This is a genomic window from Marinomonas colpomeniae, assembly GCF_014803385.1.
GTDB lineage: Bacteria > Pseudomonadota > Gammaproteobacteria > Pseudomonadales > Marinomonadaceae > Marinomonas > Marinomonas colpomeniae.
The window spans coordinates 847,070-889,825 of record NZ_JACYFC010000002.1 but is presented as its reverse complement, the minus strand read 5'-3'; the positions used below and the strand labels follow the sequence as shown (position 1 = coordinate 889,825).

Here is a 42,756-nt window from a genome sequence, read left to right as displayed (position 1 = left end):
TGGTGGGCCGTACTGGATTCGAACCAGTGACCAATTGATTAAAAGTCAACTGCTCTACCAACTGAGCTAACGGCCCGCTCAAAACTTACAACACAAAACTAATGGTCGGAGTAGAGAGATTCGAACTCCCGACATCCTGCTCCCAAAGCAGGCGCGCTACCAGACTGCGCTATACTCCGAAATGGCTCCTCGAACTGGACTCGAACCAGTGACCCAATGATTAACAGTCATTTGCTCTACCAACTGAGCTATCGAGGAATTAATCAGATAATGTAGAATATTATAACATTGGGATAGTGGTGGGCCGTACTGGATTCGAACCAGTGACCAATTGATTAAAAGTCAACTGCTCTACCAACTGAGCTAACGGCCCGACTATCTGTGTAATGGGGTGGACGATGGGGCTTGAACCCACGACCGCCGGAATCACAATCCGGAGCTCTACCAACTGAGCTACGCCCACCATTACAAGGTGACGATAAAAATGGTCGGAGTAGAGAGATTCGAACTCCCGACATCCTGCTCCCAAAGCAGGCGCGCTACCAGACTGCGCTATACTCCGATTGGCTCCTCGAACTGGACTCGAACCAGTGACCCAATGATTAACAGTCATTTGCTCTACCAACTGAGCTATCGAGGAACTAATTTTTATCTTGTTCGCAATACACTTCCTGGTAAGGAAGATGGCGGAGGAGGAGAGATTCGAACTCTCGGTAGGCTATTAACCTACGCCAGTTTTCAAGACTGGTGCATTAAACCGCTCTGCCACCCCTCCGTTGCGAGCGAGGTGTATAATACTGATTTGAGATTTCAGTGCAACATTTTTTTAAACAATTTTTAACTTTTTTCGCTTATGTAACCTTCATTAGCTTCAGATCGTATCCAAACATTAGAATACCAATAATATTGTCGACCAGAATTATCAGGCATAGTGCAATTAATTCGACCTCGCCCAATATCAAAAGGCCGGCTTGCCGTCGCAACAACTTCTGAGTCAGATAGCCAGTCTAGCTCAGCTTTACCCTGACCTGACACATAACAGACTAGGTCCTTTAAACGGTACTTACCTTGTTTAAACGTTAGATTGAGACTCACAGGCTTATCCGTCGCAAAATCGCCACCTGTTTTTATAGAAGCGATGGGCATAGGCTTAGAATTAAGCTTAGTTTTTAATGTCGACAATTTTGCATAAGCGCCTGAAGCAGGAAAGCGCGGTAAGTTTTCAAAATCTGAATCAGCACTTACTACTCCAGATTGCTGACCAAATGCCATGAGGCCTTTTTCTTTCATCATGTTACGAATGGTTATATTTGATTCACCATACGGATACGCCATCATTTTTGGTGAACTACCAAGCTTTTCAACCAATAGCCCTTCCACTGTATCGACTTCATTTGTCATTCGACCTAACCAAGCACTATCGGATTCACCTTCGTTCTTACGCAACATATAAGGGTGACTAATAGTGTGGTTTGCAAACGCACCACCAGAAGCCTTCATCTCTTTCATCTGATCCCAAGTTAGAAAGCTACGGCTTTGTCGCTCAACGGGCTCAGTATTAATAAAAATGGTAAAGGGAAAGCTTCTCTCTTTAAGAATAGGAAAACCTGCCTTATAAATATTGCGGTAAGCATCATCGAATGTGATCGCAACCGCTTTCTCAGGTAACGCTATATTATCTTTTAGATCATCCAATGCTGAACGTAAATCTACAACTTGAAAACCTGCCGTTTTCAGGTAATCCATGTGTTCCGTAAATTGTTCAGGAGTAACAGAGGTTGACTTAGGTGAAGTTGCACTCACGTGATGATATTGGAGGACAGGTAAATAGTCCTGAGCTTGAGACATCATACTTGCACTTAGTACGCCAATAACAATACCGCAACGAACCTTTAACAACATGTAGAACCCTCTTTGATTAGTATTTAAACTTTATTCTACGCAACAAATAGACAGCATGACAATTCAGGCCATCGACACTCAAAGGTCGCCAACCTCATAACATTCAGCAAAGCTGAAGAAGTTCTGCTAAATTGCATCTTATTTACCTTTCTCGGTTGCGTCATCACCATGTTCGCGTTAGCGTAATCTTTTAAGAACACACATAGAGCTTTGTCATGTTAGAAATTGGAACCTTAGCGCACCCTGCACCACATCAGGATGCACTTTATATATTATTACATCGTAATCGAGTGCTAATAGAGAAAGATCAACGCTTTTTGATTCCTTTTACACACTTTCAACCCCACGCAAAAATGAATGCTGTTTACTGTGGTGAATGGAAAGGCCAAGACGTATTCGTGTGTCGATTTGAATCCTTACCAAAAGGGTTTGAAGAAATAGATTTAAGGGAACTCTTGTTTTTGCAAGACGCAGACCACTATTTAATCCTGAGCCGAGCACATCAGCTTTCTACTTGGGACAGAGATCATCAGTTCTGTGGGCGTTGTGGCACACCAATGACAGATAAGTTCCCGACTGAACACACCAAAATATGCCCCAAATGCACTTTACGACATTACCCTCGTATTTCTCCTTGCGTCATTATCTCTATCAGGAAAGGCGATCAAATATTACTTGCTCGTGGCATACACGCACCAAAAGGAAAATTCAGTAATATTGCAGGCTTTGTTGAAGCTGGGGAAAGTTTAGAACACGCAGTTGCACGTGAAATACGTGAGGAAGTAGGTATAGAAGTCACCAACATTCGCTATACCGAGAGCCAACCTTGGTCTTTTCCACATCAATTAATGGTTGGATTTTTCGCTGATTACCTGAGTGGCGAGATTACACCTGCGCCGGGTGAAATTGACGAAGCAGATTGGTATCACATTAATGATCTGCCACATACTCCGAACCCCATTACCATTTCAGGACAGCTCATTTTAAAACACATAGAAAATATGAAAAATGGTGGTTAATCAATTTCAACCATTATCATAATAATCATAGCGACAAAAAAAGGCCTCTATTAAAGAGGCTTTTTTTTACATTCTGTTTATTACTTTGCCTCACAACAGATTTTACAATCTTTTATTCAGTAACCACTCGATAGCAAGGTACATAGGCACTGCCTGGCAGCTTCATGCGTTGCTGATGAACAAAAGCCTGTAATAAGGAATCGAGTTTTGCCAATAAATCTTTATCACCATGAATTTCAAATGGTCCAAACTCTTTAATATACGCCACGCCCTGAGCTTTCACATTCCCTGCCACGATAGATGAGAAAGCGCGACGCAAATCAGCCGCCAACAAATGCGTCTCTTGACCAAAGTGAAGATTCAACTCACGAACTTTTTCGTGTGTTGGTTCAAATGGGTGCTGGAATTCCTCTGGGATATGCAACTTCCAATTGTAGTAAAAAGCATCTTGATGTGCTTTACGATACTGAAGAACATCTTCCATACCCTGCTTCATTACACGAGCTACTTCCACTTCATCTTCTATGATAATGCGATATTTACTTTGTGCTTCGGCGCCTAATACATCACCAATAAAGGCATGAATCTGTTCAAAATAATCCGCACTTTCTGTTGGACCAGTGAATACTAATGGGAAAGGTACATCTGCGTTTTTAGGGTGTAATAAAATCCCCAATATATAAAGAATTTCTTCAGCTGTGCCAGCACCACCAGGAAAAACGACAATGCCATGACCAGCACGGACAAAAGCCTCAAGGCGCTTTTCAATGTCTGGCATAATTACCAATTGATTCACTATTGGGTTCGGCGATTCGGCTGCAATAATTCCAGGCTCAGTCAACCCTAGATAAACACCATCTTTAATACGCTGTTTAGCATGAGCAATTGCAGCACCTTTCATTGGCCCTTTCATTGCACCAGGACCGCAACCTGTACAAATATTTAATTCGCGTAAACCAAGCTCGTGACCCACTTTTTTCGTATAATCGTACTCATGACGAGCAATAGAATGCCCACCCCAACAAACGATCATGTCAGGACTTTGAATACGACGAAACACCTCTGCGTTACGCAACAGTTCAAAAACAACATTAGTCAATTTTTCTGAACTGGCGTTTTCTAATCCGCTCGCAAGATTGTACTCATGCTCAGTAAAAATAATGTCTCGCAATACACTAAACAACATTTCACGAACACTGCTAATCATTTTGCCATCAACAAAAGCGCTGCTCGGCGCATTTTTCAGCTGAAGTTTAACACCACGTTCTTGTTGTATGACCTGAATATCGAAGTCTTTAAATTCCTCCATGACGGCTTCTGGGTCATCAGAGTCACTCCCGCAATTTAAAATAGCCAGCGCACAACGATGGAATAAGTCATAAAGAGAACCAGACTCTTCTGACAATCGTGCTATTTCATTTTGCGACAACATTTCTAACGCACCTTTGGGTGCGACTAACGCATCAACGCGATCTTCATATTGCATGATCGCCCTCCTCTCAATGTATTGAATATCTATTTAACATACTGGTCACGTATCATCGCTTTATCAAGCCTTATTCCAAAACTTAACAAAAAGTTTCACTACAAAGACTAAGAATAAAATCAATTATTTAGGATGATTTTTAATATGTAAATTTTGATAATAAAGCGATTTCATTTCAATTAAGCGACTGTAGGTTCGACGAAACTCAAACAATAAAGTACCGTTCAAATAGAGTTGATCTAAAGATACATCGGCACCTAATAACAACACCACTTGATGGTCGTAACATTCATCAACCAAACTAATAAAACGACGCACGGCGTCGTCGTTGATCCCTAATGAAACAGCGCGCTCTCCTGTTTGACCAGAGCCTATCGCACCATCCTCAGTACCTCGCGCTTTAATGTGCTCGAACGGCTCACTGCTTAGCTCTGGAATACCTGTCACCATGATACTGGCATACGTTTGGGCCAATTCGATGTAATCCAACGAAGATCGAGGTCCATCACACAGCGCATAAAAATCAAACCATACGATATTTTTGGCTACCGCTTTCGTTTTAATGGCTCGACGACAAACCTGCAACGGCAATGAAGTAATTTCACCCATGGCAATTTTGTCAAATAAGCTTTTCATCTTTGTCTCATCTGAAACAAAGTAAATATCAGTCGAACCATTATGACGTAATCGATGATCTTCCTGACCATTAAGATGAATACTTTCTAAATGCATATGTAACAAGGAAATTGGAGCTTCGAAACGTTGCTTTTGTAATTGATTCTGAAATAGATTTTCAATCGCAATATTAGATGTCGCCACCAGCAAAACACCTTCTTCAAACAAGGCTTCAGTCAAACCACCGAGTAACATGGCGTCACCAATGTCAGACACAAAAAACTCATCGAAACACAACACACGACATTCAGAAGCCAATCTTTTCGCGATGCCTTTTAGCGGGTTAACTTGCCCAAAGGATAGATTCAACTCTCGATGCAAGCGGGCCATGAAATGGTGAAAATGCAGCCTCAACCCAACAGAATCTGGCAGACAGGAAAAAAAAAGATCCATTAGAAACGTCTTACCACGGCCAACATCGCCCCACATATAAACGCCTTTAATATCACCAGACACTGTTGTTGCTGTTGCTGTTGCTGTTGCTGTTGCTGTTGCTGTTTGCAATTGTTGATAAACACGCTCTAATGCCAACAAGGCAAGCTGCTGACTTTCGTCAAAAATCACTTCTTGTTGGTCGAGCTTTCTTTGATATTTTCCTAAGGGAGATGACATAACACTCAACTTACAGATGCAGTGAGTGCGCATTGTCCCTTGGGATAGCACTATTCTCAAGGGACAAATAAACAGCATTGTTCAAATGGCTAATACATTGTTAATTGCCGATAGGTCGATAAAAGCCCTTTACGTTATTTTCAAACGTCAGAGTTTCTGCCAATGTTTTGAGTTCATCTTCAATTAACCCTGTTGTTAAAGTGTCCATTTCTTTTAGATAGCGAGCATCGCCATAATAACTCTCACTCAGCTCCAGACGATGCATTAAGGTAGAGTCAAACGCATTCTTTAGACGATTCTCCTCTATATCAATAAAAGCAGCATTAACACTATTTACCCAATCCGATGTAACAATATCAGGCAACGCAGTCAAAACGTCATCTGTCATGGCTGCCAAACTATCCAGCCGTGTAGGATCACTAGAATACTGAATTGATAACTCCGCACGATTCGTATACATGTCTAGCTCTAATACAGCTCGCACACTATAGATACCCTGTACCTCACTGCGCAAACGCATTTTTAACTCTTCTTCCAAAAGCTCCCCCAAATAAATTAACTGCACAGCCGTAACAGGCGACCAAGGTAATGACTGATAAGCATACAATCGATATTCCGCTTTCGGCTCTGGGTTTAATGCAATATCTATTGTTTTTTCACCAGACAATTGCAAGACGGGAACGGTGCCGCTCTTTGTTATAAAGTTATCATTCTCGCCGTTATTCACTTTACTAGACACTCTCGGAATCGTAGCAAGATAACGAGACGCCAAACGAATAATGTCAGCCTCAGGTAAACGAGACACCATAAAATATTGTGTTGATAGCGCTACTTGTTGCTGACGAACTTCTTCTAAATGGTCATGTGACAAGGACTGAAGAATTGAAACGGTTGGCATCATGATTTCATCTCCGCCGAATCGCGCTTTTGCCAGCTGCCGAGAGAAAATCTCAATAGGACGTACAACTGAAACCCCAGCATTTCTTTTCAAATCAGCCATAACTGATTCATACACCTCGAAATCGATACCGGAAATCGCATGCCTTTGATGGTATAAGTTAAGCAATTTTTCTAGGTTTGTATCAATAATATTCCCTCGATACGTTAGATATTGAGCTTTTTGTTTCGACGACAAAGAAACTTTTTTTTCACGGCGCCATTGTTGAAACTCTTCATCTGTCCAACCATAAACGCCTGTTGCATCCGCCATTTGTTGAGCAATCTGTTGTGCCCAACTGGAGCCTGTTTTTACTTGATAACCAGCAGAAGACAGTGCGGAAAAATAACTAACACTTTCCTCTTCATCAGACTGAGCTGGCTGATAAATCGCACCTAATACAGAAGGGTCTAGTAGTATTAACTGATCTCCGTTCGATAAGTTCCACTTTGATAATCCAAGCATTTCATCTCTTGAAATAAGAGCAGCAGAACCTTTTTCTTTAACCTTAGGTAACACCTTTTTAGCAACTATTTTTTCTCGCTCCAATATTGCTAGCTTTTGCTTACTAACTGTTTCGAAAACACTGGACACTTTCTCAGGAGAACCAATATCAATATTTTCACCACCAATCGCTTGGGTGTAAAGCACTCTATCAGGAGAAGATAACCACTTCCGCAAACGTGTATTCACATCATCCAAAGTCACAGTATCAATTAAACCAAGTACCTGATCATTGCTTTCTTCTGAGTCTGCTAATGGCTTACCTAAAACAACGGCCTCAACCATCTTAAGAGACCAAATACTTCCTCTATTTTTTGATGCTGTTTTATTTCTTTCCGTTGCATCTATAATCTTTTGAGACAAAGCATCAAAATCTTCTTGAAAAAAACCATGATGCTTTATGCGTACTATCTCTGTAACTAATGCAGCTAGACCTTGCTGATGAAAACCATTGTCTACATTCACAGAAAAGCCGAGTATATCGACATTAGGTGTCAGCTCTCCCTTCGTGCTAGACAATGTACGAACATGCTGTGGAAGCACTTCTCTTTGACGACGAATTTGCTGGCTCAAAAGATTACGAGCCATGTAATTGATTAGACCATTACGCCGACCATCATCTGTATTCGAAAATTCAGATTTAAAACGATACAAAAAAGCCACACGATTAATCTTGCTCCCAGTATCTGTAAGCTGACCAATTTTAATGTCACCATCTAAATCAGGGTCTTTAGGATGGCGAGAAGGAAGTGCCCTATTTGGCTCTTGATTAAACACCTGTTGAATTTTAGCTTCTAATGCTTTCATATCCGTTGGGGCAAAGATAATCAGCGCCATGTTGTTCGGAGCATACCAATCCCGATAAAACGCCAGCAATCGTTCCGCTGGGGTATGTTGGATAGATTCTTGCGTACCAATAACAGGACGCTCAGGATAAAGAGAACCGACTCGTAACAAGGCTTTTTTGTCTTCATTTATACGCGATCGATGACTCAACTTACCACGCCATTCCTCTTTAATGATTAAGCGTTCTTTTTTCAAGGAGTCTGCTTTAATTTGAGCATGGAATGCAATCTGCTGGTAAATCGCCAACATAGAATCTAAACGCGCAGGCGTGGTTTCATTTAGATTTACCATGTAACGTGTATTTTCACTGTTCGTCATTGCATTAAAACCACGACCTTGCTTTAACCCTAAATCTGTCAGGGCCTTTCGAACACCGTCAGGGAAGTCATTGCTTTCATGAAACACCATGTGCTCTACCATATGAGCGACACCAAGTTGATTTTCTTCTTCGTCAATCGCTCCGGCGAGAACCAATAAATTGGCAATTGTTAATCCCTTTGGAGAACTCTCGTCTTGTCTAGAATCAAAAAGATAATAACGAAAACCATTGTCTAAAGTGCCATGTACAACACGCTTATCCCAGTCCAGCGCGCCATCATTTGGGGATGCCAATAAGAATAAAGGCACAAAAAAAACACAAGAAAAATAAACTCGAAATAATTTAAACAGCATTATAAAAAACCAACATATACAGACATAAAAAGAAGTTTAATTAGAAATAGGCGCCAAGCTCTAAGCTAAAGGTGCGACCTGTTGTATAAGAGTTACTACTTGAGCTAGTCGACATGTCCACATACTTATCGAACACATTATTAACCGATAATTTAATACTGCCTTCCATTTTTTCGAATACCTGTGGTCGCCAAGTAACAGTCGTGTCTAATGTGATAAGTGAATTAAAATCGACGTCTTCATAAATGTCGTACTCCTCTCCGTCTACATCCGTGTAATCTTCTTTAGAGTCTACTGCAACTGTTCCGCCTGCTTTGACGTTAATACGGTTTGCCAACGTTAAACGCCAGTTTGGTATCTCGGTTGTTGTCGAAAAATTCACTGCAAAAGGAATGTTGTAATCAAAAGAGGGTAACTCACTTTCATAAATGATCTGCCCATCATAATAAACTGAATCTGTAGAAATCTCGTCTTCGTATGTCACGTCACTAGTGGAGTTCGAGTCGCTTTTTTGATAACTGATCGCGAAGGTAGCATGAGTTTCAGTGATTCCAAGTTTCAAAGGATCGCGAGTAGTAAACTCTAAAGAAGTATTAAATGACGTGCTTTCACCTTCATTATCGTAGTAATCATATCCATCATCGGTTTCAGCGCTGGTCACTATGTCTTTACTTTCTCGGCCAACCAACTTAAGCGTAGCGTTCACATTACCAAAATGCTGTATCGCACCGATCATGAGTTCATCAGAGTAAGGTGTTTTTAAATCATAATCTGATAAAGATGTATCATCATATTCTGTAACACTCGACACACTTCCATCGCTATTATATCTAGTTTGGTTATACCAGGTTCTCAGTTGATTATTCACTTCATAACGGAAGAAACTACGCCCATAATAACGACTTGCGCCAGAAATAAGCTGAGTACTTTTGTCGCCAAATACATCCCATGTCGCATTGGCTCTCGGCGAGAAATCAATATTTTCTAATGTGGAGTTGTAGTCCGCACGTACACCAAGATAATACGCCCAATCACCTACAGTAAAACGATCAGATAAATACGTCCCTACAGAATGACCAGAGATTTCCAATTTATTTTTATCTATTGTTCTTTCAATCCATAAATATTCGTCAGAGTAATCGGTACACCCTGTTGTTGAGCATCTATAATATTGGTAGGCAATATCGCTCTCTGTTTCATAAAACATGGTTTGATGGTTTAGCGTAACGCCAGCCTTAATGTCATGCTCCATACCAATAAAAGAAAACGTATCGTGTTCCCAGTCTAATGAAAGTTCCGTGGTATCTTGTTGCTGATTTATATCACCATACCCTCCAGAGTAAGGAAAGTTCCCTGCATAATAATCTGCTTGATGATAAATAAACGTTGATTCGTCTGAATCCAAATTATCGCTTTTTTCACTGTAAGAAAGCTTAGCCTTTAATGTTCCTTTATTTACATGATAGTCAGAATTAAACCCCACTCCAACCGACTGATGCGACTTAACAAAGTTAGAATCATAAGTATCACTTGTCACACCATCATGATATCGATTGGCATATAAAACGGACATGCCCACATCCAAGCTATTATTAACTCGGTGATCTAAACGTATCATGGCATTGTCGATCGTATCCTCGTAATCAAGAGCTGTATCGCCAAAATCAGTACCAGCAAAACTTTGATTGTAGATTTGAGCAAACTGAGAAGTTGCTCTAGAAGCAGTAAAGGTCAATCCAGTATCTTCAGCTAGCCCTTTCTTACCAGTGAGAGTAAGACGCTGTTTTAAATATTCAGGTGTATAAGAACCATCGATAACATCAGCATCTTCATAATCCTCTTCTGTTTCTTCATCGACATGAATTTCATCCCATTCATCTCTCGAAACAGCATACTTGATAGAAAAAGAATCTTCGTCGTAACGCTTTAGCCTTGAAGATACTACGCCACCCAAAAAACCACCGTATTCTGCAGGGACATTGGAGTCATAAACCGTTACGGAATCCAGTGCATCAGGATCGACATAATAAGCTTGAGAAGAGCTTCCCGTTAACATACCAAAAGCATTTGCAGTAATAGTAACCGGGTTGGTATAGGTATCTTCTGAATCTCCTGGATTCAAATCATTGTTCGCGGCGACACCATCAATAATATAAGAATTTTGATAATGGGATTGACCATGAATCGATATTTCATCTGGCCTCATAGTGGCATTATTTGCAGAAGCGCTTGACGTTAGGCTATAACGAACTGCTCCATTGCCTTGCAACAAATCAGTTAAATGACCATCGCCACCAGCCATGAAATCTATCTCTTCAGCATCTATCGTACTTTTTCCTGCCGTTATGCTCTTGCTTCCCTCAATTAACAATACTGGCAGATTGACACCTTCTTCATCTTTAATCACTTCGCCTTCACGAATAACGGTCACCGAGCCACCAACACCAACGCTAAAGGTTAATCCTGTCCCTAAAAGCAGCGCATTTAATGCACTAAGGCCTGTCGAACTACCTGATACTCCAGTTGTATTTTTATTACGAAGCAACTTGGAGTCAGCAGATAAAAACAAACCGGTTTGAGCGGCAAACTGATTAAGGGCCGCGGACAACTGCCCTGAGCCAATGTTGTAGTTTTGAATTTCATTAAGATTAGCTGCAAAAATAGATGAGCCATAGAGGGCGGAAGTTACCATTGTTACTCGCACCATTTTTGCAATGCTGGTTTTAGTAAAGATAGAAGTCGGCATAGATATATCCAAACGATAATAAGAATGAGTCTTACTTCTATACCGAGTGAAAGAAGAAAAAGGGGACACAAAAAAATATTTTAAAAAAATACTAAAGAGCTACACTGAAGCTACAGTCGCCCACCATGGCAAAGAATGTTTCACGCGAATAGGAAACGAATTCTCTAACATGGTAAAAACCAAATCGATATCATTAACAGGGTAAGTTCCTGTAACACGCAACCCTTCAACACTTGGATCAAGATTAATATAACCATAATGATATCGACTTATCTCAGCTAAGAAATCAGCCAAAGATATTCCATCGACAATTAACAAACCATTTACCCAAGATTCATACATTGCTTCAACTGGTTGCAAAGCTTTGATCCTATGAGATGTAAATATAGCCTCTTGGCCTGCTTGAATAACTTGTATCGAATCAGAGTTTAAAGGCGCTAAAGAAACCGCACCATCATAAACAGCCAATACCGCTTGTTGATTAGACAAATGTCGCACACAAAACCGCGCCGCGTCTTTACCCGCGCTTATTACTGCATGACCACAAGAAACAGTAAACGGTCGATAATCCTGAGTTGATAGAGTCTGAACAAGTATTTCGCCTATCACCAAAGACACATTCCGAAATTGAGTATCATAATGATGATTAATTGCACTGCTAGTATTCAACCAAGCCTTGCTACCATCTTCCAAGTCATAAGACGAAATTTGCCCAACTTGTGTATGGAAATCTGCAGTCCAAGAAGAGGCAAGTATTGGTAGTTTTATGTGTTCCCAGCTAAGCCAACCTAGTGCAGCAATACCTGTGAATCCCATAACACCTTTCATTAATTGGCGTCTATTGAGGTTTCGCGAATACTGATTTTCCAATACATAACGAGCAGATTGATTACTCTCTACATTTTGGAAAGAAGAAAACATATCGCCTACCGCTTCCACTTGCTGCCAAGCCTTGCGGTGCTCATCATCTTTTACTAACCAATTTTGCCAAGCAAGATAATCCGTTTCAGAAACAGGCTTATCAGATAGCACTACAAACCAATCAGATGCGGCTTCTAAAGATTCAAAACTAGGAGATTTGAGCGGGTTCATTGAGAAAATATCTACACTATAGGTTAGATTTGAATAAGGCACATCGCAGCATAGCTTGAGCCATATATCGCTTTATCATACGCTCTGATACAGACAGCCTTTCCGCAATTTCACGATACGTTAAACCATGTAATTGTGACAAAATTAGTGTATTAGCGACTTTTTTAGGTAAGGAAGCAATCATCGCATCAAGCTCACAAAGTAGCTCTATCATGATGCTCGAATGCTCTGCAGAAGGTGCGTATTGCTCTTCGCTGTGCATTAAAGACTCTAACCAAGCTTGCTCTATTTGCTTACGGCGCCAATGATCAACACACAACCCTTTAGCAACCGTGCTTAAAAAAGCTCTAGCTTCTCCCATATTTGTAAAATACTTTGGCTTTTTAAGTAAACGTACAAATGTGTCTTGAGCGACATCGGAAGCTAGCTCATGACAACCTAAGCGACTACGGATCCATCCTGTTAACCATTGGCTGTGTTCCACATACAGCTTTCCAACATTTTGGGGCGTTTGACGCTCAAGACTCATTGCTCAGCTAAACCTCATTCAAATAGATATTTTTATATGTGCAAAAAATACATTAAATGAGAATCAATATCAACTAGTGGTCATAAAAAAAACAGCCACTAAACAATTTAATGCTTAAATACATAAGCTTCTTTAACCGGAAAATAGAGCCCATTATGAGATAGAAGGCTACAAAGTTGTAAACACACCGCCTTTGCTCAACGCCTTTTGATACGATGGCACGGCCTCAACCTGTTTCAAAAAGCGACTAATGTTAGGGAAATCTGCTAGGTCCATTCGAGTGCTCGAAGCTTGTAAGGGGAAGCTCATTTGAATGTCTGCTGCGCTTAATTCATCACCAACAAACCAAGTATGCTTTCCTAAGGTTTCTTCAATAAAGCTCATCTGAGGCCCGATTCGCGGCATGATAAATTTCTCTTGGACTTTATCCGTTATCATTTTAGCAATCGGCTTAATAAAGAACGGCATCGGATTGGTTGGGACTTTCATCATAACCAGCTTCATAACAAGAAGCGGCATTAAAGACCCTTCGGCGAAATGCAACCAATAGCGGAAATCTAATAAGGCCTGACCTTCTGTTGGTCTTAAACGCTTTTCCGTATCGTATCGATCTAATAGGTATTCGATAATCGCACCGGATTCTGCCACAGTCAGTTCACCATCGGTAATGACCGGGGCTTTGCCTAAAGGATGTATCGCTTTTAGTGATTCCGGTCCAGATGCTGTTTCTGGATCGCGTTTGTATTCTACTATTTTGTAGTCTAGACCAAGCTCTTCTAACAACCACAAAATACGCTGAGAACGTGAGTTTTCTAAATGATGAAGCGTAATCATATCGTTTCCTTAATACTCTATGTTTTACGAAAGTTTAATCTCTTTCTAGTTGTCTTCATAGTTACCCTTCATTCGTCGATAAGCAAATAAATATCAGCTTTCATCCAATCAATATCACAAAAAAATAAGTTCATATTCCTTGCACTTTTACTGACAAGCTTTTCCACAAACCACCATTTCCCTTAAAAATAAGTGCTGATATAGTTCGCCGCTATTTGATTCTGGCTATTTATAGCGAACAAAAAAACAAACGTCTGCAAGCGCTTCCCACTGTCAATTAATCTTACCTTTGGAAGCGTTATTCAAGCAGTCATCTGATCACTTTTCAGATGGTTTTGTTACTCGTTTATATGCGTTCTTATTCATTTTTAGAGAACTGATTTCATAATGAAAACGACAACTTTTACTGAGCTTTCTATGTTCAGTCATATGCTGTTCAACAATGCGTTGTTCGGTTTTTCTGTTTGGCTTATCACTCTATGTGTTGCGCTCTTTCTTGTCGTCTCTGTCATGCTCAAAATCCTATCCACTTCCCTAAATGTCATAACGCGAAAGAGCCTTGTTCTACATCGCTTAAACGAAATAACCAAAACGTTACGTCTAAAAGTTGAAATGCACTCACCTTGTTGTTCCTGAATTTAGGTTCAACAAGTTAAGTGCGCACGTTAGAGGCTCTTTTCGAAGTTGCCAGGGATTTATCCCTACCAATTAACCAATGGTAAGAAACAACGAGATAATAAGATGAACTTCAAACAACTAGATAATGTCAGCGAAGAACAGCTGCCAATCGCAAAACATAAGCGCCATGGATGGAAGCATTTTTTAGGTTTGTACGCTGGTGAACATGTTGCTGCGACGGAATTTGTTATCGGCGCCACCTTTGTTGCGTTAGGTGCCAAGACCATGGACATATTACTCGGCCTTTTGATCGGTAATATTCTCGCCATTTTAAGTTGGACGCTGATCACCGCACCAATTGCCACACAAACACGTCTCAGCCTTTATACTTATTTGGATAAAATTGCTGGCAAGTCCATGACCAAGCTCTACAACTGGGCCAACGTGGTGATATTTACAGTCATATCCGCGGCGATGATTACCGTTTCTAGTACCGCTGTTCGGTATGCATTCAACATCCCTGCTCAGCTAGACTGGTACCCAACAAACGCCTTGTTTGTCTTGATTGTATTGGCGGTCGGTATAGTTGTCGTATTTGTTGCTATGTATGGCTTTAAAGCGGTATCTGAATTTTCTGGTATTTGCGGACCGTGGTTGTTTGTAATGTTTGCTTCTGGCGCACTTGTGATGATGCCAGCCCTTGCTGATTCTGTTTTGGGTACCACATCACTGCATAGTTTTAAGGACTTTATAACCATTGGTGATGAGTCCATTTGGACTGGCATCAACGCTCAAGGCGAACCCGGTATTGGCCTTCTTGAAGTCATTGGTTTTGCATGGGCTGCAAACACCATTACGCACTTTGGCCTAATCGATATGGCATTACTACGTTACGCGAAGAAGCCAATTTACGGTCTTTCAACCAGCTCAGGTATGCTTTTCGGTCACTTCATTGCTTGGATTTCTGCCGGTATTATGGGCGCAGGAACGGCTGTTTTGGTTAAGAAATCCATCATCGAGCTTGATCCAGGTGATGTGGCTTTCCAAGCACTTGGTCTTTCAGGTTTTGTGATTGTCATCATTGCAGGCTGGACAACAGCAAACGCGAATCTTTATCGAGCTGGCTTAGCCGCACAAGGTATTTTTCACCATTACTCAAGAAGACAAACGACCTTAGCGGTTGGTGTCGTTACCGTTATCGTGGCGTGTTTTCCATTCGTTTTCAGCAAGATTTTGCCTTTGTTAACCTACGCTGGTTTGTTGGTTGTTCCTGTTGGTGCCATTGTCTTTGCTGAACACGTCATCTTCCCAAGAATCGGTTTTAGTCGCTACTGGGTAAGTTACCAAAAATTAACGCACAGCACGCCAGCCGTTGCGTCATGGGCGGTTGGCCTGATATTTGGTTTTGGTTTGAACGCACTTGATGTCATTTCATTTTATTACCTCTTTTTACCTACTTGGGTTGTCACCATTGTCGTTTACACACTGCTTGCGAAACGCTACGGCGCCGATAAAAAATACCCTGAAGAAAAAGCAGAAATGGCAGAACACAACAAACTGGTCGAGACTTTCCACAAACAGCAAGCAGAAGAAGCAAAGCCAATAGTAGAAGACGAATCCTTGCTTTCCACCGCATTGAAAATCCTTGTTTGGGTTAGCTTAGGCGTCACTTTGGCACTGGCCTCAATCACCATGTTTAACAGCTCAGACATGGCAGCTTATTTAGAGAACCGTGACACTTTTTATTTTTACGGCTTTATCTGTACCGTCGTCTATTTTGTCGCCGCTTACTGGGTATTGCGTCGGAAAAAAGCGCTACAAGCGTAATTAATTATTCGAGAATCATGATGACAGAATTCATAGCATTGAATCAAAGTAACCTATCGCACTTACCTGAGTCTTTCGTTCGTCCAACATACGACCGAAGCAAACTCAAAGCTGGAATAGTACACATTGGCGTAGGTGGATTTCACCGCTCTCATGAGGCGTATTATACGGATGAGCTTTTGGCGACATCTAACTCAAGTGAATGGGGTATTTGTGGAATTGGCTTACGAGAAGCTGATCGTAAAATCGGTGATGTGTTAAAACAGCAAGATTACCTCTATACATTGATCATCAAACATCCAGACGGACAAATAGAAAACCGAGTTATTGGCTCTATCATTGATTTCATACTGGCATGCGATGACTCCTCTGCTGTCATCAATAAGATGGCGAACAAGCAAACAAAAATTGTTTCATTAACCATCACCGAAGGGGGTTATCATTTAAACCCAGTAACCAATGAATTCGACTTCGATCACCCCGATGTTCAACATGATTTAGCCAATCCTACGTCACCAAAAATGGTGTTTGGTTATCTCACTGCCGCACTGAGAAAACGCCGTGATGAGGGTTTACCTGCATTCACAGTTCAGTCTTGCGACAACATTCAACATAACGGTGATATGACCCGAAAAATGTTGTTGGCCTTTGCTCATAAACAGGACTCAGAATTGGCAAAATGGATCGAGCAGGAAGTTCGCTTTCCAAATGCCATGGTAGACCGCATTACGCCAGTCACAACGCCTGCAGATATAACAACACTTCGAGAAACAGGTGTTGATGATGCTTGGCCTGTAGTTTGTGAACCCTTTCATCAATGGGTCATTGAAGACACCTTTTCGAATGGTCGACCAGAATGGGAAAAAGTTGGCTCTCAATTTGTGTCTGATGTGACACCTTATGAAACCATGAAAATCCGCCTTCTAAACGCAGGGCATTCCGTATTAGGTTTATTAGGCTCTATTCATGGTCACCAAACCATAGATGGCTGTATCGCTGATCCATTGTTTGCCACTTACCTACGCCGCTTTATGGACATAGAAGCCACACCAGTTTTGGCACCTGTAGAAGGCATAGATTTAGATGGCTACAAAAGCACTCTTATAAAACGCTTTGGTAATCCAAATGTGAAAGATAATCTGGCACGCATTTGTTTGGAAAGCTCAGCAAAATTACCGACCTTCTTAATTCCAACCATCACAGAAAACCTTAAAAAAGGCGGTAGCGTAAAATACGCTGCTTTGGTTATCGCTGCTTGGGGTTATTACTCAGATAAAGGCACAGACAAAAATGGCGTCGCACTGGACATCGTCGATGCAATGAAAGCGGAATTACACGACGCAGCAACAGGCACAGCAAACGACAAATTATCTTTTCTTAAACTAGAAGATATTTTTGGTAAACTGATTAACTCCGAAACATTTGCCAATGAATACAGCCGTCAGCTTGATGCCTTATATACGAACCCAGACATTGCTCACCAAATGCAAGTATTGATCGAGGAATAAACCTAGAGGTCAATTATCTTGATTTAGGTTATTAAAAAGCCCAACGACTCTTTTATCAAAAAGGGTTTGTTGGGCTTTTCTTGTATCAAACATTTAGCACTTTGTTCAACACTCTACTCTATGACAACATTCATTAATGGCTGATCATCCAGGGACGTTGAGACGGAAACACCTTACTGCCATCAGGTAAAAAAACCACCTGTTGCTTTAAGGCACTTTGCTCTGGTCTATGTTCTGAACACCCACAACCTTGTTGCTTGCCCTGCTTCAACGCAAATTGTTTTCTATCATCCGCTTCAGCACGAGAATCCACCGAAGAAATAATAGGACTGTGCCTAGCCTCTTCATTAGTTTTGTGGGCTTTTCGTGATTCAGGAGACATAGCCAATACGGTTGGCGCAACTAAAATCACAGGCATACATTGAGTCCCACACTGTGGACAAGGAGAAGCTGAACCCGCTTTTTCCATCGCCACTAACTCGTGAAATAAACCATGCTCTGTGCATTTAAAATCGTAAATTGGCATGATGACACTCCCTTACTTATCAGACGAAATCGGCAAATCAACACTGCCATCCAGATGAACAGTAGGACCATCAGCATTTGGTTGCATATCAAAATCAAAGATATCCGTTGGTAGCCAAAGTGTGGCGCAGGCGTTTGGAATATCTACCACACCACTAATATGACCTTGAACAGGTGCACAACCTAATATGGCGTAAGCTTGCGCCTCAGTATAACCAAATTTAGTGAGGTAATTGATGGCATTCAGACAAGCTTGGCGATAGGCAATATGCACATCTAAATAATGCTGTTTACCACCTTCATCCACAGAAATACCTTCAAAAATCAGGTAATCATCATACTTTGGTGCCATTGGGCTTGGTTTGAATATAGGGTTTTTAATGGCGTATTTTTCCATACCGCCTTTAATCAAATTAACGCGCATGTGTATCCAGCCCGCCATTTCGATCGCACCACAAAAAGTAATCTCACCGTCACCTTGGCTAAAGTGCAAATCACCCACACTCAAACCGGCGTCTTTCACATAAACAGGGAAGTAAACTTTTGACCCACGAGATAGATCTTTGATATCACAGTTACCACCGTGCTCACGAGGCGGAACAGTACGCGCACCTTCTGCTGCTGCTTTGTCTCTGTCTTCACCCGTCATACGCCCCATGTGAGCCGTCTCTGCATAAGGTAAAGTGGCTAACGCAGGAGTTCTATTAGGCTCTGTATCGTATAACCCCTTTTCTCGAGTATTCCACTCTTCCAACATGTCTTTTGATGGTAAACAACCTATCAAACCTGGATGGATCAAACCCGCAAATTCAACGCCAGGAATATGACGAGAGCTGGTGAACATGCCTTTAAAATCCCAAACCGATTTTTGCGCTTGTGGGAAATGCTCAGTTAAAAAACCACCGCCATTTTGCTTAGAGAAGAAGCCATTAAAGCCCCATTGGCTGTCTTCAAAGGTACCAATGTCTAAAATATCAACAACCAACAAGTCACCCGGTTCAGCACCTTCAACTCCTACAGGACCAGATAAAAAGTGCACCTGAGTGAGATCCACATCACGCACATCATCAGCTGAATCGTTGTTCTCGATTTGCCCACCCGTCCAATCGACACACTCCACAATGAAGTCATCACCGGGTTTTACCATAGATACCATAGGGATATCTGGATGCCAGCGATTGTGTATTTTATCGTTGGTATAGGGAGATTCTTTTAGATTTACTTTAATAATTGTTTCAGCCATTTGGAGACTCCTTACATGGGTTTGTTTTACTTTATTAATGATTTTGACGCTTTGTTGATGCCGATTTTTAAACATATTTCCTTTAAGGATGTGTTCCTTAAACAGAGTTTTTTATACGGATAAGTATCCTTTGATCTTGTCGGTATCCACGTTTTCTCTTAAATCCTCGTGAATAAAATTGCCTTTATCGATAACGATAATTCGGTCTGCCACCGCCATGGTGAAACTCAAAACCTGCTCAGACACAACGATGGTAATATCACGCATCTTCTTGATTTCATTCAAAACATTAGCAATATCTTTAATAATCGACGGTTGAATACCTTCAGTAGGTTCATCTAACAGCAAGACTTTTGGATTGGTTACCAAAGCGCGTGCAATGGCTAACTGTTGCTGTTGTCCACCAGACAAGTTGCCACCTTTTCTATGACGCATTTCAAACAACACAGGGAAAAGTGCATAAATGTCTTCAGGTACGGTTTTTAACTTAGAGACTCCCATACCGGTTTCGATATTTTCTTGAACCGTTAAGTTAGGGAAAATCATTCTGCCTTGAGGCACATAAGCAACGCCGTTTTCTACTCGTTGGTAACTCTCTTGTTTTGAAATATCCACACCATCGACGCTGATGCTGCCTTCGCTCAATGGTAAAATACCAATCAGCGATTTAAATAAGGTGGTTTTGCCCATGCCATTTCGACCCATGATGGCGAGGGTTTCGTTCTTTTTCACGGAAAAATCTAAACCGTGAATGACCTCACTCTGGCCATATCTAACTTTTAAATTAGCAACATCTAACATAGCTTTGCCCTTCTAAAATGGTTTGTTCTTATAAAGCTCGATAACTGTTTGGCGTTAATGTCTACTTTTTTAATCATCGTTTTTCATGGACTCTTTTTAATGACCAAGGTAGACCTCGATCACTTTCGGGTCCTTTTGCACATCTTCCATTTTGCCCGCTGCCAGAATTTTTCCTTGATGAAGTACGGTTACCTTATGAGCAATTCGAGCGACAAATTCCATGTCATGCTCGATGACTAAAACGGAACGCCCTTTGCTTATCTTGTTCAACAGAACAGCGGTTTGCTCACGCTCTTTCACACTCATGCCAGCCACAGGTTCATCCAGCATTAATAACTGTGGGTCTTGTATCAGTAACATGCCGATCTCAAGCCACTGTTTTTGACCATGACTGAGTAAACCAGCTTCTGTTTCAAGCTCACTTTCCAGCATGATTTCTTGGGCAATTCTGTGAATTTCGTCGATGACTTTGGTACTGCGTTTAAAAAACAAAGAACCGAATACACCCCGACCTTCAGGATAAGAAACCTCTAAGTTTTCAAAAACAGACAAATTTTCGTAGATGGATGGCGTTTGAAATTTCCGTCCAACACCGCGACGAACAATTTCGTGTTCAGACAAGGTCGTGAGCTCTTGATTTAAGAATTTAATGCTCCCCGAAGTGGATTTTGTTTTGCCACAAATCAGATCCAGCACCGTGGTTTTACCCGCACCATTAGGACCAATTACCACATGTAATTCATTCTTATCGATATAGAGATTCAAACTATCAACGGCTTTAAAACCATCAAAGGAAACGGTTAAATCCTCGATACTCAAAGAGAAATCTGTATTGGTCATGCTGGACATAAATCACCTCTCAAAATAGCTATTTGAAATTGGATTATCTGCATTATTTAGACTCCTTCGTTTCATAGCTCGAACTTGACGGTTTAGCAGTTACTGAAGGCTGTATCTTGGCGCGAATTTTCTTCATTAATGGGGTGCTGTATTCTTCCCATAATCCTGCCAATCCATTCGGAAAAAACATCACCACAGCAATAAAAGTACCGCCCATTAAGAAGAGCCAAAGCTCAGGGAAGGATTCAGAAAAAGTCGTTTTACCGAAGTTGATAAGTAAGGTTCCGTACACCACACCAATTAGTGACATGCGCCCACCAACTGCCGCAAAAATAACCATTTCAATAGAAGGAACGATGCCCACAAAAGAAGGCGACATAAAACCTACTTGTAAGGTGAACATGGCACCACCAATCGCGGAAACCAAAGCAGCAAAACAGAAGATGAAAATCTTAAAGTTCGCTACGTCATAACCAGAGAAACGAACACGGTCTTCTTTGTCTCGAATTGCTAATAGCAGACGGCCGAATTTACTGGTTAAAATAAAACGAGATAGCACAATGACAGTAATAAGAAGTGCACAGTTAATGTAGTAAAACAGATACTTAGCACTGTCTGATGTCATGTCCCAACCATTCAGTGTTCGAAGGTCGGTAATGCCGTTGATACCACCAGTGAACCCCTGTTGCCCAACAATCAAGACGGTTAAAATGACTGCGATAACTTGAGTAATAATGGCAAAGTAAACACCACCTACACGACGTTTAAACATCGCCACACCAATGATGTAAGCAAACAGCGCAGGTACAATTAAGATAGCTGCAATGGTAAAACCAAAGCTACTAAAGGGTTCCCAGAACCAAGGTAATTCTGTTATCTGATTCCAATCCATAAAATCAGGAATACCTGGAGTGGATTGAATCGCCGTGTTTTCAGGTGACGAAGCTTCCAACTTGAGAAACATCGCCATGCAATAACCGCCTAGTCCAAAGAAAATTCCTTGACCTAAACTCAAGGTTCCTCCATAACCCCACAGTAAAACTAAACTCATGGCTGCAAATGCGTAGGTCAGATATTTACCAATCAGGTTCAGACGAAAACCGTCCAAAGCCAGCGGAAAGACAACCAGTATTAAGATAGACAGCACCAGTAAGCCTAAAGCCCCTGATTTTCCACCGAGTAATTTGTCGTATATAAAGCTCATTTTCAGTCTCCAAAAAAGCGTTACTTGCCCAGATCAAGGCTATTATTCGATTGATACTTTGTTGCTTTACGCTGGAAAAAAATACGTTTGAAAGCACTATCTAAAACAACAAAGCGTTTCGTTAACGCCGTACTTTACTGGCAAATAATCCCTCAGGTTTGAACATTAAAATCAGTACCAAAACGAATAAGGTAAAAACCTTAGCCATTGAGCTACTAATGAAAAATTCGAGAATGGATTGAGCTTGTGCAATTGAAAAGGCCGACGCAATTGTGCCAAATAAGCTGGCTGCGCCACCAAATACCACCACCATAAAGGTGTCTACTATGTATAAAGAGCCCGTCGTTGGACCTGTGGATGCAATGGTCGTAAAGGCTGCGCCAGCGATACCAGCAATGCCGCAACCAAGCGCAAAGGTATAACGGTCAATTTTTTTGGTATTAATGCCAACAGCACCACTCATGGCACGATTTTGAGTCGTTGCGCGTACCTGTAATCCCCAGCTAGATTTAAACATCAGATAGAAAACACCTAGGGTGACAACCCCTGTCAAAGCAAGTACAAACAATCCATTAATCGGAATGTCTATCATGTCTGTCGCAGGGTAAGCGCCCAGTAACCAATCTGGTAAGGTAGGGCTGACTTCACGCGCGCCAAACAATGAACGGAATGATTGCTGCATAATGAGGCTCAACCCCCAAGTAGCCAATAATGTGTCTAACGGTCTGGAGTAAAGGTGCCGAATCAATATGTACTCCGCTAAATACCCCATTACCCCTGCGATAACAAAAGCCGCAGCAATAGAGAATAAAAAGTAATAAGGAAGAAATGCGGGAAAGTAGGTTTCTGTTAATGAAGACAATAAATACGTTGTGTATGCACCAACAGCCATAAACTCTCCATGAGCCATGTTGATAACACCCATTTGTCCAAAAATAATGGCCAAACCTAAGGCCATTAAAAGAAGTACGCTGAACAAGCTAATACCAGAAAAGCCTTGCATGGCAAAAATGGCACCCAGTTCGTCGTAACTATATCCGCCCATAATAAACCTCTAACACATGATTTTTTTGAGGTGAAATTTGGCTCTTATTGCCTCACTTCATATGATTTTTTCGGGCAACCCATTGGCCCTAATATCAGCCAATGAGTCACTAGAAAAACTAACTTAATGACAGGTTATGACCTATTGGTAACCTTCTGGGAACGGATCAGGTTTGATAAGCTCAGACTCATAAACCACTTTTGCTTGTCCATTTTTCATCCATTGTCCTACACGTGCTTTACTCCACAAATGATGGTTAGGATCAAGCTTAACGTAGCCTTCTGGCGCTGTTGTCAGTTCAATATCACCTTCTTCAGAAGCGGCAACCACTTTGTCGATATCAAAGCTGCCCGCTTTTTCAACGGCGGCTTTCCATAACCATGGGCCAAGGTAAGCGGCTTGAGTAACATCACCAATTACGCTGTCTTTACCCCACATTTCTTTAAACGCAGCAACAAAGGCTTTGTTATTGGCGTTATCCTGACTTTGGAAATATTTCATAATGGAATAAAAGCCTTCAAGGTTTTCACCACCAATACCCAACACTTCATCCTCGGTAACCGAGATGGTTAGTAGCGTTTGTTTTTTAGAGGTAATTCCTGCTGCTTTTAACTGCTTAAACCACGCCACATTACTGCCACCAACAACAGCAGCGTAAATAACATCTGGCTTTCTTAAACGGATTTTATTGATAACGGAGCCAAACTGAGTGTCACCAAGTGGTTTGTATTCTTCACCAACTACCTTGCCGCCCAGTACATTTTCAATGTGTTTACGGGCAATTTTCATAGACGTTCTTGGCCAAATATAATCGGAACCGATCAGGTAAAAAGTTTTTGCTTTTTTCTCTTTTGCTACCCAGTTCAATCCATCTAGGATTTGTTGAGTCGCTTCTTGGCCTGTATAGATAACGTTTTTAGATTGCTCTAGACCTTCATAGAAAGTCGGGTAATAAAGCAAACCATTCTCTTTTTCGAAAACAGGCAAGATGGCTTTACGAGAAGCGGATGTCCATGCTCCAAATACCGCAGCCACTTTATCTTGTACGAGCAGTTTTCGGCTTTTTTCAGCAAAGGTTGGCCAATCGCTGGCACCATCTTCCTGAACGATTTTAATCTGACGACCTAAAATGCCGCCCATCTCATTGATTTGCTTAATTGCAAGTTTTTCAGCTTGTTGAGCACCGGTTTCACTAATTGCCATGGTGCCAGTAAGAGAATGTAGAATCCCGACAGTAACTTCAGTATCCGTCACGGCAAGACCTGTGGTATTCACATCAGCCGCTGACACAAGGCCAATGTGAGTTGCAAGCACTAAGCTGACAGGAATCGCACATAAGGATTTAAGAAGAGAGCGAGGTTTGCGTATGACGCGACCGGTTGAGCTTTTCTGTGGTGTGAATAAATTGACACTCATTTTGAACTCCTAGGGTTGGTTAACTGTAGCCATTCTGACCCCAGCCTCAAAAACCCACCATAAGAGGAACACATCACCCATCTAGTTAATTTACGCTATACACTGGGGTGATAAAGTTTGTTATATAAATAACTAATGATGTTTTATTAAACAAACAGGCGTGATTTTTGCTTATTTTTTACACATTGTGCTGTTGAGAGATTTAAAAGCACAAATTCGATATCAGACAAGCTTTAACCCCCCCAAAACAAACAATCCGGTAATGGATAACCTTTTGTTTTATAAGATTAATCTTGTATTCAACAAGACTTTCATAAGAAAAGGTTTAATAGATGAGTCGAGCACCACAAGATGTATTTCGAGTAAGAAGGCACTATAACCAATGGGTTGCCAATCAAACACTTGAAGATTATGCACTGAGATTTACCGCTAAATCAGCGCGCCGTTGGTCTATTTCTAGAGTAGCGTTAACGGCTTTAGGGGCGATTTCATTTTTAGCCTTAGAAGCCATTGGTGGTGCCATCACTTTAAGTCATGGTTTTAGTAACGCGATGGCAGCCATCATCACAGTGTGCGTTATTATTTTTCTCACAGGCATTCCGATTGCGTATTATTCCGCTAAACATGGTATCGATATTGACCTACTCACTAGAGGCGCAGGGTTTGGCTATATTGGCTCTACGGTTACCTCGCTTATCTATGCGTCTTTTACCTTTATTTTCTTTGCCTTAGAAGCCAGCATTCTCGCCCTCGCACTTGAATTAACGCTCAATATTAATGTCTCTATTGGCTATATTATTAGTAGCGTAATCGTGATCCCGCTGGTCACACATGGCATTACTTTTATCAGTCGCTTTCAAGTGTGGACTCAACCGATTTGGCTTGCGCTGCAAATTCTGCCACTGCTTTTTATCGCTCTACAATACGAAGAAGCCATCGACTTATGGGTCAATTTTGAACCTATAAATGAGGCTGTCTCAAATAATGGCAATCTTTCTTTATTGGCTTTTGGGGCAGCGGCTTCTGTGTTGTTTTCTCTGATTGCGCAAATAGGTGAACAGGTAGATTTTCTCCGTTTTATACCTCATCAAGAAAAACCTAATAAGCGCTGGTGGTTAGCCGTCATCAGTGCAGGCCCCGGTTGGATAATTATTGGAGCTGTTAAACTACTCATCGGCTCTTTTCTTGCCGTACTCTGTATTCAAAATGGCTTTTCAACAGAGCAAGCCGAAGACCCCAATCAAATGTACATGCTGGCGTTTAGCTATGTGACTAATTCAGAGCAACTGAGCCTTATTTTACTCGGCGTGTTCGTGGTGATTTCACAGCTCAAAATCAATGTTACTAATGCTTATGCGGGCTCTATTGCTTGGTCAAACTTCTTTTCTCGACTAACTTACAACCATCCAGGACGAGTGGTTTGGCTTATATTTAATGTCGTCATTGCCATCTTGCTTATGGAGCTTGGTATTTACCGAGTTTTGGAAGGAATTTTAGGCGGCTATGCCATCATCGCCCTTGCTTGGGTTGGCTCCATTGTGGCGGATCTAACCATTAATAAACCATTAGGGCTACGCCCTGAACGAATGGAGTTTAAACGTGCTCATTTATACGACATAAACCCTGTTGGCATGGGCTCTATGCTTGGAGCCTCCATGATAGGTTTTGTTTGTCACACAGGCTTATGGGGTGAGGAATTACAAGCTCTTTCATCTTTTGTTGCCTTAGCAACCACCTTTATATTGTCACCTCTTATTGCTTGGCTAACTAAGGGAAAGTATTACATCGCGCGTCCTGAAGTAATTTTCAGCAGTACTAGTGAATTACGTTGTTGTATTTGTCATTATCATTTTGAGCCAGAAGACATGACTATTTGCCCTGCTTACTCAGGAAATATTTGTTCGTTATGCTGTTCATTAGATGTGCGTTGCGGCGACATGTGCAAAACTCGATCACGCCTTTCTGAACAATTCATTGATGCTTTTAGTTTATTTTTACCTTCATCTTGGGTAAAACTTGTTAATACTCGAATGGGACATTTTATTTGGCTATTCTTACTCAATAGTCTCGTCATTTCTGGTGTACTGCTTTTAGTTTACGCACAAATAGTCTTAGAAAAAAGACACTACGATAGTGCCATCATCGACGGTTTTATCGCTTCCGCGCTGATCAATGTTTTTTTAATTTTATTGATTATATTTGGTGTCGTGGCGTGGATGTTTTCACTCGCCAGAGATTCTCGTCTAATCGCCCATCAAGAAACAGAAAAGCAAACCGAACGCCTTCAAGCTGAAATTGAAGCTCATGCAAAAACAGATCAAAAACTGCAAAAATCTAAAGAATTAGCAGAAGCCGCTAATCTAGCCAAAAGCCGTTACTTAACAGGAATCAGCCATGAATTACGCTCACCACTCAACGCAATCATGGGCTATGCACAGTTACTCGAAAACGCTTCAGATATTCCTTCGACACGATACGGCGCGCTTTCAACGATTCGACGTAGCAGCGAACATTTGGCTGACATTATTGAAGGTTTATTGGATATTTCAAGTATCGAAGCCGGCGCTCTGCATATCGAACGAAATAATGTACAACTCAATGAATTGCTCGACCAACTGGTAAGTATGTTCAGTGTACAAGCCAAAAATAAGGACATCGCTTTTCATTATGAGAAACTTTCTAATATTCCAATAACCGTGCACGCCGATCAAAAACGGCTTCGCCAAGTACTTATCAACCTACTGTCCAACGCCATAAAATATACCCATCAAGGCAGCGTTACTTTTTCTGTTAGCTACCGTAATCAAGTGGCACAATTCAAAGTGACTGACACCGGTGAAGGCATCGAAAGTCAGTCACTTGAAAGTATATTCCTACCGTTTACGCGCCTATTAAAACCGGGCCAGCCCCATATTACAGGAACAGGACTCGGCCTCACCATTACCCAACTATTGGTTGATATTATGGGAGGCAATATTCAAGTCAGTAGCGAGCTTAATCGTGGCAGTGAATTCAGTGTGTCGTTAATGTTATCCAGCATCGAGCCTGTCACCAAACTTGACATTAAATCAGAGAAAAGTGTCATCGGTTATCAAGGTAAAAAGAAATACATCTTCGTTGTGGACGATGAACCAACCCATCGAAGTTTACTGTCCGAGTTATTAGTACCTATTGGGTTTGACGTTTTCCTTGCGAACAATGGTATCGAGTGTCTTGAGATGTTGCCTCATTGCCCTTTTACGCCAGATATATTTTTATTAGATGTGGCAATGCCTGGTATCAGTGGTTGGGAACTGGCTAAAAAGGTACGAAACATCTACCCAACAACGATCATCATCATGACATCAGCGAACGCCGATATTAATGTTCCGCTAAATAAAAACCCGAGTAATGGCTATTTAATGAAACCTATCATACACATTGAATTATTCAAAAAAATACAGCAATGCACAGGGATCCAATGGCGTTATTTTGAAGAAATCGACTCTAAAAATGATTGTTCTGACGAACATACGAATGACAATAAAAACCACAATATTGCTGGCAGAGTAGAGCCAAATGATGCGAGTGAAAAAGCGTCAAAAGAAGATATTCAGGAACTTATTCACCTCGCCAATATAGGAAATTTAAATGCGATTAGAAAAAAAATAGAAGCTATTCCTCCTTTTTCAAACTCAGACAAAATTAAAACCCTAGCCAGCCGTTTCCAGTTTCAAAAAATGATAGAGGAATTGGAGAAGATATTATGATGTCGAATCAACACAAAAAAGATTTAGTACTGGTAGTCGATGATTCGCCTGATTCTCTCGGTATGATAAACGACACGCTTGACGAAGCGGGTTTAACTGTTTTGGTGGCCTTGGAAGGAAACCAAGCTCTCAATATTACCCACAGTATTACACCAGACATTATCCTGATGGATGCCCTAATGCCAGGTATGGATGGTTTTGAGACCTGTCAAAAATTAAAAGCACAATCGCACTTAGAGCATATTCCTATCATTTTCATGACAGGCTTAAGTGATACAAACAGTGTTATCAAAGGGTTTGAAGCAGGGGGTGTTGACTACATTCAAAAACCGGTCAACAGTTCTGAACTATTAGTACGCATTAAAGCACATCTTAATAACTCAAGATTAACTCAAAGTGCAAGATTGGCACTCGATGCTTCTGGCCAATTTCTAATTACCACTAACTATCTTGGTGAATTCAAATGGGCAACACCTCAAGCGCATCAATTACTTAGCGATGCAGACTTAAGTGAAACATGGCTAAAAGAAAAGCTAAGCTACGAACTCAAGCCTTTTTTCAGTTTGAGATTTAACCAAGAGAAAAATGTCCAAATAAACCATGGCAGCAGAATAATCGAACTCAGTTACATCAGTAAGGATGCTAAAGATGACTATTTATTTCGAATAATTGATGTAGAACTCAACAACGAACAACCTATTTTACAAGCCGCTTTCAACCTAACATGTCGAGAATCCGAAGTATTAACATGGCTAGCCAAAGGCAAAAGTAATGCAGAAATCGCCATCATTTTAAGCATCAGTCCGCATACCATAAATGCCCATTTGGCACCGATATTTAAAAAACTCAACGTAGAAAATAGAACCAGCGCAGCCATTACTGCTATCGAAAAAATAAGAAACGCACGTTCATCTGCTTTTGGCTAGACAAAAAAGATTAAAAACCAAACGCTAATATTGCTTCATTATAGCAGTCAAAATCCTCGCTATTCTTATATTAAAGTGGACAGCTGACTCTAGCAAAAAAGTGAGCTGGCTTTTTCTTACTCAAAAACTGAAATATGACTTCAACAACTCATACGAAAAAAAGTATTACTAATTTGACTCAGATTAACTCCTTTTATCTCACTATCAATAAAATCAATAACCGCCTCAAGAAATTTCGTAATTGAAGCAATCACTCAAAAAAACAATGATTCATAATGACAAAAAATAACAACAAGGAGTTCTGATATGAGCGATTTTTTTAAGACGGTACCGTTTGTAAAATACGAAGGCGTAAACTCCAACAATCCTTTTGCTTTCAAACATTACGATGCGAATAAAGTGCTAATGGGTAAAACCATGGCAGAACACTTAAGAATGGCGGCCTGCTATTGGCATAACTTCTGCTGGCAAGGCAGTGACGTGTTCGGTGCTAACACTTTTGATCGTCCTTGGTACAAAGCGGCATCCGAAATGGAAGCGGCAAAGATGAAAGCTGACGCCGCTTTTGAGTTTTTTACAAAGCTGGGCATTTCTTATTACAGCTTCCACGATGTAGATGTCAGCCCAGAAGGCTGTTCACTCAAAGAATACATCAATAATTTTTCACAGATGGTTGATGTGCTTCAAGAGAAACAAGAAACCACTGGTATTAAACTTTTATGGGGAACGGCTAATGCGTTTTCCAATCCAAGATACATGTCTGGCGCAGCCTCTAACCCAAACCCTGAGATATTTACATACGCAGCTACTCAGGTGTTTCATGCGATGAATGCCACCAAAAAACTAGGCGGTCAGAACTATGTTTTATGGGGCGGTCGTGAAGGCTATGAAACTCTACTGAATACCGATTTAAAACGCGAGCGTGCCCAGCTCGGCCGTTTTATGCAAATGGTTGTTGAACACAAATACAAAATCGGCTTTGAAGGTACTTTGTTGATCGAACCAAAACCAGCTGAGCCAACTAAGCATCAATACGATTACGATACGGCAACGGTGTACGGTTTCTTAAAAGAGTTTGGTCTTGAGAAAGAGATCAAGGTTAATATCGAAGCTAATCACGCCACACTTGCGGGCCATAGTTTCCATCACGAAATCGCGACAGCTTGCTCTTTAGGTATTTTGGGTTCCGTTGATGCCAACCAAGGGGACGCGCAATTAGGCTGGGATACAGATCAGTTCCCTACGAGTGTTGAAGAATATACGCTGGTGACCTATGAAATTTTGAAAAACGGCGGATTCCAAAACGGTGGCTACATGTTTGATACTAAACTACGTCGCCAGTCTATGGATCTTGAAGACCTATTCCACGGTCATATCGGTGCTATGGATACGTTGGCTTTATCACTAGAACGCGCAGTGAAAATGATCGAATCTGAAAGCTTGTCGAAATTAGTCGATCAGCGTTATGCAAAATGGAATGAGCCTTTAGGAATGGACATTCTTGCTGGTAAGCACTCTCTTCAAGATCTTGCTGCTTACGCTGAAAACAATAATCTTGACCCTAAAGCGGTTTCTGGTCGTCAAGAAATGCTAGAAAACGTAGTGAACGGCTTTATCTATAAATAGAATTGAAAAAAATAGAGCTCTCAAAATAAAACAGAAAACACAAGCCAGCAAAACTGACTTGTGTTTTTTTAATGCTGCATTTGCTCGTTACTTTCTTTACCAAGCCGCGATGACACGCGATATTCTCCTGGCGTCATGCTTAGGTTTTTGCGTGATACTGTGTACATATATTGGACGGAAGGATAACCGCAAGTGCGGGCGATTTCGTCAAAAGGAAGATTCGTCGAGGTAATCAATTCACAAGCACGGTAAAACTTAGTCATGTGCAATTGTTCATGCATGGAGCAACCAATTTCATCGATAAAACGGGTTTCTAGATTCGTCCTAGAGATACCAATGTAATCCACTACTTGTGCAACCTTCACACCACGGCAGGCATTATGGCGAATAAAGTGCATGGCCTGGATCACATAAGGATCACGCAACGCGCGATAATCCGAAGACTGCCTTTCTTCAACACCAATAGGATCAACCACCACCAGAGACTCTTCCACTGGGTAACCAAGCAACATACGATGCAATATTTTCGCGGCCTCATAACCCATTTGTTTACTGCCTTGAGCGACAGAAGACAGTGCCGTGCGGTTCAAGTATCTCGCCATGTTTTCGTTGTCGATCCCAACAATAGCAACCTGTTCCGGCACCATGATGTTTAAATGGTCACAGGCTTGTAATAGATGACGCGCACGGGAGTCTGTAACGGCAACAATGCCTATTGGTTTTGGTAAATCTTGCAACCAGTTTTCTAAATCTTGTTGAGCCGTTTCCCAAAGTTCAGCCGTGGTAAACAGACCTTGGTGAACATGGGGTTCAAAACCATCAGAACTAACTTGCTCCGTAAAAGCACGCTCACGCTCACTTGCCCAACGACTATACTCAGTACTTGGCACGCCATAAAAGGCGAATCTAGGTAGCCCCTTTCGCTTTAAATGTTCATAGGCGCATTTTACTAACGCAGCGTTGTCTGTGGCAACATAAGGTAAACGAGGATAATCCGTTTTATGATGATAAGAACCTCCGACCGCAACGGTTGGAATATCGGTGTTTCTTAACAGTGCTTCCACTTCAGGATTATCACAATCGGCAATAATACCGTCACCTTTCCAATGATTAAGGCCATCTAATCGATGGCGAAAATCATCTTCAAAATAGACATCCCAATCACATTGTGCGGCTTGAAGATATTCACCAATGCCTTCAATCACTTGTCGGTCATAAACTTTGTTGGCATTGAAGACTAGGTTAAGTCGGTAGCGTTTTTCAAACATACAAAGGCGTCTCTAATTTTTATTATTGCTTTTAAGATCATAACCTTTGAACGTTCAAGCGTCCTAATGAATCGCAAAAATTAGAAACGAAATAGTAAAAAACGTAATTTTAGCAAACGCTGACCAACAAAGAAAAAGGGAGGGAAAGAAAGAGAAAAGAAAAAATAGAAGCGTTGTGAAAAGGCGATACTAAAGAGTACCGCCTTTCGTGGTTAAAGACCTTTTAGCCTTTGATATAAATCATGGAAGCGCTCTCGTTTTTTTGCATAGAGAGCCGATTTCTCCAAGTTAGGTTGGTAGCGTTTAATCAACTCAGGCTTCACACAAATGTCGTTCACCGTGTGCTGACCTAGGTCGCCAATCGCAGCTAAGCGCGCGGCACCTAATGCCGGACCGACTTCTCCGCCTTCACGATAATCCATCGGAATAGCAAACACGTCAGCCAATAATTGTAACCAGTAAGTACTTTTAGCACCTCCACCAATAACATCGATACTGTCATTGATATTTTGAGCTGAGCGAACCGCATCCAAACCATCGAGCAAGGCAAAGCTTACACCTTCCAATACCGCATGAATAAGATCTGCTGGTGTGGTTTCATGGGTCATCCCCCAAAATACACCCTTTGCATTGGCATCATTATGAGGTGTTCTTTCACCGCTTAGATAAGGTAAGAATATCACGTCACTAGCATGGTCTATTCTATTTTCTGCGGCTAACATAGCGGCCTCTACACTGCTAAATTGCGTCAGTTTAGTTGCCCAATTGATACAGCTCGCAGCACTTAACATCACCGACATGGTGTGCCATGTATTGGGAATAGCATGGCCAAAACTGTGTAAAGCAACAGAAGGATTGGCGGTAAAACCATCACTCACAGAAAATATCACACCAGAAGTTCCAAGGGATAACATAGTTTCTTCTGGTTTAATAACCCCCATCCCAACAGCGCCAGCAGCGTTATCTCCACCACCAGCAACTACGGAAACTGCCGCCATAGACCAGTGTTTTGCCAAAGCATCGTTGATCACTCCAGTAATTTCTGACCCTTCGTAAACCTTTGGCATTTGCTGTTCATTCAGCCCTGTTGCTTGCAGCATAGTATCACTCCAAGCTCGTTGTTCCATATTCAACCAAAGCGTGCCTGAAGCATCGGAAACATCTGTCGCAAACTCACCCGTCATTCGAAAACGCAGATAATCTTTTGGCAGTAATACTTTATCGATTTGTGCAAATATATCTGGCTCGTGCTCTTTAACCCATAATAATTTCGGGGCAGTAAAACCTGGCATGACCAAATTTCCCGTTATGGATTGCACTTCTGGACAGCGCCTTTGCAGCAATAAACATTCTTCATGGGAGCGACCATCATTCCAAAGAATGGCAGGACGTAATATTTGACCTTGTTTGTCTAGTAAAGTCGCGCCATGCATTTGCCCTGATAAACCAATAGCTTTAACATCTTTTAGGCTATTTTCGGCAGCCAGTTGTAACATGGCTAAATCGGTCGCTTCCCACCAGTCTTCAGGATTTTGCTCGGACCAAAGATCAAAAGGACGCGACACAGACAAAGGCGACGAACAGCTAGCCACGACTTGTCCATCTTCTGCCATGAGGATAACTTTTACACCCGATGTACCAAGATCTATTCCGATATACATAAAACAACCTTTAAAATACTTTCATGAAGAAATATCGTTTCACTGTGCTCTTTTGGTTTTCACATCTAACCAAACTGCAAGTAATAAAATCATCCCTTTGACGATCAATTGCCAAAATGTAGGCACGTCCAACATACTCATGCCATTGTCCAAACTCGCCATGATTAATGCGCCCATAATAGCACCAAACACTGCGCCAACACCGCCTGCTAAACTGGTTCCACCAATAACACAGGCGGCAATAGCGTCCAGCTCAGCCATATTACCCGCAGCAGGTGAACCTGCGCCAAGACGAGACGTCAGAATCAATGCAGCAACGGCGACCATCATGCCATTAAAGCCAAACACCAACATTTTAGTACGTTCAACATTTACACCCGACATCCGAGTCGCTTCAATGTTACCACCAATCGCATATACGCGACGGCCAAATGAGGTTCTTTTCGCTACGTATGTCGCGACTAAAATCAATCCACCCATAATCATGATTGGCGTTGGAATACCTCGATAGCTTTCCAAGATAAACAGCAAGCCCATCAACACAGAGACCGCAATCGTCGCTTTAGCGTATTCAAACTTAGCGGTTTGGTTTTCCACTCCGTGCTTTTGTCTTGCTTGACGACGAGTATAAACACGTGCCACTAAACCAAGACACAGCAAAGCCACGATACTGATTCCCCAACCAGAAGGAATATAACTTTGTCCTACAATGGCAAGCGAGCTAGAGGTTGGTGCAACGGTCGCGCCGTCAGTCAAACCAACCAAGATGCCACGAAACGCCAACATGCCAGCCAAGGTAACAATAAACGACGGTACTTTTTGATACGCTACCCACCAGCCGTTAAACAAACCGAGAATTAGGCCTGTAACAACGGTTACCAAGACAGTTAACAAAATAGGAAAGTGAAACCAAACATCCAAAATCGCCGCGATACCTCCCAATAAACCCATCATAGAACCAACAGATAAATCGATTTCAGCACTGATAATGACAAACACCATACCTATCGCTAACACGCCGACAATGGCCGTTTGACGAATCAGATTGGAAATATTTCGCGGTGACACAAAGGCACCGTCCGTCGCAAAAGAAAAGAAGACAATGATTAACAACATGGCTGCCAACATGGCAAACAGTTGTAATTGACTGGTTTTTATTGTTTTAAACATTCGCTGTATCCTCTTTGATCGCGCAATTCATAATCATTTCTTGGGTCAAACCTTGATGGTCAAATTGACCTTTTAGACGCCCTTCATGCATAACTAAAACTCGGTCACTGATACCAATGACTTCGGATAATTCAGACGACACCATGATGATCGACATACCTTGTTTGACGAGCGCAAACATTAGCTTATAAATTTCGTATTTAGCGCCCACATCAATGCCTCGAGTTGGCTCGTCTAATATCAAAATTTTGGGGTGAGTTAATAAACATTTGGCGATGATGGCTTTTTGTTGATTACCACCACTTAAGTTTTTAATCGACAGCTCAGAAGAGGCCGTTTTGACTTTCAGTTGCGCAATATAATGATCAATATCCTGACTTTCTTTATCTTCATTAATCGCACCGAACCAAGACGAATATTGATTCAATACAGACAAGGTAATGTTTCGCCCGACGCTCATAATTGGCACAATGCCATGACGTTTTCGGTCCTCTGGCACCATAGCTATACCAGATTCTAGCGCTGTGCGCTGAGAGCGAACCGTTAAAGGCTGACCTTGCAACTCGATCTCCGCTTCGTAATTGCCGTCATAGGATCCGTAAAGACACTGCATTAACTCTGTTCGTCCAGAACCGATGAGTCCTGCAATACCGAGAATCTCACCCTGACGTAATTCGAAACTTACATCTTCCACTTGAGCTCTTGTAGCGCCAGGTTGCGAAGCGGTTGCATGATTTACTTTTAATACAACATTACCGATGTCATGCTCTTCACGTGGAAACAGTTCATCCAGCTCACGTCCAACCATCATACTGATGATGTCATTTTGCGTCAGATTTTCTGCCGATTTAGTATCTATATGATCGCCGTCACGAATCACAGTGACCCAATTAGATAAGGCTAATACCTCTTCTAATTTATGAGAAATATAAATACAAGCGATGCCCTGCTGCTTCAGCTCGCTGACAATATTCAATAGAATTTCGATCTCTGTGGTCGTTAAAGAAGATGTTGGTTCATCTAATATCAATAGCTTAACGTTCTTGTTCAAAGCTTTAGCAATTTCAACCAACTGTTGCTGACCCACACCAAGGTCTCTAATCGGTGTATCAGGTAAAACATCCAACTTAACTCGTGCTAACAGTTTCGAAGTGCGACGGTGCATTTCTTCGTCATTTAACCTTGCAAAAGAACCAAGTTCATTACCAAGAAAGATATTTTCTAAGACTGTCATCTCTTTAACGAGAGCCAACTCCTGATGAATGATGACAATCCCAAGCGCTTCGGTATCTCGAATACTTGATGCTTTAACTAGGTTTCCCTCAAAGTAAATTTCACCTTCATAAGAGCCAAAAGGCCAAACACCACTAAGTACCTTCATTAATGTAGATTTACCAGATCCATTTTCGCCGCAAATGGATAAGGCTTCACCTGGATCAAGCTGGATACTAACGCCATTTAGTGCACGGACGCCGGAGAAACTTTTTACAATCCCACGCATATCCAATAATGGTTGCTTCATATTTACACCTCTATGAAAAGCAAATGGCACTCTTGCGAGTGCCATTCATAGGAATGAACTAAGGATTGTATACAGAATCACGCGTGTGATAACCGTCAGCAATAACGGTTGAATCTAGGTTATCTTTATTGACAGAAATCGGCGTAAGCAAAACAGCATCAACGTCTTTTTTACCGTTGTTAACATAACCATCCACTTTGATTTTTTCACCACGAGCTAACTTAACGGCCATTTCAGCACTGGTTTTTGCCAACGTAGAAATAGGTTTATACACTGTCATGGTTTGTGTACCAGCCACGATACGACGCATCGCCGCAAGGTCTGCATCTTGTCCGGAAATAACTACTTTTCCACTCAGCCCTTGAGCAGCAAGCGCTTGAATCGCACCACCTGCCGTAGAATCATTTGAAGCAACGACAGCATCTACTTTATTGGCATTCGCCGTTAGGCCATTTTCCATAATGTTCAGTGCAGCTTCCGCAGACCAACCCATCGCCCATTGATCACCAACGATATTAATCTGTTTCGCATTAATAGCTGGTTGAAGCACATTCATCTGACCCTGACGGAACATTTTTGCGTTGTTGTCGGTTGGGGAGCCACCCATTAAGAAGTAGTTACCTTTCGGCTTGCGTTTAAGTAAGGCCTCAGCTTGCATCTCACCCACGCGAATATTGTCAAAAGAAACATATAGATCAATGTCTGCGAATTTGATTAATCGGTCATAAGCCAATACTTTGATACCTTCCGCTTTCGCTTCGGCCAAAACATTACCTAGTACCTCACCGTTTTCTGGCACAATCACCAAGACATCAACGCCACGGGAAATCATGTTTTCGATTTGGGAAATTTGCGTAGTAACATTACCATTTGCAGATTGGGTATAAACCTTTGCTCCCATCGCTTCCGCTGCAGAGGTAAATAAGTCTCGGTCTTTCTGCCAGCGTTCTAAACGTAAATCAGACATCAATAAACCAATTTTTTCACCGTCTGCTAACGCAGGTAAAGAAACAGTTGCACAAAGAGTGGCTAGTAAACTCATAGAAACAATTTTTTTCATCTTTTTCATTCCTTGTTATTTTTATTAAGTGAACGATCTCCAGATGGAGTAAGAATAATTTAAATCGATAAACTAAAAAGAAGTATTATCTTTTTTTGTTTATGTGTGGCGTTTTTTATAAAGTGAATAACTCCAGCTAGATAAGCAGAAGCTAACCATGTTGGTGACCGTTAAAAACACTATCACTATGATTTATTAAGAAAACAAAAAATAATAATAAATACCTCTTTCAACCGCTATGAAAAAGAGAACTATTTTTACTTAACTTAATGATAAATAAATCATTTATAAAATAATTTAGTAAAACCAAAAATCATAAAAATTCCTTATAAAATGTACAGAAAATCATTTTATTACATTTGAAATATCACATTTCATAGGGCAAGCACATTTACTTGGTAAGTAAAATCACTATACTCCAACAACATTCCTAAATAAGGCTTTTTGAAGAAGTCTTTTTTTATAGAATCTAATGTAATCGATTACAAAATATATTAAGCCACTCAAATAAAAATAAATATGGGGGTAATATTATGCAGGCTTTAAAAGGTCCAGCTCTTTTTCTTGCGCAATTTGCAGGTGATGAAGCACCATTCAACAGTTTTGAAAACATTATAGAATGGGCCGCTAGCATAGGTTTTAAAGGCGTACAGATTCCGACTTGGGATCAACGTTTATTTGATCTAGACCGCGCAGCAAGCGATCTCGACTATTGCAAATACATTCAGGACACACTTGCTAAACACGGTATGGAAGTCACTGAACTCTCCACACATTTACAAGGTCAACTGGTTGCTGTTCACTCAGCTTATGACGATATGTTTGATGGCTTTGCTCCTGACCACGTAAAAGGCAATCCAGATGCTCGTCAAAAATGGGCCGTTGATCAACTTCTAAAATCCGCACAAGCATCTAAAAATCTTGGTCTTATCAATCACGTTACTTTTTCTGGCGCGCTACTTTGGCCCTTCTTATACCCTTGGCCACAACGCCCTGCTGGTTTAGTTGAAGCGGGGTTTAAGGAGCTCGCAAAACGCTGGCTGCCAATTCTAGATGAGTTTGATCGCTGCGGTGTAAACGTCTGCTACGAAATCCATCCCGGTGAGGATTTACACGATGGGGTCACCTTCGATTTATTCCTTGAAGCTACTGATCATCATCCACGCGCCAATATTCTGTTTGATCCTTCTCATTTTGTACTGCAGCAACTCGATTATTTGCAGTTTATCGACATTTACCATGAACGTATCAAGATGTTCCATGTGAAAGATGCGGAATTTAATTCTACGGGTAGACAAGGTGTTTATGGCGGTTATCAAAGTTGGATAGATCGAGCCGGACGCTTCCGTTCTTTAGGCGATGGACAAGTAGACTTCAAAGCCATCTTTTCCAAACTCACCCAATACGATTTTGGCGGCTGGGCTGTCATAGAATGGGAATGCTGTATGAAGCATCCTGAAGCCGGTGCGGAAGAAGGCGTGAAATTCGTTAATGATCACTTAATTCGAGTGACCGAACGTGCCTTTGATGACTTTGCCAGCAGTGGTGTTGATGATGCCATGAACCGTCGTATTTTAGGGTTAAGTTAAGGAGAAGATCATGACTCACAAACGTATTCGTATTGGTATGGTTGGCGGCGGTGATGGCGCGTTTATTGGTGCGGTGCATCGCATCGCGACTCGTATCGATGATGGTTATGAATTGGTAGCTGGTGCCTTATCTTCTGACCCAGAACGAGCGCTCGCCTCAGCGCTGCGCTTAGGCATTAACGCTGAACGCAGCTATGCTTCTTTTACCACTATGGCGGAACAAGAAAAACAACGAGAAGATGGCATTCAAGCTGTCTTAATCGTCACTCCGAACCACATGCATTACCCTGTTGCAAAAGCATTTTTAGAACAAGGTATCCATGTAATTTGCGATAAACCAGTCACAAAAACCCTCGACGAAGCCTTGACACTAAAAGAACTAGTTACTAAGTCTGGCGCTTTTTTCGCACTCACCCACAACTACACAGGGTATCCGCTGATTCGTCATGCCAAGCACCTTGTCGATACAGGTATATTAGGAAAATTACGCGTTATTCAAGCGGAATACGCCCAAGACTGGTTAACCGATAAAGCCGAGAGCACCGATAACAAACAAGCTCAATGGCGTACTGATCCTGAGAAATCTGGCATGGCTGGATGCTTAGGTGATATCGGCACCCACGTCTTTAATTTGGCGTGTTTTATTTCAGGTCAAAAAGTACAAAGTGTCTGCGCAGATCTAACCGCCTTTGTTAGCGGCCGTCGTTTGGATGATAACGTGCACACCATGTTGCGCTTTGATGGTGGAGCTAAAGGAATGTTGTGGTCTAGCCAAGTGGCACCCGGTAATGAAAACGGATTGAAAATTCGCCTTTATGGTGAAAAGGCTGGCATTGAATGGTCACAGGAATCCCCTAACGAATTATGGCTATCCGTATTTGGTGAACCGACGCAAAAAATCACTCGTGCTGGTCACGGTGCTGGAGAGGAAGCCAATCGCTTATCTCGGGTTCCCGCTGGCCATCCAGAAGGTTATTTGGAAGGTTTCGCTAACTTGTATTTGGATATTGGCATTGCCATTCGAGCGATTGAAGACGGTGCGTCTGTTGATTCTGTACAAGGTTTAATTCCTAGTATTGATGATGGCATAGAGGGCATGAAGTTCATCACGGCGGTACTTGAATCATCGGCTCAAAACAGCGTTTGGTGTGAACTAAATGACGGTGTGAATTAAATGGCGGTGCTAACTAGATGTCTGCTATCCCAATAACCAGTGATAAAGAGGCCATGACTATGAACGAACCGGTTATGCAAATTCGCAGTATCGTCAAAGAGTTCTCTGGGGTGCGTGTATTACACAAGATTACCCTCGATATTTTTGCTGGTGAAGTACTTGGCGTGCTAGGTGAGAATGGTGCAGGGAAATCCACACTATTAAAAATTATCAGCGGTATTTACACCAAAACCACAGGCAGCATTAAAGTTGATGGTACGGAGGTTTCTATCCAATCGGCTTCTGATGCAAAGCGTTTAGGCATAGCGATGATTCCACAGGAATTTAACCTAATCAGCAGCCTTAACGTGTTCGAAAATATTTTTCTGGGTAATGAAATCAAAAACGGCTTCTTACTCAACAAATCCGCTATGCGCAACCGAGCTTATGAATTATTAAAGGATTTAGAAACCGACTTAAGCCCTGACGCCCTGATCGAAAACCTCAGTGTGGCAGAAAAGCAGATGGTAGAAATCGCTAAAGCGCTAGTAAATGACTCGCGCATTTTAATCATGGATGAGCCAACAACCGTCTTAACGGATCATGAAGTAGACATTTTTTTCGCTCTTGTTGAGAAACTGAAAAAGCGTGGCGTGACCATCATTTTCATCTCTCACAAACTCAAAGAAGTGAAGCATCTTTGCGATCGATTAGCGATCTTGCGCGATGGTCATCTGGTCAGTGTGGATGATGTGACGCAAATAAACGAAGAAGACATGGCCCGCAAAATGGTGGGGCGTGAGCTAAACCAAATTTATCCACAGCGCACAGAATATTCGGATGAAGTCGTACTTAAAGTCAGTAATTTATCCATCAAAGGGATTTTACAAGACATTAATTTTGACCTTAAAAAAGGCGAAGTCTTAGGTTTTGCCGGCTTGATTGGAGCGGGACGTACCGAAACCGCCGAAGCGGTGATGGGATTACGTAAAAAGGACAGTGGTGTCGTTGAAATCAATGGCAAGGTAGTCACCATCAACGCCATCGCTGATGCGGTCGCTTGCAACTTGGCTTATTTGTCTGAAGACCGCCAAGGCAAAGGCCTAATCATGAACTTTGATATTCCTAAAAATATCACACTGATTTCTTTGGCGTCTTATGTAAAAGGTCTTATCCAACACAAAAAAGAAAACAGTGTGGCTCGTGATTACGTTAAACGCTTTGACATCAAAGCAGCATCCTTACACTCCAATCTGGCTAACTTAAGTGGTGGCAATCAACAAAAGGTCTATCTCTCAAAATGGATGGACACTCAACCAGACATTCTCATTCTTGATGAACCGACTCGGGGAATCGATGTAAATACTAAAAAAGAAATTTACCATTTCATTCACTCTTTAACTGAACAAGGTGTGTCGGTCATTGTGATCTCTTCAGAACTCGAAGAAGTAATGGGCTTATCCCATCGAGTAATGGTAATGAGGTCAGGGCAAATCATGGGAGAACTCTCTGGTGATGCCATCAATGAAAAAGAAATCATGTATTACGCTGCGGGCTTAAAAACTATGGCTCAAGCTTAATCCCACCGCCAATAAAACTGAGTTGACGCTATAAACGACACCTGTATTTTTATTCAAAACTCAGGTGCCCATAACAATAAGAACACGAGGTTCCATTATGTCGCCTATAATAACGCGCCTAAAACGACTTGATATTGCGACTTACGCGCCCTTTATTGCTTTGTTAATATTGATCGTATTTTCTTCCATTGCCAGTGAGCATTTCTTAATGCCTCGCAACATTACCAATGTGTTAAGACAGGTGTCTTATACCGGTATCATTGCGTTAGGCATGACTTTTGTCATCATTGCTGGCGGCATTGATTTGTCCGTTGGGTCTATGGTGGCTTTGGTCGGTGTCTTGTCCATCATGATTATTAATGGTGTTGGCGACGGTTGGTGGGCAGTTGCCATGGCTGTGTCTTCTGCTATCGCACTCGGCGGTGTATTTGGTGCCATTAATGGACTAATCATCACACGCGGTCGGGTCGCCTCTTTTATTGCGACATTAGCTACCATGTCAATTTTCCGATCCATGACGCTATATATCAGTGATGCTGGTGAAGTGGTTTCTGAAAATAACAAGTTCGCA

30 protein-coding genes and 8 tRNA genes (1 of these 38 running past the window's edge) are annotated in these 42,756 nt (G+C 41.6%); 10 read left to right on the top strand and 28 right to left on the bottom strand.

Going from position 1 to position 42,756, the window contains the following annotated elements; genetic code table 11:
- From IF202_RS09325 to IF202_RS09285, 9 genes are all read right to left on the bottom strand, one after another.
- Positions 1-76: transfer RNA gene (locus IF202_RS09325), tRNA-Lys, on the bottom strand.
- 26 nt (positions 77-102) lie between these two features.
- Positions 103-179: transfer RNA gene (locus tag IF202_RS09320), tRNA-Pro, on the bottom strand.
- A 3-nt stretch (positions 180-182) separates the two neighbouring features.
- Positions 183-258 (bottom strand) — tRNA-Asn (locus IF202_RS09315).
- Positions 259-297: 39 nt separating this feature from the next.
- Positions 298-373, bottom strand: a tRNA-Lys gene (locus IF202_RS09310).
- A gap of 14 nt (positions 374-387) precedes the next feature.
- Positions 388-463 (bottom strand) — tRNA-His (locus tag IF202_RS09305).
- Between the two features lie 22 nt (positions 464-485).
- Positions 486-562, bottom strand: a tRNA-Pro gene (locus IF202_RS09300).
- A gap of 2 nt (positions 563-564) precedes the next feature.
- Positions 565-640 (bottom strand) — tRNA-Asn (locus IF202_RS09295).
- Positions 641-684: 44 nt separating this feature from the next.
- Positions 685-775 (bottom strand) — tRNA-Ser (locus IF202_RS09290).
- 62 nt (positions 776-837) lie between these two features.
- Positions 838-1,902 carry a polysaccharide deacetylase family protein gene (locus IF202_RS09285; RefSeq protein WP_191594585.1) on the bottom strand — a complete coding sequence of 355 codons (1,065 nt, stop codon included), beginning with the start codon at positions 1,900-1,902 and terminating at the stop codon, positions 838-840.
- A 215-nt stretch (positions 1,903-2,117) separates the two neighbouring features.
- Between IF202_RS09285 and nudC the strand changes: the two genes are divergently transcribed.
- Positions 2,118-2,921: an NAD(+) diphosphatase gene (gene nudC, locus IF202_RS09280; RefSeq protein ID WP_191594584.1), complete on the top strand. Its 804-nt coding sequence runs from the start codon at positions 2,118-2,120 to the stop codon at positions 2,919-2,921.
- A gap of 112 nt (positions 2,922-3,033) precedes the next feature.
- Here nudC and ppnN read toward each other — a convergent pair whose 3' ends face one another.
- The 7 genes from ppnN to IF202_RS09245 form a co-directional block, all read right to left on the bottom strand.
- Positions 3,034-4,407, bottom strand: a complete 1,374-nt coding sequence (gene ppnN / locus IF202_RS09275; protein ID WP_191594583.1) for a nucleotide 5'-monophosphate nucleosidase PpnN — start codon at positions 4,405-4,407, stop codon at positions 3,034-3,036.
- Positions 4,408-4,530: 123 nt separating this feature from the next.
- On the bottom strand, positions 4,531-5,694 hold the full coding sequence (zapE, locus tag IF202_RS09270; RefSeq protein WP_191594582.1) for a cell division protein ZapE: 1,164 nt from the start codon (positions 5,692-5,694) through the stop codon (positions 4,531-4,533).
- 100 nt (positions 5,695-5,794) lie between these two features.
- Entirely contained in the window at positions 5,795-8,653 is a 2,859-nt protein-coding gene (locus tag IF202_RS09265; RefSeq protein WP_191594581.1) for a M16 family metallopeptidase, read from the bottom strand.
- Positions 8,654-8,693: 40 nt separating this feature from the next.
- Positions 8,694-11,399 (bottom strand): TonB-dependent receptor, encoded by a 2,706-nt coding sequence (locus tag IF202_RS09260; RefSeq protein WP_191594580.1) that lies wholly within the window; start codon positions 11,397-11,399, stop codon positions 8,694-8,696.
- Positions 11,400-11,498: 99 nt separating this feature from the next.
- Entirely contained in the window at positions 11,499-12,491 is a 993-nt protein-coding gene (locus IF202_RS09255) for a DUF4880 domain-containing protein (RefSeq protein WP_191594579.1), read from the bottom strand.
- Between the two features lie 16 nt (positions 12,492-12,507).
- Positions 12,508-13,020 (bottom strand): sigma-70 family RNA polymerase sigma factor, encoded by a 513-nt coding sequence (locus IF202_RS09250; protein WP_191594578.1) that lies wholly within the window; start codon positions 13,018-13,020, stop codon positions 12,508-12,510.
- Positions 13,021-13,188: 168 nt separating this feature from the next.
- Positions 13,189-13,854 (bottom strand): glutathione S-transferase family protein, encoded by a 666-nt coding sequence (locus IF202_RS09245; RefSeq protein ID WP_191594577.1) that lies wholly within the window; start codon positions 13,852-13,854, stop codon positions 13,189-13,191.
- Between the two features lie 741 nt (positions 13,855-14,595).
- Between IF202_RS09245 and IF202_RS09240 the strand changes: the two genes are divergently transcribed.
- Both IF202_RS09240 and IF202_RS09235 read left to right on the top strand, forming a co-directional pair.
- Complete coding sequence (locus IF202_RS09240; RefSeq protein ID WP_191594576.1) at positions 14,596-16,299, top strand: purine-cytosine permease family protein; 1,704 nt, start codon at positions 14,596-14,598, stop codon at positions 16,297-16,299.
- A 20-nt stretch (positions 16,300-16,319) separates the two neighbouring features.
- The gene (locus IF202_RS09235; RefSeq protein WP_191594575.1) at positions 16,320-17,807 is read left to right on the top strand and encodes a mannitol dehydrogenase family protein; all 1,488 of its coding nucleotides are present in this window, start codon (positions 16,320-16,322) and stop codon (positions 17,805-17,807) included.
- 133 nt (positions 17,808-17,940) lie between these two features.
- Here IF202_RS09235 and IF202_RS09230 read toward each other — a convergent pair whose 3' ends face one another.
- From IF202_RS09230 to urtA, 7 genes are all read right to left on the bottom strand, one after another.
- Entirely contained in the window at positions 17,941-18,333 is a 393-nt protein-coding gene (locus IF202_RS09230; RefSeq protein WP_191594574.1) for an FmdB family zinc ribbon protein, read from the bottom strand.
- Positions 18,334-18,345: 12 nt separating this feature from the next.
- A complete protein-coding gene (gene fmdA, locus IF202_RS09225) occupies positions 18,346-19,575 on the bottom strand; it encodes a formamidase (RefSeq protein ID WP_191594573.1) in 1,230 nt (409 codons plus the stop codon).
- Positions 19,576-19,686: 111 nt separating this feature from the next.
- Entirely contained in the window at positions 19,687-20,376 is a 690-nt protein-coding gene (gene urtE / locus IF202_RS09220; protein ID WP_191594572.1) for an urea ABC transporter ATP-binding subunit UrtE, read from the bottom strand.
- 96 nt (positions 20,377-20,472) lie between these two features.
- A complete protein-coding gene (urtD, locus tag IF202_RS09215; protein WP_191594641.1) occupies positions 20,473-21,216 on the bottom strand; it encodes an urea ABC transporter ATP-binding protein UrtD in 744 nt (247 codons plus the stop codon).
- Between the two features lie 52 nt (positions 21,217-21,268).
- Positions 21,269-22,420: an urea ABC transporter permease subunit UrtC gene (urtC, locus tag IF202_RS09210; protein WP_191594571.1), complete on the bottom strand. Its 1,152-nt coding sequence runs from the start codon at positions 22,418-22,420 to the stop codon at positions 21,269-21,271.
- Positions 22,421-22,541: 121 nt separating this feature from the next.
- Entirely contained in the window at positions 22,542-23,465 is a 924-nt protein-coding gene (gene urtB, locus IF202_RS09205) for an urea ABC transporter permease subunit UrtB (RefSeq protein ID WP_191594570.1), read from the bottom strand.
- A gap of 141 nt (positions 23,466-23,606) precedes the next feature.
- Positions 23,607-24,881 carry an urea ABC transporter substrate-binding protein gene (gene urtA / locus IF202_RS09200; protein WP_191594569.1) on the bottom strand — a complete coding sequence of 425 codons (1,275 nt, stop codon included), beginning with the start codon at positions 24,879-24,881 and terminating at the stop codon, positions 23,607-23,609.
- A 332-nt stretch (positions 24,882-25,213) separates the two neighbouring features.
- Here urtA and IF202_RS09195 point away from each other — a divergent pair, with 332 nt between their 5' ends.
- The 3 genes from IF202_RS09195 (at position 25,214) to xylA (ending at position 31,182) form a co-directional block, all read left to right on the top strand.
- The gene (locus tag IF202_RS09195) at positions 25,214-28,630 is read left to right on the top strand and encodes a hybrid sensor histidine kinase/response regulator (RefSeq protein WP_191594568.1); all 3,417 of its coding nucleotides are present in this window, start codon (positions 25,214-25,216) and stop codon (positions 28,628-28,630) included.
- Positions 28,627-29,556, top strand: a complete 930-nt coding sequence (locus IF202_RS09190) for a response regulator transcription factor (RefSeq protein WP_235963384.1) — start codon at positions 28,627-28,629, stop codon at positions 29,554-29,556. The genes IF202_RS09195 and IF202_RS09190 overlap by 4 nt, the downstream gene beginning before the upstream one ends.
- Positions 29,557-29,862: 306 nt before the next feature.
- Entirely contained in the window at positions 29,863-31,182 is a 1,320-nt protein-coding gene (gene xylA / locus IF202_RS09185) for a xylose isomerase (protein ID WP_191594567.1), read from the top strand.
- Between the two features lie 68 nt (positions 31,183-31,250).
- Here xylA and IF202_RS09180 read toward each other — a convergent pair whose 3' ends face one another.
- The 5 genes from IF202_RS09180 to xylF form a co-directional block, all read right to left on the bottom strand.
- On the bottom strand, positions 31,251-32,450 hold the full coding sequence (locus tag IF202_RS09180) for a XylR family transcriptional regulator (protein WP_191594566.1): 1,200 nt from the start codon (positions 32,448-32,450) through the stop codon (positions 31,251-31,253).
- Positions 32,451-32,662: 212 nt separating this feature from the next.
- Entirely contained in the window at positions 32,663-34,111 is a 1,449-nt protein-coding gene (gene xylB, locus IF202_RS09175) for a xylulokinase (protein ID WP_191594565.1), read from the bottom strand.
- A 39-nt stretch (positions 34,112-34,150) separates the two neighbouring features.
- Positions 34,151-35,281 (bottom strand): sugar ABC transporter permease, encoded by a 1,131-nt coding sequence (locus IF202_RS09170; RefSeq protein ID WP_191594564.1) that lies wholly within the window; start codon positions 35,279-35,281, stop codon positions 34,151-34,153.
- A complete protein-coding gene (locus tag IF202_RS09165; RefSeq protein WP_191594563.1) occupies positions 35,274-36,803 on the bottom strand; it encodes a xylose ABC transporter ATP-binding protein in 1,530 nt (509 codons plus the stop codon). The genes IF202_RS09170 and IF202_RS09165 overlap by 8 nt, the downstream gene beginning before the upstream one ends.
- Positions 36,804-36,861: 58 nt before the next feature.
- Positions 36,862-37,863 carry a D-xylose ABC transporter substrate-binding protein gene (gene xylF, locus IF202_RS09160; RefSeq protein ID WP_191594562.1) on the bottom strand — a complete coding sequence of 334 codons (1,002 nt, stop codon included), beginning with the start codon at positions 37,861-37,863 and terminating at the stop codon, positions 36,862-36,864.
- A gap of 533 nt (positions 37,864-38,396) precedes the next feature.
- Between xylF and IF202_RS09155 the strand changes: the two genes are divergently transcribed.
- From IF202_RS09155 to IF202_RS09140, 4 genes are all read left to right on the top strand, one after another.
- A complete protein-coding gene (locus IF202_RS09155; protein ID WP_191594561.1) occupies positions 38,397-39,452 on the top strand; it encodes a sugar phosphate isomerase/epimerase family protein in 1,056 nt (351 codons plus the stop codon).
- Between the two features lie 10 nt (positions 39,453-39,462).
- Entirely contained in the window at positions 39,463-40,626 is a 1,164-nt protein-coding gene (locus IF202_RS09150; protein ID WP_191594560.1) for a Gfo/Idh/MocA family protein, read from the top strand.
- Between the two features lie 17 nt (positions 40,627-40,643).
- Complete coding sequence (locus IF202_RS09145) at positions 40,644-42,185, top strand: sugar ABC transporter ATP-binding protein (RefSeq protein ID WP_235963382.1); 1,542 nt, start codon at positions 40,644-40,646, stop codon at positions 42,183-42,185.
- A 97-nt stretch (positions 42,186-42,282) separates the two neighbouring features.
- On the top strand, positions 42,283-42,756 hold the beginning of the coding sequence (locus IF202_RS09140; RefSeq protein WP_191594559.1) for an ABC transporter permease. It continues 486 nt past the right edge of the window; only the first 474 of its 960 coding nucleotides appear in the window; its start codon is at positions 42,283-42,285; its stop codon lies off the right edge, out of view.

Excerpts from the sequence above, each read along its gene's own strand:
- IF202_RS09230 (WP_191594574.1), bottom strand. The coding sequence starts at position 18,333 with ATGCCAATTTACGATTTTAAATGCACAGAGCATGGTTTATTTCACGAG.
- urtC (WP_191594571.1), bottom strand. The coding sequence starts at position 22,420 with ATGAGCTTTATATACGACAAATTACTCGGTGGAAAATCAGGGGCTTTA.
- IF202_RS09235 (WP_191594575.1), top strand. The coding sequence starts at position 16,320 with ATGACAGAATTCATAGCATTGAATCAAAGTAACCTATCGCACTTACCT.
- IF202_RS09170 (WP_191594564.1), bottom strand. The coding sequence starts at position 35,281 with ATGTTTAAAACAATAAAAACCAGTCAATTACAACTGTTTGCCATGTTG.
- IF202_RS09285 (WP_191594585.1), bottom strand. The coding sequence starts at position 1,902 with ATGTTGTTAAAGGTTCGTTGCGGTATTGTTATTGGCGTACTAAGTGCA.
- urtD (WP_191594641.1), bottom strand. The coding sequence starts at position 21,216 with ATGACCAATACAGATTTCTCTTTGAGTATCGAGGATTTAACCGTTTCC.
- xylF (WP_191594562.1), bottom strand. The coding sequence starts at position 37,863 with ATGAAAAAAATTGTTTCTATGAGTTTACTAGCCACTCTTTGTGCAACT.
- IF202_RS09165 (WP_191594563.1), bottom strand. The coding sequence starts at position 36,803 with ATGAAGCAACCATTATTGGATATGCGTGGGATTGTAAAAAGTTTCTCC.
- urtA (WP_191594569.1), bottom strand. The coding sequence starts at position 24,881 with ATGAGTGTCAATTTATTCACACCACAGAAAAGCTCAACCGGTCGCGTC.
- urtB (WP_191594570.1), bottom strand. The coding sequence starts at position 23,465 with ATGGGCGGATATAGTTACGACGAACTGGGTGCCATTTTTGCCATGCAA.
- urtE (WP_191594572.1), bottom strand. The coding sequence starts at position 20,376 with ATGTTAGATGTTGCTAATTTAAAAGTTAGATATGGCCAGAGTGAGGTC.
- IF202_RS09240 (WP_191594576.1), top strand. The coding sequence starts at position 14,596 with ATGAACTTCAAACAACTAGATAATGTCAGCGAAGAACAGCTGCCAATC.
- IF202_RS09150 (WP_191594560.1), top strand. The coding sequence starts at position 39,463 with ATGACTCACAAACGTATTCGTATTGGTATGGTTGGCGGCGGTGATGGC.
- IF202_RS09195 (WP_191594568.1), top strand. The coding sequence starts at position 25,214 with ATGAGTCGAGCACCACAAGATGTATTTCGAGTAAGAAGGCACTATAAC.
- IF202_RS09145 (WP_235963382.1), top strand. The coding sequence starts at position 40,644 with ATGTCTGCTATCCCAATAACCAGTGATAAAGAGGCCATGACTATGAAC.
- IF202_RS09190 (WP_235963384.1), top strand. The coding sequence starts at position 28,627 with ATGATGTCGAATCAACACAAAAAAGATTTAGTACTGGTAGTCGATGAT.
- xylB (WP_191594565.1), bottom strand. The coding sequence starts at position 34,111 with ATGTATATCGGAATAGATCTTGGTACATCGGGTGTAAAAGTTATCCTC.
- IF202_RS09250 (WP_191594578.1), bottom strand. The coding sequence starts at position 13,020 with ATGAGTCTTGAGCGTCAAACGCCCCAAAATGTTGGAAAGCTGTATGTG.
- nudC (WP_191594584.1), top strand. The coding sequence starts at position 2,118 with ATGTTAGAAATTGGAACCTTAGCGCACCCTGCACCACATCAGGATGCA.
- IF202_RS09255 (WP_191594579.1), bottom strand. The coding sequence starts at position 12,491 with ATGAACCCGCTCAAATCTCCTAGTTTTGAATCTTTAGAAGCCGCATCT.
- IF202_RS09180 (WP_191594566.1), bottom strand. The coding sequence starts at position 32,450 with ATGTTTGAAAAACGCTACCGACTTAACCTAGTCTTCAATGCCAACAAA.
- IF202_RS09260 (WP_191594580.1), bottom strand. The coding sequence starts at position 11,399 with ATGCCGACTTCTATCTTTACTAAAACCAGCATTGCAAAAATGGTGCGA.
- IF202_RS09155 (WP_191594561.1), top strand. The coding sequence starts at position 38,397 with ATGCAGGCTTTAAAAGGTCCAGCTCTTTTTCTTGCGCAATTTGCAGGT.
- IF202_RS09265 (WP_191594581.1), bottom strand. The coding sequence starts at position 8,653 with ATGCTGTTTAAATTATTTCGAGTTTATTTTTCTTGTGTTTTTTTTGTG.
- IF202_RS09245 (WP_191594577.1), bottom strand. The coding sequence starts at position 13,854 with ATGATTACGCTTCATCATTTAGAAAACTCACGTTCTCAGCGTATTTTG.
- ppnN (WP_191594583.1), bottom strand. The coding sequence starts at position 4,407 with ATGCAATATGAAGATCGCGTTGATGCGTTAGTCGCACCCAAAGGTGCG.
- fmdA (WP_191594573.1), bottom strand. The coding sequence starts at position 19,575 with ATGGCTGAAACAATTATTAAAGTAAATCTAAAAGAATCTCCCTATACC.
- xylA (WP_191594567.1), top strand. The coding sequence starts at position 29,863 with ATGAGCGATTTTTTTAAGACGGTACCGTTTGTAAAATACGAAGGCGTA.
- zapE (WP_191594582.1), bottom strand. The coding sequence starts at position 5,694 with ATGTCATCTCCCTTAGGAAAATATCAAAGAAAGCTCGACCAACAAGAA.